The organism is Shewanella sp. SG41-3 (genome assembly GCF_014164545.1).
Lineage (GTDB): Bacteria > Pseudomonadota > Gammaproteobacteria > Enterobacterales > Shewanellaceae > Shewanella > Shewanella vesiculosa.
Genome location: NZ_JACJFJ010000011.1, coordinates 1 through 57,671, shown reverse-complemented (window position 1 = coordinate 57,671; position 57,671 = coordinate 1). Strand labels below are relative to the sequence as shown.

The 57,671-nt window shown below is 41.9% G+C and carries 52 protein-coding genes, 2 pseudogenes and 1 riboswitch (1 of these 55 running past the window's edge); of the genes and pseudogenes, 12 read left to right on the top strand and 42 right to left on the bottom strand.

The window, feature by feature from the left end; all coding sequences use genetic code 11:
* Positions 1 to 390, top strand: partial view of a diguanylate cyclase gene (locus tag H5164_RS18025; protein ID WP_182757241.1) — the final stretch only. 819 nt of this gene lie to the left of the window's left edge; 390 of the gene's 1,209 nt are visible here — the last part of the coding sequence; the start codon falls outside the window, past its left edge; it ends in the stop codon at positions 388 to 390.
* A 48-nt stretch (positions 391 to 438) separates the two neighbouring features.
* Positions 439 to 657: pseudogene (locus H5164_RS18020) on the top strand (GGDEF domain-containing protein); the annotation flags it as partial.
* A gap of 38 nt (positions 658 to 695) precedes the next feature.
* Here the strand turns inward: H5164_RS18020 and H5164_RS18015 are convergent.
* From H5164_RS18015 to moaA, 11 genes are all read right to left on the bottom strand, one after another.
* A complete protein-coding gene (locus H5164_RS18015; RefSeq protein WP_182723753.1) occupies positions 696 to 1,370 on the bottom strand; it encodes a TIGR01621 family pseudouridine synthase in 675 nt (224 codons plus the stop codon).
* 36 nt (positions 1,371 to 1,406) lie between these two features.
* Positions 1,407 to 2,648 (bottom strand): HAMP domain-containing sensor histidine kinase, encoded by a 1,242-nt coding sequence (locus H5164_RS18010; RefSeq protein ID WP_182698724.1) that lies wholly within the window; start codon positions 2,646 to 2,648, stop codon positions 1,407 to 1,409.
* A 67-nt stretch (positions 2,649 to 2,715) separates the two neighbouring features.
* Entirely contained in the window at positions 2,716 to 3,393 is a 678-nt protein-coding gene (locus H5164_RS18005) for a response regulator transcription factor (protein WP_182698745.1), read from the bottom strand.
* A gap of 13 nt (positions 3,394 to 3,406) precedes the next feature.
* A complete protein-coding gene (locus tag H5164_RS18000) occupies positions 3,407 to 3,883 on the bottom strand; it encodes a hypothetical protein (protein WP_235781676.1) in 477 nt (158 codons plus the stop codon).
* Positions 3,884 to 4,373: 490 nt separating this feature from the next.
* Positions 4,374 to 5,486 (bottom strand): ABC transporter ATP-binding protein, encoded by a 1,113-nt coding sequence (locus H5164_RS17995; RefSeq protein WP_182723752.1) that lies wholly within the window; start codon positions 5,484 to 5,486, stop codon positions 4,374 to 4,376.
* Positions 5,470 to 6,150: a molybdate ABC transporter permease subunit gene (gene modB / locus H5164_RS17990; RefSeq protein WP_182723751.1), complete on the bottom strand. Its 681-nt coding sequence runs from the start codon at positions 6,148 to 6,150 to the stop codon at positions 5,470 to 5,472. The genes H5164_RS17995 and modB overlap by 17 nt, the downstream gene beginning before the upstream one ends.
* Complete coding sequence (gene modA / locus H5164_RS17985) at positions 6,150 to 6,998, bottom strand: molybdate ABC transporter substrate-binding protein (RefSeq protein WP_182757239.1); 849 nt, start codon at positions 6,996 to 6,998, stop codon at positions 6,150 to 6,152. Before modA ends, modB begins: the two co-directional genes overlap by 1 nt.
* A 42-nt stretch (positions 6,999 to 7,040) precedes the next feature.
* Positions 7,041 to 7,508, bottom strand: coding sequence for a molybdopterin synthase catalytic subunit MoaE (gene moaE, locus H5164_RS17980; protein WP_124017745.1), 468 nt, complete (start codon positions 7,506 to 7,508; stop codon positions 7,041 to 7,043).
* A 1-nt stretch (position 7,509) separates the two neighbouring features.
* On the bottom strand, positions 7,510 to 7,758 hold the full coding sequence (gene moaD, locus H5164_RS17975; RefSeq protein WP_124017746.1) for a molybdopterin synthase sulfur carrier subunit: 249 nt from the start codon (positions 7,756 to 7,758) through the stop codon (positions 7,510 to 7,512).
* A 64-nt stretch (positions 7,759 to 7,822) separates the two neighbouring features.
* On the bottom strand, positions 7,823 to 8,299 hold the full coding sequence (gene moaC / locus H5164_RS17970; protein WP_124017747.1) for a cyclic pyranopterin monophosphate synthase MoaC: 477 nt from the start codon (positions 8,297 to 8,299) through the stop codon (positions 7,823 to 7,825).
* 83 nt (positions 8,300 to 8,382) lie between these two features.
* Complete coding sequence (gene moaA, locus H5164_RS17965) at positions 8,383 to 9,363, bottom strand: GTP 3',8-cyclase MoaA (protein WP_124017748.1); 981 nt, start codon at positions 9,361 to 9,363, stop codon at positions 8,383 to 8,385.
* Positions 9,351 to 9,483, bottom strand: a riboswitch (molybdenum cofactor riboswitch). Its footprint overlaps the gene before it by 13 nt.
* A gap of 231 nt (positions 9,484 to 9,714) precedes the next feature.
* On the opposite strand from moaA, the gene H5164_RS17960 reads away from it, so the two are divergent.
* Complete coding sequence (locus H5164_RS17960; RefSeq protein ID WP_182757238.1) at positions 9,715 to 11,364, top strand: electron transfer flavoprotein-ubiquinone oxidoreductase; 1,650 nt, start codon at positions 9,715 to 9,717, stop codon at positions 11,362 to 11,364.
* A 216-nt stretch (positions 11,365 to 11,580) separates the two neighbouring features.
* Positions 11,581 to 13,500 carry a methyl-accepting chemotaxis protein gene (locus H5164_RS17955; RefSeq protein WP_182698719.1) on the top strand — a complete coding sequence of 640 codons (1,920 nt, stop codon included), beginning with the start codon at positions 11,581 to 11,583 and terminating at the stop codon, positions 13,498 to 13,500.
* A 92-nt stretch (positions 13,501 to 13,592) separates the two neighbouring features.
* Here H5164_RS17955 and H5164_RS17950 read toward each other — a convergent pair whose 3' ends face one another.
* The 6 genes from H5164_RS17950 to H5164_RS17925 all read right to left on the bottom strand — a co-directional run bounded on the left by H5164_RS17950 (position 13,593) and on the right by H5164_RS17925 (position 18,849).
* On the bottom strand, positions 13,593 to 13,952 hold the full coding sequence (locus H5164_RS17950) for a DUF4870 domain-containing protein (protein ID WP_182757237.1): 360 nt from the start codon (positions 13,950 to 13,952) through the stop codon (positions 13,593 to 13,595).
* A 41-nt stretch (positions 13,953 to 13,993) separates the two neighbouring features.
* Complete coding sequence (locus H5164_RS17945) at positions 13,994 to 14,686, bottom strand: MOSC domain-containing protein (RefSeq protein WP_124017752.1); 693 nt, start codon at positions 14,684 to 14,686, stop codon at positions 13,994 to 13,996.
* Positions 14,687 to 14,963: 277 nt separating this feature from the next.
* Entirely contained in the window at positions 14,964 to 15,809 is an 846-nt protein-coding gene (locus tag H5164_RS17940; RefSeq protein ID WP_182698718.1) for a PfkB family carbohydrate kinase, read from the bottom strand.
* A gap of 90 nt (positions 15,810 to 15,899) precedes the next feature.
* The gene (locus H5164_RS17935; RefSeq protein ID WP_124017754.1) at positions 15,900 to 17,237 is read right to left on the bottom strand and encodes a coproporphyrinogen III oxidase family protein; all 1,338 of its coding nucleotides are present in this window, start codon (positions 17,235 to 17,237) and stop codon (positions 15,900 to 15,902) included.
* 360 nt (positions 17,238 to 17,597) lie between these two features.
* A complete protein-coding gene (gene yqfB, locus H5164_RS17930; RefSeq protein ID WP_182723749.1) occupies positions 17,598 to 17,921 on the bottom strand; it encodes a N(4)-acetylcytidine aminohydrolase in 324 nt (107 codons plus the stop codon).
* A gap of 58 nt (positions 17,922 to 17,979) precedes the next feature.
* Positions 17,980 to 18,849: an AraC family transcriptional regulator gene (locus H5164_RS17925; RefSeq protein ID WP_182757236.1), complete on the bottom strand. Its 870-nt coding sequence runs from the start codon at positions 18,847 to 18,849 to the stop codon at positions 17,980 to 17,982.
* Positions 18,850 to 19,102: 253 nt separating this feature from the next.
* On the opposite strand from H5164_RS17925, the gene H5164_RS17920 reads away from it, so the two are divergent.
* A complete protein-coding gene (locus H5164_RS17920) occupies positions 19,103 to 20,266 on the top strand; it encodes an iron-containing alcohol dehydrogenase (RefSeq protein WP_182698716.1) in 1,164 nt (387 codons plus the stop codon).
* A 208-nt stretch (positions 20,267 to 20,474) separates the two neighbouring features.
* Here the strand turns inward: H5164_RS17920 and H5164_RS17915 are convergent, their stop codons facing one another.
* The 18 genes and pseudogenes from H5164_RS17915 to H5164_RS17830 form a co-directional block, all read right to left on the bottom strand.
* Positions 20,475 to 20,807, bottom strand: a complete 333-nt coding sequence (locus H5164_RS17915; RefSeq protein ID WP_124017758.1) for a multidrug efflux SMR transporter — start codon at positions 20,805 to 20,807, stop codon at positions 20,475 to 20,477.
* A 427-nt stretch (positions 20,808 to 21,234) separates the two neighbouring features.
* Positions 21,235 to 22,104, bottom strand: a complete 870-nt coding sequence (locus H5164_RS17910; protein ID WP_182723747.1) for a DMT family transporter — start codon at positions 22,102 to 22,104, stop codon at positions 21,235 to 21,237.
* A gap of 313 nt (positions 22,105 to 22,417) precedes the next feature.
* A complete protein-coding gene (locus H5164_RS17905; protein WP_182757235.1) occupies positions 22,418 to 23,131 on the bottom strand; it encodes a ZIP family metal transporter in 714 nt (237 codons plus the stop codon).
* A gap of 215 nt (positions 23,132 to 23,346) precedes the next feature.
* Positions 23,347 to 24,270, bottom strand: coding sequence for a formate/nitrite transporter family protein (locus tag H5164_RS17900; RefSeq protein WP_182742583.1), 924 nt, complete (start codon positions 24,268 to 24,270; stop codon positions 23,347 to 23,349).
* A gap of 327 nt (positions 24,271 to 24,597) precedes the next feature.
* Positions 24,598 to 25,395, bottom strand: coding sequence for an EcsC family protein (locus tag H5164_RS17895; protein ID WP_182757234.1), 798 nt, complete (start codon positions 25,393 to 25,395; stop codon positions 24,598 to 24,600).
* A gap of 323 nt (positions 25,396 to 25,718) precedes the next feature.
* The gene (locus H5164_RS17890; RefSeq protein ID WP_182757233.1) at positions 25,719 to 26,417 is read right to left on the bottom strand and encodes a polymorphic toxin-type HINT domain-containing protein; all 699 of its coding nucleotides are present in this window, start codon (positions 26,415 to 26,417) and stop codon (positions 25,719 to 25,721) included.
* 95 nt (positions 26,418 to 26,512) lie between these two features.
* A complete protein-coding gene (locus tag H5164_RS17885) occupies positions 26,513 to 27,445 on the bottom strand; it encodes a hypothetical protein (RefSeq protein WP_182723746.1) in 933 nt (310 codons plus the stop codon).
* Positions 27,446 to 27,564: 119 nt separating this feature from the next.
* On the bottom strand, positions 27,565 to 28,002 hold the full coding sequence (locus H5164_RS17880; protein WP_182742113.1) for a GTP pyrophosphokinase: 438 nt from the start codon (positions 28,000 to 28,002) through the stop codon (positions 27,565 to 27,567).
* Positions 28,003 to 28,224: 222 nt separating this feature from the next.
* Positions 28,225 to 28,573 (bottom strand): annotated as a pseudogene (locus H5164_RS17875) (DUF1287 domain-containing protein).
* A gap of 292 nt (positions 28,574 to 28,865) precedes the next feature.
* Complete coding sequence (locus tag H5164_RS17870) at positions 28,866 to 29,255, bottom strand: septal ring lytic transglycosylase RlpA family protein (RefSeq protein WP_182757256.1); 390 nt, start codon at positions 29,253 to 29,255, stop codon at positions 28,866 to 28,868.
* Positions 29,256 to 29,590: 335 nt separating this feature from the next.
* Positions 29,591 to 30,607, bottom strand: a complete 1,017-nt coding sequence (locus H5164_RS17865; RefSeq protein ID WP_124017766.1) for a formate dehydrogenase subunit gamma — start codon at positions 30,605 to 30,607, stop codon at positions 29,591 to 29,593.
* Positions 30,608 to 30,655: 48 nt separating this feature from the next.
* Positions 30,656 to 31,252 (bottom strand): formate dehydrogenase FDH3 subunit beta, encoded by a 597-nt coding sequence (gene fdh3B / locus H5164_RS17860; RefSeq protein WP_124017767.1) that lies wholly within the window; start codon positions 31,250 to 31,252, stop codon positions 30,656 to 30,658.
* 25 nt (positions 31,253 to 31,277) lie between these two features.
* Positions 31,278 to 34,127, bottom strand: coding sequence for a formate dehydrogenase subunit alpha (locus H5164_RS17855; protein ID WP_124017791.1), 2,850 nt, complete (start codon positions 34,125 to 34,127; stop codon positions 31,278 to 31,280).
* Between the two features lie 16 nt (positions 34,128 to 34,143).
* Positions 34,144 to 34,341, bottom strand: a complete 198-nt coding sequence (locus H5164_RS17850; protein WP_124017768.1) for a formate dehydrogenase — start codon at positions 34,339 to 34,341, stop codon at positions 34,144 to 34,146.
* A gap of 50 nt (positions 34,342 to 34,391) precedes the next feature.
* Positions 34,392 to 35,057: a molecular chaperone gene (locus H5164_RS17845; RefSeq protein ID WP_182757232.1), complete on the bottom strand. Its 666-nt coding sequence runs from the start codon at positions 35,055 to 35,057 to the stop codon at positions 34,392 to 34,394.
* Between the two features lie 10 nt (positions 35,058 to 35,067).
* Positions 35,068 to 36,753, bottom strand: coding sequence for a 4Fe-4S binding protein (locus tag H5164_RS17840; RefSeq protein ID WP_182757231.1), 1,686 nt, complete (start codon positions 36,751 to 36,753; stop codon positions 35,068 to 35,070).
* Between the two features lie 142 nt (positions 36,754 to 36,895).
* Entirely contained in the window at positions 36,896 to 37,591 is a 696-nt protein-coding gene (locus H5164_RS17835) for a DUF3306 domain-containing protein (RefSeq protein ID WP_182757230.1), read from the bottom strand.
* Positions 37,588 to 38,055, bottom strand: a complete 468-nt coding sequence (locus tag H5164_RS17830) for a DUF3305 domain-containing protein (RefSeq protein ID WP_124017772.1) — start codon at positions 38,053 to 38,055, stop codon at positions 37,588 to 37,590. Before H5164_RS17830 ends, H5164_RS17835 begins: the two co-directional genes overlap by 4 nt.
* A 341-nt stretch (positions 38,056 to 38,396) precedes the next feature.
* On the opposite strand from H5164_RS17830, the gene H5164_RS17825 reads away from it, so the two are divergent.
* Entirely contained in the window at positions 38,397 to 39,251 is an 855-nt protein-coding gene (locus tag H5164_RS17825; protein WP_124017773.1) for a formate dehydrogenase accessory sulfurtransferase FdhD, read from the top strand.
* On the opposite strand, the gene rlmF is transcribed toward H5164_RS17825, so the two are convergent.
* Positions 39,248 to 40,330 (bottom strand): 23S rRNA (adenine(1618)-N(6))-methyltransferase RlmF, encoded by a 1,083-nt coding sequence (gene rlmF, locus H5164_RS17820; RefSeq protein WP_182757229.1) that lies wholly within the window; start codon positions 40,328 to 40,330, stop codon positions 39,248 to 39,250. The two genes, H5164_RS17825 and rlmF, sit on opposite strands and share 4 nt — an antisense overlap.
* Positions 40,330 to 40,731, bottom strand: a complete 402-nt coding sequence (locus H5164_RS17815) for a flagellar basal body-associated protein FliL (protein WP_124017775.1) — start codon at positions 40,729 to 40,731, stop codon at positions 40,330 to 40,332. The genes rlmF and H5164_RS17815 overlap by 1 nt, the downstream gene beginning before the upstream one ends.
* Positions 40,732 to 40,859: 128 nt before the next feature.
* Between H5164_RS17815 and H5164_RS17810 the strand changes: the two genes are divergently transcribed.
* Complete coding sequence (locus H5164_RS17810; RefSeq protein WP_182757228.1) at positions 40,860 to 41,447, top strand: chorismate lyase; 588 nt, start codon at positions 40,860 to 40,862, stop codon at positions 41,445 to 41,447.
* A gap of 81 nt (positions 41,448 to 41,528) precedes the next feature.
* Here the strand turns inward: H5164_RS17810 and H5164_RS17805 are convergent, their stop codons facing one another.
* The 3 genes from H5164_RS17805 to H5164_RS17795 form a co-directional block, all read right to left on the bottom strand.
* A complete protein-coding gene (locus H5164_RS17805; RefSeq protein WP_182757227.1) occupies positions 41,529 to 44,372 on the bottom strand; it encodes an immune inhibitor A domain-containing protein in 2,844 nt (947 codons plus the stop codon).
* Positions 44,369 to 44,680, bottom strand: coding sequence for a hypothetical protein (locus H5164_RS17800; RefSeq protein WP_182742118.1), 312 nt, complete (start codon positions 44,678 to 44,680; stop codon positions 44,369 to 44,371). The genes H5164_RS17805 and H5164_RS17800 overlap by 4 nt, the downstream gene beginning before the upstream one ends.
* Before the next feature lie 262 nt (positions 44,681 to 44,942).
* Complete coding sequence (locus H5164_RS17795) at positions 44,943 to 45,539, bottom strand: YhgN family NAAT transporter (RefSeq protein WP_124017779.1); 597 nt, start codon at positions 45,537 to 45,539, stop codon at positions 44,943 to 44,945.
* A gap of 316 nt (positions 45,540 to 45,855) precedes the next feature.
* Here H5164_RS17795 and H5164_RS17790 point away from each other — a divergent pair, with 316 nt between their 5' ends.
* The 3 genes from H5164_RS17790 (at position 45,856) to hemN (ending at position 49,909) form a co-directional block, all read left to right on the top strand.
* On the top strand, positions 45,856 to 47,442 hold the full coding sequence (locus H5164_RS17790; protein ID WP_182757226.1) for a metal transporter: 1,587 nt from the start codon (positions 45,856 to 45,858) through the stop codon (positions 47,440 to 47,442).
* 44 nt (positions 47,443 to 47,486) lie between these two features.
* On the top strand, positions 47,487 to 48,236 hold the full coding sequence (locus tag H5164_RS17785) for an NRDE family protein (protein ID WP_182757225.1): 750 nt from the start codon (positions 47,487 to 47,489) through the stop codon (positions 48,234 to 48,236).
* A gap of 296 nt (positions 48,237 to 48,532) precedes the next feature.
* The gene (gene hemN / locus H5164_RS17780; protein ID WP_124017782.1) at positions 48,533 to 49,909 is read left to right on the top strand and encodes an oxygen-independent coproporphyrinogen III oxidase; all 1,377 of its coding nucleotides are present in this window, start codon (positions 48,533 to 48,535) and stop codon (positions 49,907 to 49,909) included.
* Between the two features lie 71 nt (positions 49,910 to 49,980).
* Here hemN and add read toward each other — a convergent pair whose 3' ends face one another.
* Positions 49,981 to 50,979, bottom strand: coding sequence for an adenosine deaminase (add, locus tag H5164_RS17775; RefSeq protein WP_124017783.1), 999 nt, complete (start codon positions 50,977 to 50,979; stop codon positions 49,981 to 49,983).
* Between the two features lie 215 nt (positions 50,980 to 51,194).
* Here add and H5164_RS17770 point away from each other — a divergent pair, with 215 nt between their 5' ends.
* The gene (locus tag H5164_RS17770; RefSeq protein ID WP_182757224.1) at positions 51,195 to 53,003 is read left to right on the top strand and encodes a DUF885 family protein; all 1,809 of its coding nucleotides are present in this window, start codon (positions 51,195 to 51,197) and stop codon (positions 53,001 to 53,003) included.
* A 61-nt stretch (positions 53,004 to 53,064) separates the two neighbouring features.
* Positions 53,065 to 54,039, top strand: a complete 975-nt coding sequence (locus tag H5164_RS17765) for an alpha/beta fold hydrolase (RefSeq protein ID WP_124017784.1) — start codon at positions 53,065 to 53,067, stop codon at positions 54,037 to 54,039.
* On the opposite strand, the gene H5164_RS17760 is transcribed toward H5164_RS17765, so the two are convergent.
* A complete protein-coding gene (locus tag H5164_RS17760) occupies positions 54,005 to 56,488 on the bottom strand; it encodes a bifunctional diguanylate cyclase/phosphodiesterase (RefSeq protein ID WP_182723733.1) in 2,484 nt (827 codons plus the stop codon). The genes H5164_RS17765 and H5164_RS17760 overlap by 35 nt on opposite strands.
* Positions 56,489 to 57,671 lie beyond the last annotated feature (1,183 nt).

Sequence of the window (57,671 nt, the reverse complement as noted above, 5' to 3'; positions counted from 1 at the left end):
GATACATATGGACATTTAGCCGGTGATAAAGTGCTCAAACACACAGCTGAAACGTTACAAAACACACTGCGTAAAATCGATTTTATTTGTCGTTATGGTGGTGAGGAGTTTCTCATCATACTGCCGTTAACCAATAAAAAAGAGGCTCAAATTGTGGCCGAAAAGATACAACAAAAAATTAAAGAAAGCGTCATCGTGTGGCAAAAAAAACACATCAGCACCACCCTCAGTATTGGTTATGCGACCTGTAAAACTCACCTCAGTATTGAACAACTATTACAGCTAGCTGATGATGCTATGTATCTCGCAAAAAGTAGGGGGCGTAATACGATTTGTTCGCTTGACTCGATAGAGCAAGCCAATGAAATAATCTCCACAACACGACAATAATCAGTACGAGCCCTTTTGCAGATTTAGTTCACACTAGCGCAGACGCATGAAATGGCTTTACGATGTCAGCAAGAACTTGCAGAACTGGTAATTGATACTGGTGAAGAGAGGCTTAGTATAACGGCAAGCATTGGTTGCGCTATTGTCACTCCCAAAAGCCCCATTAAGCACATTTTAGCCCAAGCCGACAAAGCCATGTATGATGCAAAAAAAAGCCGGCCGCAACTGTATTGCAACAGCAGGTTAGGTAAACCTCAACTTGGGTAATAAAAATGCACCGATATTCTTGTTAATAGAAAAAACTATCACTTACTTGGCCAAGACAAATCACTCGGCGATTGCCACTGATTACCAATAAGTTGTTGGCATTGAGGCAATAGAAAGTGTACACCGAATGATGGCACATGTTGGAAAACATAAGTCTTATCTAGATAACTAAAATGCAAACTGTACGCATGTAAATAGCACCTATCACTGAGCTCATTACCATAAAGTTGATCGCCTAAAATAGGCACGCCAATACTGGCTAAAGCCACTCGTAATTGATGAGTTTTACCACTGAGCGGTTTGAGCAAGTACAGCCGTATGCCTTGGGCAATGCTCTGACTAAAAAACTGTGTAACTGCAGGGTTATCAGTGGTTCGCAGTAATTTATACATGCTGCGACGCGACTTAGCCATATCGCCAATAATCCAACCTTGCTTCTTTTTAGGCTTACCACAGGCAATGGCTAAATAATATTTTTGTACTTGATGCTGAGTAAACATCTGAGTGAATACATTGGCCGCTTGTGGCGATTTAGCCACAATCAATAAACCAGATGTAGGCGTATCGAGGCGATGAACCGGATAAAGCTTATAGCCTAAATCAGCCTCAGCCTGAGCAATCACTCCAGCAGTGCCATCTTGGCTGTGAAAATGGACATTGGCAGACTTACTGATAATAATAAAATCTGTTTGATCACTGAGCAGTTGATACATAAATTATCCAACCAGGATTAAATGCCGAGTGCACTATTATTTAAAGTGAATACTCACCAGCAAACCCGGATTATTATCGTGTAGTGAAATGGTCGCTTTATGGCGCGATAGAATGGCCTTCACCATAGACAAACCTAACCCGGTGCCTTTGTAATGACGACTAGGGTCTAAACGGACTAAGCGATCAAATACTCGCTCTTTATCTTCGTCAATAATACCCGGGCCATTGTCACTAATTTGAATATGCTTCCCCTGTTGGATAATGCTAATTGTTGCACCGTCTGGGGAATACTTGATCGCGTTATCAACCAGATTAAACAAGGCTTGGAACAGCAAATACTTGTCGCCATTAACCTGAATATCATCTTCTAAGCTGATTTTCAGCACTTGGTCGCGACTCTCGGCAATCACTTCCGCCATTTCGAATAAATCTTGACAGATTTGCTGCAAACTCACTGGCTGTAAATCAAGCATTTGCTGGCCTTCTTCAATGCGAGTTAACGATAACATGGCATCAAATGTTCCCAGGCAGTGGTCTAACTCTTCGAGTAACTCGGCGGTGGCATCGGCAAGTTCAGCGGTAGGTTTTTGCGATAATAGCTCAATCCCGATACGTAAGTGTGACAACGGGGTTCGTAAATCATGGGCAATATTATCGGTTACACCCCGAACCGCACGCAAGTTTTGCTCTAATGTGTCGAGCACCAAATTAAATTGCCGCGCAAGCATATCAAACTCATCTTGGCTTTCACTTACCGGCAAGCGCGTCTCATAGTGTCCAGCTTCAATTTGTTCACTTAAGCGGTTGTATTCGACCAGTCGTCTAAGAATGGCTTTTGAGAATATATACCCTAATGCCAGTGTCAGTCCTAAGGTAAATGCCACCGCCCAGAAAGCAGCATTAATGAATTTCTCAATTAGTGCCGCTAACTGATCTGTTCGCGTCGCAATAAGGACTGGACCATAACGGGTAATAACTAGACCACCGGTGAGAATATGCAGCTTATCTGGACCGCCGGTAAAAATAGGGAAATCTCTGGTTTCAGGCAGTTGCGGCATGTTTTCAGGTAAAAAAGTCAGTGCGCCGACCATATCAACGCTGTTGCGCCAGGCAATCAAGGCTGTTTTGGGATCGGCAGCACGAATTTGAGCAGCAAAACTACGGCGATTGACTGTTAAAGCCAACTGCTGATAACGTTGCATTTCTGCAGCAAGATGTTTATCTACCTGATTTTGTTGCTCAATCACTAGCTGTCGATAGAGACTAAGCACCAACATAACAATCAATATTGTTACTAATGTAGAGAAGATCAGCGTGATCCGCCACGCACTACTTTGGTAAGGCTTAATGCCTTTTGCAAAGGCGATATCCAGCCCCTCTTACGGTTTCAATTAGCTCACCATGCCCAAGCTCTTCAAACTTGCGACGTAACTTGGCAATGTGCACATCAATCACGTTAGTACGAGGATCAAAATGGTAGTCCCATACTGCTTCAAATAGTAATGTGCGGCTAATGACTTGATTAGGATGCTCCATTAGATATTTAAGTAATTGGAATTCTTTGGGTTGAAGCATTAACTCGCTGTCATCAAGGGTAACTTTACGGGTTAATAACTCCATTTTTAGACTACCCACTTCAATATCAGTGGCAGCAGGTTCAACCACATTACGTTGAGCAAGTTTTTCCGCACGCACTAATAGCTCTGCAAACGCAAATGGCTTAGTCATGTAGTCATCACCACCGGCACGTAAACCTTTTACGCGTTCATCAACATGGCTCAAGGCCGATAGAATAAGTACCGGTGTCTTGTTGCCACTGGTACGCAGAGCTGATAATAACGTTAAGCCATCTAACTTAGGCAACATACGGTCGAGGATCAATAAATCATATTGATTATGTTTGGCTAACGTCAGACCTTCCTGGCCATCCGTCGCACTGTCGACTTGATATTTCTGAGCAGTAAATCCATCAGCTACATACTTTAATGTAGTAGCATCATCTTCAACCAGTAAAATACGCATAGTCATAGAGTCTTTAATCCCATTTGAGCAGAGGTAGAGGACGTAGAGTTTCAATATCGAAAGCAATGGTACTTCTACTATCTTGATTGAGTAATTTTAATTCGAGATAACTAATTGATAAATCGTGGTCCAATTCTGCCTTTGTTAAATATCCTTGCTGATTTTCTATCGCAAGAGTCACTAATTCTGAAAACTTCATATGTTTAGCTTCGAGCATTTTAGCAGCATTAACTTGACCAGTATCATCACTTGCGTAGGCAGACGATTTTTCAGTTAATAATATACCGTCTAAGGCCCGATATTCGTATTTATTGATTCGGTGGGTTTCTACGTTAACCATAGAAATTTTATATACCAGCAAGCCTTCCTCGACGTCAACATCAAAGTCACAAATTGTACCTTGATCTTGTTGCTCTAATTGCTCCATGACAGAAATGGGCTTTAAAAAGTTACCATTTATCAATAAGGAATGCATAGATGGGGTGGCCATCACGACACAAGGAAGAAAGCATATTGCTAGCAGCAACCGAACCATCACGAGCCTCTATATAATTGAAAATTTTATTACCTGCCCACTTTACCTAAGAGCAGCCAAAGTCCCAAGAAATCTAAGATTAATAATTGATCATAAATACCATTTTAAATGATGCTGAAGCGCCATTTTATGACATAAAATCAGTATAAAAGATCGAATAGAGTGATCAAACTCGCGCCAATAGTAGGCTATGTTATCTTATTTGGCACTGATGCGTCTCACACGCTAATCGGCGCAGCAAACTGAGCGAAAAAGTTATTTAAAATAAATTAACGATCCAAGTTAAGACAAAGGGCTGTTGAACATTGATGGCTAAATTGGGTTCGAGATAAACAGTTTCTAATACGGCATAAGTTGTGGCACTTAGCCATTGTAAGAAAATACCTTATAACTAAAGGGAAAAATCGTTTAGCCGTCCCCTTCTGGCTGCATTCATCTTAAAAGATCAACTGTCTCTGATATTTAAAATATGAATTTGGTCTGACTTGAGCGCTATGGTCGTTTGCACTCCTGCCGCGATTGATAACTTTTGCACTAAATGAGTTGGTACATCAGCATTAATGATTGATCCTATGCCAACAACTGATGCGATCACCCGAGAGGATTCGCCCATTATCAATACAGATTCGATGAATACCTCTAACTTATTTATGCTCTTGCACAGACGACCACTGCTAATGGCATTAAAGCGAATCCCTTGATTGGGAATAACCCAACGAATAGCTTGACCAATCTCTAATGTGGGGGCGCTATCACAGACGATGAGTTCATCACCCAGTGTAAACTGAGTGATGTTGCGTTCAATATCTTGTGACACAACTTGGCCATCAAAAATATTTCTCAAGCCCATCTGTCTCGCAACCGCCTCATCATTAGGATGAGATAACACCTCAAAGGGCTTGCCTTGTTGCAGCATCCTACCCTGACTAATTAATATCATTTTATCGGCCAGTAACAAGGCCTCGTGAATATCATGGGTTACCATAATTACCGGTATGGATAGTTGTTGCTTCAAACGCGCTAACTCTATGTATAAGCGCTCACGAGTTTCTTTATCTACCGCAGAAAAGGGCTCATCTAATAACAAAATAGCCGGCTCACGTGCCAACGCTCGCGCAAGCGCAACTCGTTGGCGCTGTCCACCCGATAATTGTGCGGGTAAACGATCAGGTAATCCATGCAAATTGACACGTTCCAACCAATCTAGTGCACGTTGCTTTCTTAAGGCTTTGGGCACATGATCAAGCCCAGAAATGACATTATCTAACGCCGATAAATGCGGAAACAAACCAAAATTCTGCGGCATATAACCAATATGTCGTTGCTGTGGTGTGAGTGAAATCGACTGTTGTGCATCAAACCACAACTGTTCACCACAATGAATCTGCCCCTGTTGCGGTAATGTCAAACCAGCAATCATTCTCAGTAGTGTTGTTTTACCACCACCCGATGGGCCAACAACCGCTAAGACCTCACCCGCTTGGCAACTAAAATGCGCTTTCAATGGAATAGGTAGTGTTTGTGAAATATCACAAGTAAGATCAGCGTGGCGAGGCATTATAATGCCCTCCTAAACGCCTCGACATACTGGTAGTGAGTGCTAATGCGCTTACCGCAAACAACAATAAGACTAAAGACATCATCCCTGCCGAATCAAAATCGAATGCCTGCACACTATCATAAATGGCTATTGAGATAGTTTTAGTTTCACCCGCAATGTTACCGCCCAGCATTAACACCACACCAAATTCACCCAGCACATGGGAGAAACACAGTACCAGGGCGGTTAATACACCAGGCCAAATCATGGGTAACTCAACTCGAAAAAAAATCCGTAATCGGCTCATACCGCAACAAGCCGCAGCGTCGCGAATATCAATAGGAATAGTTTCAAACGCACGTTGAATAGGCTGAACAGCAAAGGGAATATTAACAATAATAGAGGCTATGACTAACCCTGAGAAATGAAACACCAGTTGTTGACCTGTTAATTGTTCAACCCACTGGCCAATCATGCTCTGATTGCCTAAACCGACCAATAAGTAATAGCCAATAACAGTCGGGGGCAATACTAATGGTGCCATGATCAGAGCCTCAAGCAATGACTTGCCCTTAAACTGACGGTACGCTAACCATCGCCCAATCACTATGGCCAGCGGAATTAATACTACAACGGTAAAACAACTTAATCTTACCGACAGCCACAGCGCTTGCCAATCCATTAGTCACCCTGCTTAACGACAGGCTTAGGTAAGTTAAATCCAAATTGCGTTAACACTTGCCGCGCCTCATTAGATTGCATGTATTGATAGAATAGCTCGGCCGTTTCAGATGCCTGTGGCATCAATGCCATCCGTTGATTAAGAGGTTGAAATAACACGTCTGGAATAATCACGTAGTTACCGCGCTTAGCAAACTCAGGTGTCAACACCAAGGATAACGGCACTATACCGCCTTGAGTGGAACCACTAATGGTAAATTGGGTCGCTTGTCCGGCATTCTCACCTAAGATCAGCATCGGCTGGAGTGCATCCCATAAACCTTTTGCCTTGAGAACTTCACGGGCACTCACTCCATAAGGTGCATGATCTGGATTGGCAATGGCGAAACGAGATAGCTTCCCATCATCGATTAACTGCCTTAAGCCCACAAGCTCTGGGTCTAAAATCAATGGCGAAGCCTTAGGAGCAGCAAGAGCTAAACGTCCGATGGCATAAACAATGCCCTCGTCTTGAGTAAAGCCCGCTTGATGTAACTTATCAATATAACCTTCATCAGCACTGAGCATCATCTCAAATGGAGCGCCATGCTGAATTTGGGTAATAAAATTACCCGATGAACCATAACTAATCCGCAGTTCCAAGCCTGTTTGCTGTTGAAAACGCGTCGCGATTTCATCTACTGCAAACTTAATATTAGCCGCTGCAGCAATGGCCGGAGCCTCGCTGGCCAAGCTTGCGGAACTGAACCCAATCACACCAACCGTCGCCAGTAACGCCGCCATACCACTTGCGTTAATATACTTTACCAGCCGATAAAAAATTGGAGTAATGCTATTAATAAAAGGCATTGAGATATTATCCTTGCTGTATACCAGTAATACGGAACAATATTACTTTTTCCACATTTGAGCTGCTTGTTGATCGCTATCACGCGCTTCAACCCACTTACTGCCAGTATCGCCCGCTTCCAGTTTCCAAAAAGGGGCTTTGGTTTTTAAGAAGTCGATTAAAAACTCACACGCTGCAAAAGCGGCTTTACGATGGGCACTGGTGACACCGATAAAGACTATTTGCTCACCAAGTGTTAGCGTACCCACTCGATGAATAATGGTCACTTTGTTTAACGGCCACCGCTCACAAGCCTGCTGGCTAATCTGTAATAAAACCGACTCTGTCATTCCAGGATAATGCTCTAGGGTTAGATCGGTTACGGCGCAGCCATCATTAAAGTCACGAACTTTGCCAACAAAATTGACTACTGCACCATCCTGATTATCGCAAGCCAAGAGCGCATACTCATCGGCAACGCTAAAATCTTCAGCATGCACACGGACAATAATTTGATTGCTCTGTTTCATATTACCCTCCTGTGACCGGAGGGAAAAAGGCCACTTCATCACCGTCATTTACAGGCGAATCCCATTGGCTCATGGTTTGATTAATCGCCACCAGCAATTTGTCTGATGCCAACACTTTAGCCCACTTATCATCAGTGGCAGCAAGCGCAGCACGTAATGCTTCGGCGGTGTCTATATTGTCGGCACTGTGTTCGACTTTAGCGGTATCGAGTAATTCGCGAATTTGCGCAAAAAATAACACTTGGATCATAGTGGTCTCTCAATGCATTTATTCATAAAACATATTGGATGAACGTTAGCTCATATAAGGCAGCTTAAGCTTGAAAATGGCCAGATTTACCGCCGCGTTTTTCAAGCAAACGAACTTGAGAAATAATCATGTCTTTTTGTACAGCCTTACACATATCATAAATAGTTAAGGCAGCGACAGAAGCAGCCGTTAGCGCTTCCATTTCTACACCGGTTTTACCCGATAGCTTACATAAACTAGTAATGCGCACACGATTGTGCTCAGGCTGAGCTTCAAGCTCAACTTCCACTTTAGTCAGCATTAACGGATGACATAAAGGTATTAAATCAGCAGTTTTTTTAGCCGCTTGAATACCGGCAATACGTGCGGTAGCAAACACATCACCTTTGTGATGGCTGCCATTCATAATCATCGCTAAGGTAGTGGGAGCCATATCAATAAAGGCTTCTGCGCGGGCTTCGCGCTCAGTGACGGCTTTTTCAGTGACATCAACCATATGGGCATTGCCATCGGCGTTAATATGGGTAAAACGATTGCTCATGCTACTGCCTTAATAAAAATTCAATGTCTATCGACTGAGCGTCACAAAAATGTCCGCATCAGTCGGTTTAGCTCAATAACCGCTTAACCACCAATAGAGGCAAGATGCTGAGTCACACCGGTAATACCTTGATGTAGATAATGGGTTTCTTTTTTCTGCGCTAATTGACCGTGTAACCGAGTGATTAACTCATCTTGCTGTGAAGTGTCTTGCAATAAATCGCGCAAATCTAGGCCATTTTCAGTAAATAAGCATAAATGTAATTTACCTTTGGCTGATACGCGCAAGCGATTGCAGCTGGCACAGAAGTTTTTAGCATAGGGCATAATTAGCCCGATACGACCTTGGTAGTCGGCATGACTAAAGTTCTGTGCAGGACCATCATCAACGCTCGGTAAATCGTATAACCAGCCTTGCTGCTCAAGTTGTTTTTTGATATCAACGCCAGCTAAATGATGCGCATTAAAGTAGTCGCGACCCAAGCCCGTTTCCATTAACTCAATAAAGCGTAAATCGATAGGTATATGTTTAATCCACTGTAAAAACCGTGGTAAATCTTTATCGTTTAAGCCTTTAAGTAATACGGCGTTGACTTTAACCCGCTCAAAACCCGCTTCCAATGCAGCATCAATACCGCGCATAACAAGATCAAACTTATTTTCGCCGGTAATTTGATAAAACATTTTAGGATCTAAGCTATCAACGGAAACATTAATACGCCGTAAACCAGCTTCATACCATTCTTTAGCATTCTGCTGTAAACGATAACCATTGGTGGTCATTGCTACGGTATTAATATTGGGATTCGCCGCAACAATCCGCACAATATCAGTGAAATCTTTGCGCAGAGTGGGCTCACCACCAGTGATACGAACTTTTTGAGTGCCAACGGCGCCAAAGCCTGCAACAAGATTTTCAATCTCATTGAGGGTTAAAAAGCTCGGTTTGCCATCGGGTTTATACCCATCGGGCAAACAATAGGAACATTTGAAGTTACAAACGTCAGTGACTGACATTCGTAAATAGTGAAACCTTCGACCAAAACTATCTTGTAATTGGGACATGTTAACCTTTCCAAGTGTGGGAGGTGAATGCATTTCTTTACTCACCCCGGTGGCAAAATTACCACGGCTAACTGCCCATATCATTGACTTAGGACACAAAGCTCGGAGAACCGTCAGATCCAATTATAGGCCTAATTGCCTTTTAACAAATACCCCTTTAGTAAATATCTTAATGAAAAAGATTATATCGTTAACTATTTGTGACTCGTCTCACCCTGACAAGATTATGTTTGCTACTGTGACAAAAGTGAATTTTGCGGTAAGGTAACTAAAAAGATAAACGATCGTTTAGTTATCGTTGTAGAAAAACAATAAACCCGCGATGAACGGGAAACTTTGAAAGGTGACAACATGGAACGCGAGTCAATGGAGTTCGACGTAGTAATAGTCGGTGCTGGCCCTGCAGGTTTAGCAACAGCTTGTCGTTTAATGCAAATATCTAAAGATGCCGACAAGGAAATCACCGTTTGCGTGGTAGAAAAAGGCTCTGAGGTTGGCGCACATATTTTATCGGGAGCGGTATTTGAAGCGGATGTATTGGACGAATTATTTAATGATTGGCGTGAATCTGATATCCCGCTAACGACTAAAGTCACTCATGACGAAATTTATCTGCTTAACTCAGAGAATAAATCGCGCTTAATACCAAACGGCTTTGTGCCTAAAACCATGCACAACGATGGTAATTACATTATTAGTGTCGGTAACTTAGCCCGTTGGTTAGCCAATAGAGCTGAAGCACTTGGCGTAGAAATTTTCCCCGGGTTTGCCGCCAGTGAATTACTGTTTAATGAAGACAATAGTGTCAAAGGTATTTTAATTGGTGACATGGGCGTTGGCGAAAATGGTCAACACAAAGACAGCTACATGCCAGGCATGGAATTACATGCTAAATACACCGTTTTTTCAGAAGGTTGTCGGGGTCACTTAGGTAAACAGCTGATCCAAAAATACCATTTAGACAATGGCAAAACACCGCAGCATTATGGCTTAGGGTTTAAAGAAATTTGGAAAATCCCTGCTGAACAACACCAACAAGGTAAAGTCGTTCACACCGGCGGTTGGCCTCTAGTGAATGGTTCATCTGGAGGGGGATTCCTATATCATATGGAAGATAACCAAGTTGCAGTGGGGTTAATTATTGATTTAAATTACCAAAACCCTCACCTCAGCCCATTTGATGAATTTCAACGTTATAAAACTCACCCAGTGATTGCCAAAACATTAACTGGCGGTGAGCGCTTAACTTATGGTGCACGTGCCATTGCTAAAGGTGGTTTAAATTCACTGCCTAAAATGAGCTTCCCTGGTGGGTTAATTATTGGCTGTAATGCAGGCACACTTAACTTTGCTAAAATTAAGGGCACCCATACCGCGATCAAGAGTGGGATCATCGCAGCCAAAGTGTTAGGCGAAGGCTTAATGGCTGGTATCGAAGGTGGTAAAGATCTCGATTGCTTCCAACAACGTTTTGAAGAAAGCTGGCTGCACGATGAACTGTATCAATCACGTAATTTTGGTCCTGCATTACATAAGTTTGGCACCATAGTCGGTGGCGCTTTTAATTACATCGACCAAAATTGGTTTGGTGGTAAATTTCCGCTGACCTTTAGGGATACCACCCCTGATTACGCAACTTTAGGCCTAGCCAGTGATTACAATAAGATTGATTATCCTAAACCTGACGGTAAATTAAGTTTCGATAAGCTGTCTTCAGTATATCTGTCGAATACTTATCACGAAGAAGATCAACTGTGCCATTTACACCTTAAAGACCAAAGTATTCCGATTTCGGTCAACTTAGTTAAATTTGATGAACCCGCGCAACGATACTGCCCAGCAGGCGTATATGAAGTGATTGAAGAAGCCGGCGACAAAAAATTTGTGATAAATGCTCAGAATTGTATTCATTGCAAAACATGTGACATCAAAGATCCGAGCCAAAATATTACCTGGGTCACTCCAGAAGGCGGCGGTGGGCCAAACTACCCAAATATGTAAGCTAACCAATAGTTAAAATATTAGCTCCGCCGAAAAACGCACTTAAATATAGGTGCGTTTTTTTTGTTTTATAGACTATTATTACTCACATAAAATCAGAACAACCTACGCAAAAAGACTATTTTGTTTACTTAATTAACTTAAGAGCAAAATAACTATCAATTTATTGGCATTGTGTCCGATATATCATAGATATACCCCAAGAGGCTGTTGTAGATGAGCACATTTAATACCCTTACCATTAAACAAAAAATATTGCTGACAGTGACAGTTGCTGTACTGCTATCAACAATATTAGTCGGATTACTGAGTCAACGCAGTGCGAAGCAAATCGTCGAGCAACGTATGCTTAATTCAGAAATGCCAAGCATAGTCATGCAAATCCGCAATGACGTAGACCTGCAAATTAGCAGTTTAATGAATGCCGCAGAGCAACTAGCCAATAGCAGAATGTTGCTTGGCTGGCTCCAAAATGGTCGCCCAGCGGACCAAGAAAGCCTAGTCATCGCACAATTAAATGACCTAAAAAATCAGTACGGCTTAGCTCAAGCGTCTTACGCCGATCGCGAAACCGCAGCTTACTATACACAAGACGGCTTTTTACGGGTATTAACCCCTGAGCAAGACGGTTGGTTTTTTGATTACCGCGACAGTAAACAAGAGCGCATGCTCAATGTTTTTACCGAAGCCAATGGTGAAGTCAAACTGTTTATTAACTATCAGCAGCCAAATGGTCGTGGGCTTGTTGGCTTAGCTAAATCACTAGATGATATGGTTAACTTATTAGATTCATTCAAAATTGAAGACACTGGATTTGTCTTTTTAGTGGATGCTAAAGGTGACGTAAAACTATATCGAGATACCAATAAAGTAGGTAAGGCTAAGCTCAGCACTTTATACCCTAATGCCAATACTAACCAACTGCTAAATAAAAGTGACTTTAACTTAGTTAAAGCAGAAGTTGATGGCCAACACATGTTGATTGCCAGTAGCTATATTGAATCGATGGATTGGTATTTAGTGGCTCAAGTGCCTGAAGCTGAAGTCTTTGCCTTACTACAAGAGTCCGCTTATCAGATCTTAATATGGACCATTCTTATTGCAGTGGTATTTATAGCCATCTCGATTGCGGTTGCAGGTTCCGTCAGCCGCCCTATTGCTCATATTGCCGAGCTATTTCGCAACATTGGTGAAGGCGAAGGCGATTTACGTCAAAGACTACCCGTTAATGGTGATGATGAAATTGCTCAGCTTGCTCGTGGTTTTAATAGCTTTATCAGTAAGATCCAAGATACGGTCCTGGAAGTGGCCAGCACAAGCCAACAACTAGGTTTATCTGCTATTGATGTATCAAATCAGTCACACCAGACGTTAGATGACAGCCAATTACAAAAAGACCGTACGATTATGGTGGTCACCGCAATTAACGAAATGGGCGCTACGGTTAATGAAATTGCAACTAACGCAGCTCAAGCCGCAGTCACGGCCCGCGATGCAGATGCGGAATCAATTGAAGGTCAGAAAGTCGTAACACGGGCACGTGAAACCATTAATCAACTATCTAAAGACGTCAAACAAGTCGGTGACGTGATTGAATCATTAGCGACGCACACTAAATCGATTGGCAGTATTTTAGATGTTATTCGTGCAATTTCAGAGCAAACTAACTTATTGGCACTGAACGCGGCAATTGAAGCGGCTCGAGCCGGTGAAGCAGGACGAGGCTTTGCTGTTGTTGCAGACGAAGTCCGTAACTTAGCTTCTCGTACGGCAGCTTCGACTAACGAAGTACAAACTATGATTGATAAACTTCAATCAGAAACGACGCGAGCAGTCAGTGCTATGGAACAATCGCGCAGCCGCTCGCATGAGGGTGTTACAGCTGTTGATGAAGCGAGCCAGTCATTAAGCGGTATTAGTGAACGAATTGCACTGATTAGCGATATGAACATACAAGTTGCAGCCGCGACGGAAGAGCAATCAACTGTGGTTGAAGACATTAATCGTAATGTGACTGAAATCAACGATATTACTCAACGAACCGCAGAAACAGCTCATGCCGCTGCACATGCAAGTGAATCATTGAACCAATTAGCCACTCGACTGGATACCCTAGTTGCTCGTTTTAAAGTGTAAATGCGATAAATCGTTTTAACAAAACGCCACTCATTTGAGTGGCGTTTTTATGCTCATGGCTGTTGCCGATCACGATATATTTATCATGCTAGTTATTTCAGAAACCGAATAGTCAGTGGATACTGATAAGCTTTGCCATCGCTGGCTTTCACCATTGCGATAATAGTACAAATAATGTCGAGTAATGCTAACGCTGCCAGTAGTAATACGCCCACACCAATAAAAATCAATATCCCAGACACTAAGGCATAAATCATTAAACTTAGTTTGAAATTAATGCAGTTCTTTCCGCATTGGTTTACAAACTCAAACTCGTCTCGCTTCATTAACCAGATAATTAACGGCCCAAGAACACTGCCCAGAGGGAAAATATAACCGACAAAACTGGCGGCATGTACTAATAACCCCATATTTTTAGCGTCTTTGGATAACGTGTCTGTTAGTTCGGTCATGTGATATTCCTTATCAAGATTTCTTATAATATTATGGTTAACTAACTGGCATTGCCATACAAGCGCATCGCCCAATCTTCTATACTTTGTTGATCAAGTCGGCGCTGTAATGAGTTAACCCAAGTTTGCGCTAAACCTTCACATTCAAGCAGTATCTGATATTGCGCAGCATCAAATTCTGCTAAAAAATATATCTGCATCGCTTTAGCTACACTGATATCCGTTTTTCTTTCTAACAAAACAATACTGTCATTCGGATTAATATCGCCTTCCGATAGCACTCGGTAAAACCAGCCACACATGCGACTTTCTTGCATTGCTAAAGCAAATTTAGGGTGACCAAATTGCAAGTTGAGTTTAAAACAAGGTGATCGCGGCTGGGTAACTTGTAATGTCACATCTCCAATTTGGACTATATCACCAATATAAACTTGCGCCTCATTAAGGCCGACAGTACTGATATTCTCACCCATTGAAGGTGCATCAAAAAAGGTCGACATTAAATCCCAGCGGCGGTACTGACCATAATGCTCTCGCGGGAAATGATGCAGCACTCTATCTAGCCCGCCATGATGCTTAGGATCAGCCTCGCTATTACCGATAACTCGATCAAATTGCACGGTCAACTGCTTAGCGATATGTTTTTGGTTAATGCAACTGGCAACACCATTATGCATTTGCACTTGATCACCTAAATATAACCCAGAAATACCTTTCACCCATAGCTTACTCATCCAGCGGGTCCTTGCTTAAACATGATTACAGAGTGCCAATATACCCAATTTTCAGACAAAAAAAAGCCTTACTGGGGAAGAGTAAGGCCATAAATATAATGGGAGATAATACTTAAAAACATAGTGAAAAATGATCTTAACCATCCGACACTATAAAAGTTGTTTAGACGGGCTTATCATAAGCGCTAACAATGACACTAAAATGACAATCGAAGACTATTTTAGTCATGTGTATAGACATGTATTCATCCTCAAAGTTAATCATTACTCATAGCCGTTAACTTAAGTACTGTTTTAAGGCCTCGCCAGGAATTGAGCTTTGGGTGGCAACGGCAAATGAGGCCCACAAAGCGCCTTCATGCATTGCATCGGTAATTGACATCTGCTGACATAAACCATGAATAACCCCAGCAGCATAAGCATCGCCGGCCCCAGTGGTGTCAATAACGTCAGCAGTAACCGCGGGCACATGTTGTTCACCGTCGGCACTGTACACCATAGCTCCCTGGTCACCATCGGTGACAATAAAGTACTCCAATGCATCACCCGCAATCGCGTAAGCAAATAGCCATGGGTCTTGATTACAGCGTCCTTGCATGTCGGTAATCGACGCGATGAGTACATGACAAGGACGGTTACGTTCATCTTTCGCCAGTTGAGATATCACTTTGCAGTTAGGATTGGATGCAATAGCATTTGCCGCCCAAACACCAGCACCTTTTGCCGAAGAGTTAATATAAAAGGCATCCCAATGATGCCATTTAGGCGGCACTGGCAGTTCAAAAATAGGTCGCTGAGGGCGAATAATGGTGCGCTCACCATCTGGGGTCATCACCAATAGCATCTCACACGTATTGCCATTAAAACGATGCACTAAGCGACAATCAAGCCCTAAAGTGCTGGCCTTAGCTAAAATCCAATCGCCAATATCATCACTGCCAACCTCACTCACCAATGACACATTGTGCTGGGCCCATACTAAACCTAAGCCAGTGTTCGCGCCGCCACCGCCTAAACGTAACCCACCGTCTTGATAATGAAATCGACCACCGGTTTGTAAGGGTTTATCAAGCATTAGAATGCGATCACAATTAATATTGGCAAGCAAAAGAATATTAGCCATGCAACTCACCTAAAAAAGTGTAGTTAAAAAGAACCTTGAGTATAACAAAAAGGCCGTGATTAACACGGCCTTTGGTGGTTGATCACAGGATCACATATCCGCTTCAGCAAGTGGTTGACGTAATTGGGCGCGCACATTGTCCATACCCGAGTAAAACTCCTTCATCATCAATAATCCGAGCATTTTGCCATTGTCGGTCACAATCAGTTTGTCAGGATTAATAGGATCATTTTTCAGTGCTCCCATCGCTTTCATTGATGCCATTTCTTTAAACAAGGCTGTATCTAGATTAACGTTAAAAGTATCGCGAAAATATTGACGCGATAAACGCCCAGAAAACATCCCCAGTAAAAAACGATACTGCATGACTTCTTTTAGCTGATATTTTTTCTGTTGCTCAACAGCCATTCGACCTTCAGCAATACGTTGTTGATATTTTTTTAGCGAAAAAGTATTTACATATAAGGTGTCATTTAAAAAACTAAATGAGCCTGAACCGACACCAAGATATTCATCATAGTCGATCACATACTCATCAAAACCTTCATCATTAGTTTTACCAAACGCCCATGCAGACAATTGAGTATATTGCCCAGTTAAGCGATTTAAAATTTGGCGGTACTGATTAACCATTTCACCATGAGGTGCTGCCAGATCTGCTTTGACACTTTTACGCGTTTGATGGGTGATCATCAATGGATAAGTGGTAATTTGGCGCGGATCGAGTTTAGACGCCATTTCAAGGTCAGACCGAATAATCTCTTCTGTTTGCCCACGAAAGCCAAAAATCAAATCAACGTTAATGATCGGAAATAGCTCTTTAGCTGCCATAATGCGGTCAAAGGTTTGCTGGCCTGAACCAAACTTATCTAATCGATCAGTCATTTTTAAAATGCCGTCGTCAAAGCTTTGTACCCCAATCGACATTCTGTCGACCAAACCTTTTAACTGCTTAAACTCAGGGCTGGCTAAATGTTGTGGATCCGACTCACAAGAGACTTCTTTAATGCCAGGAAAGAGATTTTTTGCGTGTTCAATTGTGCGGGCTAATTCATCTTCAAGTACGGTAGTCGTTCCGCCACCAATGTACATAGATTCAAACTCATAGCCTAAATCTTTGGCCATTTGCATTTCTTTGCGCAGCGCCACAAAATATTCGCGCGCTTTGTCTTCACGGAATAAAAAGCGGTGAAAAGTACAAAATGAACACAAGGTATGGCAAAACGGAATGTGTGCGTACAACATGTATTTTTTGCCTTCAACGGGCTTAGGCATGCGGTCTGTTGAGATGGTGTCGAGACGCAAATTCTTATCAACATAATATTGCATCACCCGCTCCATAGAACTGATCATCCAATTGGGTACCGTAATATTTGACTGATAAGGTTTAATCAGCTCATGACTGGCTGATTGAATAATTGGAGACATAAAAAATCCTAACTGAATGAGTCACTGGGAGCAAAACCATTGATAAAAAGCGCTAAATAAAAGACGCACTGTCGATGCAGGAAATCAAAATAACACTTTATAAATTGCTAAAATGCGAACTCGCCAACAAATACATAAACTAACACGCTTATCCTTACCCATTTGTTAAGCAGATCATGTTTTAGACACTGCTGTTGGAGCGCAAATGAAACAGTTTATGCAGCAACCAAAACAAACAGATAAAATAAAGGCTAGATCGCGCACTATCGAATAATTGGTTAGGAATAAAATAGAATCTGGCTACTCTTACTCTTAGTCTTAGTCTTAGTCTTAGTGCAGCATTTAGGGAAATAATAGCGATTAAGCTGCAACCAATTTAAATGAAATCATAAATAATGTTGGCTGATTAGGATAGACCTTCTGAATAAGCAGCTTTAACTCTGCTAATGGCAAGCTTTCTTGGGCGGCATGAAACTCATTAATGTCAGCAAAGGCTAATGGCTCAACCGCCAAAATCATAATGTCACACACTTTAATATGGGTTTCGAGGGTGAACACCTCAACTTGACTACCAGGTTGGTAATGGCTCTCGCTTATATCGCGGATAGTAATGGTTTTTAGTCCAGATGCGACTAACGGCGTTAAAAATTCAAAAAAGGTAATTTGCGTTGGTGCAGCTGACATAAGGAAACCTTAACAGAAAACATAAGATGGGTTTATAGCACCTTATCGATATAAAATATTATAACCTAGCGCACTCGCCCGGGCTTTGATCAAAGTAGCGTTTAAACTCACGACTAAACTGGGCAGTACTTTCATAACCCACTTGTGTCGATACCTCTTTGACCTTGAGTTTTTGCAGTTGCAGTAATGCTTTGGCCTTATTCAGGCGAATTTTCTTCAAGTATTGTATCGGTGAAGATGCGGTGACTTCTTTAAAGCAACGATGAAATGCAGACGGGCTCATATTAACTAGGCTGGCTAATGTGTCGACTTCGACCGACTCACCATAATGCTTATGAATATAACTGAGGGCTTTTTCAACCCTAGATAAACGTGTGTGGCTTAAAGATAACGCATACAATGGCGCTGCGTTAGGTGAGTCTAACAAACGATATAACAGCTCAAGCACTAACGCCTCACCCATCACTTTAGCCTCAAGCGGTGATTGCAATGCGTGCAATAGTCTAATCACGCTACAATCCATGTCTTCTGTGTTGTCTGCAACAAAAAAACCACTCTGACGCGATTCATTTAAATCTTTGGGAATTTGATTATGCTCGTCCATCAGCCGAATAATATAATTAAGCTGTACTAAGTCGATATCAACCATCAACACTAATACCGGTTCTTCAATACTGGCGAAGGTTTCACACTCTACCGGCAATGGTACCGTCATCACTAATGAACGCTGGCGATCGTAATCGAAGCTTTGATTGTCTAAGTAAACCCGCTTTTTACCTTGGCCAACAATGAGTACACCTTGCGAGTAGCACATTGGTCCACGCGCACCATACTGCGAGCTACGAAATACATTAACACCCGCTAAATGAGTATGATTAACGCCCTCTTTAGGCGCAAGCGGCGCCATTAATCTTGCTATCTCACTCATACCCTTTCCCTCAGAATAAATTATGGTATTGATACTAGCAAAAAAGCAGAAAAAGGTATTTAATTTATCTAAAAAACATCATATTTATATAATAAAGATAGGAATAGGCATGAACACGATAGTTCTGTGTATGTTTATTTTGACTCAAAGGGCTATCATAGCCAGATGATTTATCGTTGCTGTTGTGTATAAAAAACCTATATACACAAGAAGCCAACTCTTTGTTTCAGCGCAAAACCAAAAGGCGTCTATTATGCTTAATTTTGATTATCGTAACCCTACACATGTTGTTTTCGGTAAAGACCGTATCGCAGAGTTAGATCAGCTTGTTCCAGCCAATGCAAGAGTATTAATCACTTATGGCGGTGGCAGCGTTCAGCGTTTTGGCACATTAGATAAAGTTAAAGCTGCATTAGGTGACCGCGTAGTATTTGAGTTCGGCGGCATTGAAGCGAACCCTAAGTACGACACACTCATTAAAGCGGTTGAAGTTGCTCGTAAAGAAAACATCGACTTCTTACTCGCTGTTGGTGGTGGCTCAGTGATGGACGGTACTAAGTTTATCGCTTTAGCGACTCAGTTTGATGGCGACACGGCAAGCTTATTACATCACGGCTTTACACCGGTACCCGTGGCTAACGACAAGGTTATTCCACTGGGAGTTATTGCAACGCTTCCTGCGACGGGTTCTGAAATGAACGCCTTTGCAGTAGTCAGCTATAAAGGTGGTAAATTCCCAGTAAATCATCCATGCGTTTACCCAACGTTTGCCATGCTTGATCCAGAATTGACTTTTAGCTTACCAAAAATCCAAGTGGCAAATGGTGTAGTCGATGCATTTGTACACGTACTTGAGCAATATGCGACCTATCCTGTTGATGCCCGTGTACAAGACCGCATGGCTGAAGGTATTTTACGTACCCTAATCGAAGTTGGTCCTATTACGGTTGAAGAACCAACCAATTATGATGCTCGTGCTAACTTAATGTGGAGTGCAACATCGGCCTTAAACGGCATGATCGGCACTGGCGTTCCTTTAGATTGGTCGACGCACATGATTGGCCATGAGTTAACTGCATTATTCCATATTGACCATGCGCAAACCTTAGCCGTTGTGTTGCCATCATTATGGCGCGTATTAAAAGAGCAAAAGCACGCTAAATTAGTGCAATACGCTGCACGCGTTTGGGATATTACTGAAGGTGATGAAGGCAGCCGTGTAGATCAAGCGATTGATAAAACAGAGGCGTTCTTCAAGCAAGTAGGGTTACCGACACGCTTGCGCGATCATGGTGTCACTCAAGATCAGCTTGGCCTAGTGATAGATGCTTTAGAAGCACACGGTATGACGGCATTATCTGAAAGCGGCAAAGTAGATTTAGCTACCAGTCGCAAGATTTTAGACATGGCGTGGTAATAGTACTGATAACCCAAACGATAAACTCATTGATCGTTTGGGCTTGAGTTACCACTGATACAAAAAAGGGCTTAACAATGACTATCATTGTTAAGCCCTTTTTATTACCTCGAAACGGACGACGAATGCGCACAATAAGTTGCTAATCAATACCGTTACTTAACAGACTAGGGCTCAATAGCTCAGTGCCTACTTATTAGTTAACGCGCTAATGCGGAGTCACATTTGAGAATAAATTCATCACAACGACACCGACTAAAATGAACGCCATCCCCACCAGTGCACCTAAATCTAATTTTTGCCCATACATCACCCAAGCAATAAGTGTAATTAATACGATACCCAGTCCAGCCCAAGTAGCGTAAGCAACACCAACAGGAATACTTTTTAGTGCGAGAGATAAAAAATAAAAAGATAATACGTAGCCGACAACAACTACGATTGAAGGCGCTAATTTTGAAAATCCATCACTGGCTTTTAGCGCTGAAGTGGCTACCACTTCAGTTAAAATGGCTACACTTAAAAATATCCAACTTTTCATGTTTTACATTCTATAAAGACAAAACAGCCGGGAAGTATAAAGCCTAAATAATAAAAAAACAGTCTAGTCTTTTATCTCCTCTTCTGTGCCACAGTAGATTTAACAACCACATAATACGTGGCTAACATCGCCATTTATTAAGCGATAACATTACGGTTCTAAGCAGAAAAACATTAAGCTGCTATCTTGATCATTGTGCCTGTGACCTATCGGCGATAAAAACGATGAGCGACAAGATGTGAAAAATATGGCTGGCGACACCTAGAATCCATAGCTGGAATCAATGAGCGAAAAATTATAATTCAGCGATAAAGTTAACCCTAAACACACAGCCAGCATAAGCTAGCCATTGTGGCTCGTAGCAACTTTAACGACAAGCCAAAGCATAAATATCAATGTATTAAGCAAACAAAAACTATCAACAAAGCTACACGCCCATCTCAATGGCTTTTTTAGGCGTAAAACTACTGCCGATAGAAGCGATAATCACTAAACCGATTGCGGCCCACTGGAGCAAGGTCAATTGCTCACTTAAAATAATAAAACCCGCCAATGCGGCAATTGCAGGCTCTAAACTCATCAACACACTAAAAGCTTGTGTCGGCATATTTCTCAAGGCCACCATTTCCAAAGAATAAGGCAAAGCGCTGGATAACACCCCGACTAATAATCCAAGCGGTAACACTTCCCAGCTCAGTAATGCCATGCCTTGGCTAACTGCACCAATAGGTACCAGAACGACTGCAGCAACAGTCATGCCTAAGGCAACGGTAATGCCACCTGATGCTTGCTTGCCTGTGCGAGTTCCAAACAAAATGTAACCAGCCCAACATGCTCCGGCGCCTAATGCCATTAATGCACCAGTAAGATCAAGCCCTTGTGCGCTAGATAAATCAGGCATTAACAGCAAAATCCCCGCAATGGCACAAGCAACCCAAAATAGATCGCTTTTACGCTTAGAGCCAAATAAAGCGACCGCTAAAGGGCCGGTGAACTCCAGCGCAACAGCTATCCCCAGAGGAATGCGATCAATAGCTAAGTAAAACAGGATATTCATCCCACCTAAACATAGGCCATAAATAATAATGCTCTGCCAATCTCGGCCTTGTGGTAATGCTCGCCATGGGCGAAAAACCAACCAAAGTACGGTAGCAGCAAAGCCTAAACGCAAAGCGGTGGTGCCTTCTGGCCCAACCAAAGGGAAAAGTTGCTTGGCTAAAGAAGCGCCGGATTGAATGGTCACCATAGCCAGTAAAACACTACCGACAGCGGTCAGAAGTACACGATTGATTTGCATTTAGAGGATATCCAAAAATAAAAAACGAAGTGCTGGGTCGGCATTCTACCTGAGACAGATAAAACCCTGCAGCAATAATTACCGTCTGTCACACAAGTTATATCATTCAGATACCGAAAAGATAACAACAGAGGTTAATGATATGTGAGGCCGTCGACCGGCTAAGCAAAAATCCACAGAGTTAATTATCTACTCGACATAAAGACTGGCACAACGATGGTTAAATGTAGATAAGTTAACTGAGCATCATCCTTTTTTGTTGACTCCCTTTGTCGTCTGGAGATTGTCCAATGTTACCTAAAGATAGTATTGATTATGCGGTTAACATTAACCCCAGCATACCAAGGCAAAACCCTAATACCGCTCCCATTGGCGGTGCCCAACGTTGTTCTAGTTTTACCTGAGGAGCTAAATCTTGAAATATTGAATAGAGAATACCGCCAGAGGCAAACAGCATGACTGCGGCAATCACTTTTGGCGACTCTGAAAGCCATAAATAGCCAGACATGGCTGCTATGGGGCCCAGCAATGCCATAAAACAAAACATAAGAATAATTTTATGGGGCCGAAAAGCAGAAGAGCCATTTAACTCACGATAAGCACTAAATCCTTCTGGCACATTTTGGAGCGCGATTAACGCTGCAAGTAAAAATGCATTACTGCTGCCCGTTGCAAATGCGGCTCCCAGAGCAATGGACTCAGGAATAAAGTCAGCCAGCATTGCAGCAAGCTGGCTAGCAGGCGTCGCTATTTTTTGCAGGTAAATATCAAGGGCCATAAAGCTCAGCCCACCGACCATAAACCAGATACAAGCAGATAATGGCTTAAGATGCGCTATACCCTCTGGTACTAAAACCAAAGCAACGGCAGACAATAGTGCCCCACCGCCAAAAGCCATGACACTGTGCCTAAACTCCTGCTCAAGCCACTCACTGCTGACGTTCTCAAAACGGGCAATTAAGGCCCCGAATGGCATAGCCAAACCAGCAAGCAATGTGGTTGCTAAAACCGTTAGCAGCAAAGACATGATTAAATCCTTAAAAGAGTATTACGCTGCTGTAACCTGCATAACAGGACTAAGCTATGTGAGACGATATGGGTCATCCAACATCGTCATCATTTAAGACAGGTGCTGACTCATTATAAATCAAGCGCCTGATGAAATGGCTCCAATAAATCATATAAAAACAACCATGTCAGCCATGTTGAGAATAAACAACATTACCTGTTTCAATATGAAATTTACATTTCTTCTCTAACTTGGCCATAAGCTAACATGGCGAACAGCCCTGTACCGCCAATAATATTGCCCAGTAACATGGGACCGATATGGTGTGATAGCGCAGTGAACATATTCATCTCCCCATTGACAACAAGGCTAAATATTTCATTGGAGCCAGCAATAACATGAGTAAAGCCTCCAGCTGCAATTAACCATGTAAACATAATAATAACCAGCACTTCAGACCCTTTTGCCGAGGGCAACATCCACACCAGTACGGCTATAAAAAAGCCCGCCGGAATGCCGCGCATCAGTGTCTCTGCCGGCGTTAACTCGGCGACATGGCGTGATATCTGGAGAACCGCGCTAAGGATCTCTTCTGTTAAAACGCTACCGTGAACGAAAATAGCCGCGGTAAACAAAGTGCCAACGAAATTAGCGGCCAATACCACAGCCCACAAGCGAGCAGTGCACACCAGACGACGCTGTGTTGTGCTGGCTAGCAGCGGCAGTACGACTGTGATGGTGTTTTCAGTAAACAGCTGCAGTCTTGCTAAAATGACGAGTACAAAACCAAAAGTGTATCCAAGGCTTTCAATAAGCGACAAATAAGGGTGATCGGAGCCTAGATTACTTCGGATGATACCTTCAGCCAACACCGATGATGAAATACCGATACCAGCCGCAATACCAGACCACCACAAAGAGAGTAGCGGCCGCTGCAGCTCCTCCTGACCTTCACGCAGAATAATAGAATAGACGGTGAGTGATGAAAGACTGCCATGCTCATCCACAGCTTCACGCTCTGAGCCTGTCAACGCTATCTCTACTTTTGTTGACTGCTTCTGCCGCTCTTCACGTTTAACAGCCTTGTTGTTTGGCTGTAGATCGTCGGTTGTTGACGACTTAGTATTATCGACCTGTTCAGGTACAGGTTGTGTCATATTGCTATCCTTCTCTGACTAAAATCCAGCTTGATGTTATAGCTAAGTGCATAAATAATAGATGCTTTATGTCATCTATTCAACAAACACAGCGAGCAGTATAATGGTCTGGCTAGGGTATTACTGGTCGATAATGTACCTGCGAGCTTATGTTTACAGAACCGCTATTGAATATAAGATATAAATTAAGCCAGTCCAAACCGAACGGTTTGCATCACTGATAGCAAACGAGTAATTGATTTAGTACACAAAGCGCATTGACGTATCAGCGTAATAAAACTGGCGTATGAAATACGCTTATTATCAAAATGAATTGCGCATGTGAAGTTATCTATTGCCTTTTTGAGCTAACGATTCATAAGCGATTTTTACACTTTCATGTCCGTATACTCGCTCTAACTTTCGTACAATAAAATGCCCTCTGGCCATGTCTTGAAAATGATCAATAAACAAAGTATTGATGACAACGCCACCAGCTGCGCCGATAGCGGGTACAGCTTGAGCTGCAGCTTTTTGCGTCACTTGAACGCCAAACTTTTCAGCGATTTTAGTAATTAACTTAACTAGAATAGGCGCGGCCTCATCGGTAAGCCCTTTTTTAAGCATAAATTCAGTGGCTTCAGACACAGATTTAGCTAGCGTAGCGCGTATGGCAAAGTATCCTGATTCACTACTATCATCCAAATCACTTGCGCCTCCTAATGCAAAGACCTCTAAACAAGCCATCTTGGTTTCCAGCGTAGTAATCAACTCGCCTTCACTTCGAGCAATATCAGCGATAGAGCGCAACATTATTGCTGTCGAAATAGGAAGCTCAACGGCGATTGCAGCTAAGCCAAAAAAACCACCCATACCACCACTCACCGCAACGCCTAATTTATGCCAAACATTAGACGACTGTTCTCCGGGAATATCTTTCATTGTAAATATCGCCGCATCAGACGCTTTAAGTAGCGATTTTTCTGTGACTTTGGCAATATTTTTATTCCAGTTTTCAGGTAGTAATGCTAAACCTTTTTCAATAGGAGTACCTATAAAGCTGGTTATTTTTACCGCTAGACCAGGGTTTTCTAATAGCGATTTAGCAACCAAAAGCTCTTTTTTGTGTGATTCTGAAATATTCACGTAAATTCCTTAGTAGTGAGACAAGGCACCTGAGCAGTTCTATAATAAACCTAAATCACTGAAACTAATTTGACGTAAAATAGCGTCGGTTGCAAATCAACTTAAAGCTCTTATTCAACAATAAGCCTACAGTTTCCTATTACCAAATCCAATATCATCGCTTGCGACAATCATTATCTGTCAGGTTTTCCAGATAAGTGCTGCCGCAAAATTTATTCATTAGTGCAATAAAATAGAGCGATATAAAATATGCAGATAGGCTTAATCTCAAGCTGAACTGGGATTGTTGATTTGGAGTTTCGGGTGGTCAATCCATAGGTAACTTAGGATGACTCTTCGACTGGGGGTAAATAATCACGACCGTCTTTAGCTAAATTACTCACACCAACTGTGAGGTCATTTAGTGCACTACCATAGTTATCACGACAGTGAATACAAGGACTCATTGTATTCACAAAGCGGCCTTTTTTAGTATATTTTCTCAAATAGGCATGAGAAATAGTTACATTACTTCGATGTAGCACAATCGCATCACCCAATTTTTGCCTCAAATCACTTACAGCTGCATCTTCAGCGCACATGCTGTCATTAGCACGGCCCCAACCGATAACTTCCTTGTCGGGATCGCGATGTAAATATTTAGCCGCAACCCAAGGCCCACCATGGTAACCGGTCAGCCTACCATCAGGATAGTTAGAGGGTCTATTGGCCAACTCATAGGCCATAAGTTCAAGTTTATCGATTGGCGCCCTATCGCAAAGCGTGTCATGAAAAGCCGGACGAGTAGTGGTGACAAAATAATTATGATTGTGGCTTATTTTTAAATCTTGGCAATGATGTGAATCTTCAACTTTATTGATCTTGTCTATCTCAGCGACAGCATCACTACAAGCAACTATTTTATCACCGATGCTCAGCTCTTCAGCCTTTACCCATACCTCAGTTAGAAGGTAAAAATGATGATCTTCTACAACCAGCATCGAGGTTTTTAGGTCACCAATAGAATAGTTAATCTCTAGCATAACGGCAGTAATATTTCCAAATAGTGGTTAAATCGGCATAAATGAGTATTCTTAACGACTTAGGGAATACTCACTGAACCATTTGTCATTGGTTATTATGGTTTAAGGTACTTTTGACAGATAGATGATGCATCCAAACTTGAATTAAACAAAAAGTCTTTCCCCATAATCGAAGTCATTTGTGATTCGACTACCAGCGGGTTACTAATTTTAAATAATTTGCGTTTGTTAAGCTGACTTCGCATTAAGTACTCGCAATGCCATTGATAGAAAAGTTTATCAAACTTGCCATTTTCAATCATTCTCAGTAAACCAACCTTGATTCTATTCGCTAACCTAGGCTTTGTAGGTGATACATAATAATAAGTCGCCAGAGGGATATTAAGCACAATATGTTCATCTACGATTAATTCAGGATAACGCTTTTGAAATAACTCAACCTCTTGATAAGCCTCATTCACTCCACGCCCAAATGTGATAAAACGTCCTTTTGAAAGCATATTGAATAAACTATCGTACTGCGCGCTCTCCACCACATCGAATCCTGCTTGTTTCATAGCAACCCTGGTAGACCACTGACTACCTGAACCGGTTCGCAGCCTCATCAATTGCTCTAGTGAATCAATATTGGCCAACAAGTTTTTATTTTCATTTTTAATAATAAAAACTCTAAACCCTTGAATGCCTTTGCGGATGGGGATAGGGATAGGAATGAGCTTTGTATTCCACTCTTCATTTGATGCTTCGGCCATAACATTAATCGTTTGGCCATCCTGTAATGATTTAAATATCCGATTTCGACTCATCACCAGATTAGTCACCTCAATAGAAGCATCCCCAAAATCGGCATTGGTCTCTTGAATAATTAAATCTAACAGCTCATAAGTATATTGATAGCGTCGATCACTTTCTGAGACTGAGTGATTTATAACGAACTTATCCGCTGCACAAGCATAAGGGAGATAAACTAGGTTACATAGACTTAGAAAAAGTAAATACACACACAAACGCAGTAAATTAAAATCCATATTAACTCTCTCGTTTTTAAAGCCAGTCCTATTTATTTCATGCAAATACTACGGTTAGACAATAGTGAATGTTAGCTTAATTACTCAACAATAGCAGGTGTAACGAAAACTTTTTAATTTTATGACGTTATGGGCGTTAAAGTTTGCAGCGTCTTCCAGGCGGCATGGTATTTCGCCATCCGCTCAAGATCTTTTGCATCAATAACCTTTAAACGTAAAATATTGATATTATCCTCAATATCAGCGATTTTAACTTTGACCGCCAATGGATTAGCGGTAACGCGATTGATAAATTGATGGTAACTTTCATCACCGCTCTTAGATAACAATTGCACTGCGTTTACTACATCTAATGGGATACCTTCTTCCAGGAGATACTCAGCAGTATAATCAGAATCTTCTATAACATCGTGAAGCAAGGCAACAGCCATTTCGTATTCAGTATCCATTTTGGCCATGACCCTAAGTGGATGAAGAATATATGCTTTCCCTGCCTTATCTTGTTTCCCCGAATAAGCTTGTAAAGCGATTGCTAATGATTTCTCGATGATGTTCATAATTTCTCTTTAGGGTTAATCATTTATCCTTAGAAGCACCAGATAATATCTGTTTAACTTTGGTAGCAAATCAATAGTAAATAACGTTGTTTATTTGATAATATTAACGTTGCACAACCAGCCACTAATGCCGTACGACCGTCACTTTAAATAATAGTCCAAGCCATTACTTAGTGGTTATATTTCGATGGTTCAAATCGATAATGCCTAGCCATGTCATAATCAAAAATCAATTTTAGGCGCAAAACCAATATAATGAACAATCATAGGATTACCGGTTGTAGCGTCAACCAGAGCGATAACCATATCAATATGGGGTAAATTCTCTGGCAATATCCAAGTAACAACATCACTAACAGCATAAGCTGAGTCATGAGTCCTAATGGTTAACGATTTACCATGCCTTTTAAAGAACGTCTGCAAATGAGCAGCACGTCGCTGGTGTATATTTCTATCTGTAGAATTCAGACCCCAAAGTCTTTGAGAAGGATAAAGAGAAAAGTGTACGCCTATCTTGGTGCACTAGTTGTTGCAAATCAGTACCAATTCCTTGGTAGACTCGAATAATCATATTTGTGCATACACAGATATTTTAGCTACATCACCATTGAGATAATGGTATTGAGATATAAGAACCGTCATACAAAATCTGCTGGGGTGTTCTATTAAGCAAACTCGAGACAATATCGTGATGAAAGTCTACTGCATGAATTACTGGACTAAAAAATAACACGCAAAACAGTACTGACTGTCCCACTAACCATCCTTAGAATATAACATTCACCTGCTAAACCCTGAAAACCTATGCTACTAAGCCAGACCAAACATATTTACACTCACGTATACAGCAAGCTTTGTACCCGCTAACGGATCACTTCGATTTTAACGTCAAGAAGACCTGTAGATACATTGCCTATACTGCTAAAAGCCGACTTAGAAAGATCAATGATGCGTCCTTTAACAAACGGACCACGATCATTGATTTTGACGGTAACACTTTTACCATTATTAATATTGGTGACTTTTACATTTGAACCGAATGGTAAATCTTTATGGGCTGCTGTTTTTTGATTGTGGCGATAGAGATCCCCGCTAGCCGTTTTCTTATTTTGGTATCTATCTGCATAATGTGAGGCTTGGCCAGACTCAGTAAAACCGATCCAATTGCCACCAACATCAGCTGGCATCGAAGAACAGCCTGCCAACATAATGGAAAACATTAAAAACTGAAATTTTCGTGAAATAGCGACCATGGTTTGTCTTTTTAGTGTGTTCACATAACGAGCCGGCTAAATTACTCGTTTTCTTGTAATTTAATAATGTCAGAAACACTAACTGACTTTGAATAATGATTCAAATGAAACCGTTATTTTGATTACCGTATGTTGATCTCTCAAGGTTGTTTTGGCAAAGAATCGTTGGCCCATAACAATAACAATAGTGATAAAACTGAGACTTTTGGGTGGCGTTATGCCGTTAAAAAGCCGATAACGCAGTTAAAATGGTCAATAAAAAACACCTTGTCAGTGACCTAACAAGGTGTTTTATATCTGCAATCAACTAGTGTACTAACACCAGAGTGCCAGGGTTACTCTTTGTATTTTAAAGTACCATCGGCTTTGATTTCGTCATACCACACATTATGATGTTGTGAAGCCCAGTTTTCGTCACAATAGCCCGATAACATGCACTCCATCCCGCCCTCACTGAGTACGGTTCCCATCCAAATATGCACTATAGTAAATGCGATTAAGATCGTCGCACTAAGACCATGTATCAACAAAGCGAGCATCGACAGTTCACGCGGCAAATCCAGTGTCGGAAACACTAACATAATACCGCTTAAACTGATGCTTAGACCAAAAATAGCTAAGGTCCAAAACCACATTTTTTCACCCGCATTGGCAAAACCACTGTCTGGGTGTTTGCCTTTAAACGGACCAAAGTTAATGTAGCCGCCAACCACTAAAAACCATTTCAAATCATACATCTTGAAAAATTGTAGTGGCATCCATTTGATGATACATGCTAGCCAAGACACCATAAAAATGGGGCTAGACCAATCATGGGCAAATTTACTGAAGGCTATAACCCCTGCCCATATACCGTCTCCGACATATGGGGCTAAGAGATGTCGCCCAAGCATAATAATCACACCTGTTAGCATCATGGTTAGGCAAGATACTGCCATAATCCAATGTAACCAACGATCGGCTGTGCTCCAACGAAGTACCATTTTTCCTGAAAAGCCCTTACTTAATCTTGATGGACCATTGACTAAGTAAAACACTAAAAAGGCCCCAAAAACCCCCACTATGGCTAAGCCAAGTGCTGGTTTTAGGTAAGTATTTCGCAATATTTTGCCTTCATTACCCGATACATTAATCAGAACATCAGCATCAAGGCCTTTGTCTGTACTGTATCCGGGTTCGCCAGCTTTTACTGCGCGCCAGAGATCTGCATCACTGGTTTTAGACTTTGCTTGTTGCTGACTTGATTGTTCATCGGCGGCATAAACCGTCGATGTAACCAACCCCAATCCCATACACAGAACCAACAGAGCAAACATCCTGCGCAGTGATTTGTTTAACGTTAAAGTTAACATTGTCACTCCTTATATGACTGCGAAAATTATCGCAGCCATTGCTCTGGGTTAAACCATTTCACCTGTTTTAGGATTGTAGCCCCAAATCACATTTGGATTACCGCGTGCAGCCATACGTTGACGATAAATATCAGACACTATGCCTGCATCACCGGCCAACAGAGCTTTGGTTGAACAAAGCTCAGCACACATTGGTAATTTGCCTTCAGCAATACGGTTTGAGCCATATTTGAGACGCTCGGCTTCTGAATGATCTTCTTCTGGGCCACCAGCACAGAAAGTACACTTATCCATTTTACCGCGACTACCAAATGCAGTCTTTTTAGGGAACTGCGGCGCGCCAAATGGGCAAGCATAAAAGCAATAGCCACAACCGATACAAGTATCTTTGTTGTGGAGCACAATGCCGTCTTCGGTACGGTAGAAACAGTCGGCCGGACAAACAGCCATACATGGTGCATCGGTACAATGCATACATGCTACTGAGATTGACGCTTCTCCTGGTTCACCATCATTAAGCGTTACCACGCGGCGACGCTGAATACCCCACTCTAAAGCAGAGTCGTTTTCGTTTTTACATGCTGTGACGCAACCGTTACACTCGATGCAGCGTTTGGTGTCACACAGAAATTTCATGACTGCCATAATGGCTTATCTCCTCATCAAGTGTTTAGGCTTTGCTTATCTGACACAAGCTAGACTTGGTCTCTTGCATTTGCGTTACGACATCATAACCATAGGTCATTACGGTATTGGCAGATTCACCAATCACATAAGGCACTGTGCCTTCTGGGTAGTTTTTGACCAAACTCTTGCCTTCAAATACACCAGCAAAATGGTATGGCATAAAACATTCACCCGCAATAACACGCGGTGTCACCATAGCCTTAACAGTAATTTTGGCACCTTCTGGGCTATGAACAAACACGTCATCACCATCACGTAAACCGCGATCAGCAGCATCTGCTGGGTTGATCTCGATAAACATTTCTTGCTGCAGTTCTGCAAGCCATGGGTTTGAACGGGTTTCTTCACCACCACCTTCGTACTCAACCAAACGACCAGTAGTTAATGCCATTGGGAAATCAGTAGCAAAATCCTTGTCTTGAATCGTTTTATAAAGTGTTGGTAGACGCGCTACCATCCGATCTTCATAGGTTGGGTATTTAGCCACTAAGTCACGACGAGGCGTGTATAACGGTTCGCGATGTAATGGAATATCATCAGGGAAGTTCCATACGATACAACGCGCTTTAGCGTTACCGTAAGGAATACAACCATGCTTGATTGCCACACGCTGAATACCGCCAGAGATATCAGTTTTCCAGTTTTTACCTTCAGCTTTAACTTTTTCGTCTGCTGTTAGGTCATCCCACCAGCCAAGCTGTTTTAGCATGTCGGCAGTAAACTCTGGGTAACCATCTTGAATTTCAGAACCTTTTGAGAAAGAACCTTCCGCAAGAATATTATTGCCGTTATGTTCAACACCATAACGTGCACGGAAGTTACCACCACCGTCTTTAACTTCACGTCCGGTGCGATACAAGATTTGAGTACCTGGATGTTTCTGCTCTGGTGTACCCCAACATGGCCAAGGTAAACCATAGGTTTCGCCTTTAGCTGGGCCGCCGGGTGCTTCCAGCGAGTTAACGTCAAAGGTGCCCCAATTTTCTTGGTGCATTTTCAAACGTTCAGGGCTTTGGCCTGTATAACCAATAGTCCACATACCTGTATTAAATTCACGGGTAATGTCTTCTATTAATGGCTCATCACCATTGACCTTGATGTGCTTACAGAATTGGTCCTCTACGCCCCATTTTTTAGCCAATTTATACATGATTGTATGATCAGGTAATGACTCAAATAATGGTTCAATAACTTGCGAACGCCACTGTAAAGAACGGTTAGAAGCCGAAACCGAACCATAGGTTTCAAACTGAGTTGCCGCAGGCAATAAATACACTCCATCTTGGCGCTCGTGCATTACTGCAGCCATAGTTGGAAATGGATCGACGACCACAATGGTATCCATTTTGTTTAGCGCTTCACGCACTTCACGACCACGGGTTTCAGTGTTAACTGACTGCCCCCAAAAGAACCCCAGACGAATATTGTCTTTTTGAGCAATCTTGGTTTTGTCTTCTAACACACCATCGTGCCAACGCGAACAAGGAATACCCGCTGATGTTTGAGGTGATTGACCTAAGTATTCACCTTGGTCAAAACGCTCGGTGATCCACTTAGGTTCCAGATCCCACACATTGGCCCAATGATCCCATGCACCAGAGGTTAAACCGTAATAACCTGGTAAGTTATCAAATAATAAACCAAAGTCAGTCGCACCCTGTACGTTATCGTGACCACGGAAAATGTTCGTTCCGCCGCCTTCGATACCCATGTTGCCAAGGGCAAGCTGTAAAATACAATATGCGCGAGTGTTAGCATTACCAATATGATGCTGAGTACCACCCATACACCACACGATAGTGCCTGGCTTAGTTTCTGCCATCATTTTCGCAACACGGTACATTTGAGCTTTTGGCACACCAGCAATATGTTCAACTTCTTCTGGAGTGTATTTTTTCACTTCTTCTTGAATACGTTCCATGCCGTATACACGTTGAGAAATGAACGAATCATCTTGCCAGCCATTTTCGAAAATGTGCCATAACAAACCATAAATAAATGGAATGTCGGTACCTGGACGAATATGGACATACTCATCAGACTTAGCTGCTGTTCGGGTAAAGCGTGGATCAACAACGATGATTTTGGCACCGCGTTCTTTACCAATCAAAATGTGTTGCATCGCCACAGGGTGAGCTTCACATGGGTTAGAACCAATAAACATCATGCATTTTGAATTGCGGATGTCGTTAAACGAGTTAGTTTGCGCACCGTAGCCCCAAGTGTTTGCAACACCGGCTACCGTGGTAGAGTGACAAATACGAGCTGAGTGATCGACGTTGTTAGTGCCCCACATCGCTGCTAATTTGCGATACATATAAGATTGTTCATTAGAAAATTTAGCACTACCCATAAAGTAAACAGAATCAGGACCAGACTCTTGACGAATCGACTCCATTTTGTCGCCCACTTCATTAATAGCTTGTTCCCATGATAGACGTTTCCACTTACCGCCTTCTAACTTCATCGGATACTTTAAGCGTTTTTCACCATGACCATGCTCGCGCAATGCAGCGCCTTTGGCACAATGACCTCCTTGGTTAAATGGATGGTCGAACGCAGGCTCTTGCCCTGTCCATACCCCATTTTGAACTTCAGCATAAACACCACAACCTACTGAACAATGAGAACAAATTGTCCGTTTTATCTCGGTTGGAGCATCATGTGGGACATCTTTAGCTTCTGCTTTACGCATCATACCTGCGCCAAGCATTGAAGCAGCTGCAATACCACCCGTCGCCAAACTGGCAGACTTGAGGAATTGACGTCGGTTAAGACCTAGGCCTGGCTTTTCAGCTTTGGTGGCCGTGTCTGTTTTGCGGGTTAATCGCATCACACACTCTCCTTTGTTATTTGCTTAACGATGCATAATAATTACGAATATGCTCTGTTTCGCGATAGTTAGTGCCCGTAGGCTCTTCTGCAGACGGTTTAGTGACTTGGGCAAGTGCAGGTGCACTAACACTAGCCACAGCACCTGCCGCTGTGCCGAGCGCTAATGCTTTTAGCATTTGGCGGCGACCCATGTCGGAAGCTTGCTTTTTCATATTGTCTCCTTGTTGATAAAAAGATGAGGCAAAATAAGCCATCACCCGGTTTAGTTAATTTGTACAACGTCTTGTTCAAGCGGTTCTAAGTCAGCACTACCTGGACAATTCACCGGAATATTTAAACTCAGTTGTTCAAATTCATTGGCCTCAGCGGTAAAAAACGCTTTAGCTAATTGCGCAACGCTTTGGTAAAAATGGGCACTAGGCGTGTTGGCTAAGTTGTCACAAAAACGCATAATCCAACTACCAATATGACGTTGATAAAACGCTAATTGGCGATAACCTGGTGCTTCTAAAATTAAGCAGCCCATGACTTCACATAATGCCGCAACATGATCTTCTGGCTCTTTAACGTTTTCTTCACGTTCAAAGCCAAGTTGCATCAGGTCGCCGCGCAATGCAGCTAAGGGTTTATCCATTAACGAGCCGGTCATAAACCAACTACCGTATGGCATAATTTCGCCACTGCCTACACCCAAGAAAATAGCAAAGTATTCATCTTCTAAGGTGTTGGTATCACTGTTTGCTGCAGCGAGTTTTAACGCATTCCATGCTTGACTCATGGCATTGCCATCCTCGGCCTCTACCTCTAAATCGGCTAAGAACGCTAATAATTCAGCACTAGGTTGGCGGCGTAACAACGCTGCCAGTAACTGATATATATCGGCTCTTAACTGATCATTCTCACTTACTTGTCTTCCTGCTTCGGTCATAAGAGATCTCTTATTGCAATTGCTTTTCTGGATCGTCAAGGATGTCTTCAAACATGTCTTTTACTCGGCAGTCGCCACACATTTTCAAACGCTCAATATTGGCGCTAAACGCACTATGGGCGCCGACCATTTCTACCATTTTGTGTATCATTGATTGAGTTGCAAATTCACTACCACATCGAATACATTCAAATGCAGGTTCTTCTTTTAATACTTGAACGTGTTGTCTTGCTGACTGATTAAAATTAATTTGTGGTATTAAGCTAATCACGTTTTCGGGACAAGCGGCTTCACATAACCCACATTGCACACAATCTTGCTCAACAAACTTCAGTGCCGGAGCATCACCGCCATCCTTCAAAGCTTGGGTTGGGCATGTTGATACACATGACAAACACAAGGTGCACTTGTCGCTGTTGATACTCACCATACCGTATGGAATATTCGCCATAACGAGCACATCATCAACGCCTGCGGCTTGGCTATTGAGGTGGTCAATCGCTTGAAATATGATGCTGCGTTTTACATTAGTATTAGGTTCTGCTGCCGTTAACATCATCGGCATAATCACAGGCCAAGTTAAGCTGACCGCGAGTGCATCATCTAGCTGACTTAGATCTGACGGAGTAATTAAGCGGATCCGTTGAGGCTGGCCCATTTGGTCGAGAATACGATTAGCTAATGCAGACTCACCTTTGAGCATTTGCAGTAATGTCGGTGCTGTTGCTGGTGTTTGTAAGATTAAAATTTCGCGGGCACCATTGGCTAATGCCGCTAACCAATGATCTATGCTCGCTACGGTTATTTCTTCCATTGCGACGGGTAACACATCACCGCTTAATTGCTCCGAAATCAATTCAGCTCCAGCTCCAGCTTCATTATCATGAAACAAGATAACAGGGGCGGTTTGGGCTTCTTCACGATAGCGGCTGATAAGCTTTTCAAGGTAAGTATGCAACGATGCTGGGGTCGGTAAATCATAGCTCAGTGCACCTGTTGGGCATGTATTGGTACAGCTGCCGGCTCCATGACAAAGGTAAGGATCAATTTCAATCTTATGCGCTATACTGCTAATTGCATCCGCAGGACAAAAATTTAAACAACGATTACAACCGTTTAGACCATGTTTGTCATGGGCACAAATATCACTATTAACCCGAACATAACGTGGTTTATCAAACTCTCCTATTAACTCTGGGATATTGGCAATAGCATCAGCGAGTAATGCAGAGTCTTGGCCAACATAAAAGTAACCTGGAGGAAGCATTTCTAGATTAATACAGGGACTGTGGCTTAAATCGAGCACGATATCAAAATGCGCTTGACGAATAGCAACCACGCTTAAATCTGTAATCCCAGTATCGCCTTCAACTTTGACCTGAAACTGGCCTAAAAAACCTTTAACACTGGTCAATTTATTGTAGTAACTTTCGACATCAGCCGCCGCATTCATCACGGCTTCAAGATGGACTTCATCTTGGCTAGTGATCGCTTCATTGGCTAAAATCACTCGACTTGCCATAGTAGACAATTTGTCCGCCGCTAAACGTGCCAGATCTTCAGGCCCAATAATGAGTACATGCCCCTGGGTAGTATAACTAACGGTAGGCGGTATTAAATTTTGCAAAATCTGCGTCTTCGCCATCACCTGTTGTCGTGCTTGTTTCAGCTGTGGCTGGTTTTTTCTGATACTCATTGCGTTCCCAATTCTCGGTTTTTATACCTCATTAACAGTGATAGCTCAGTCCACTGTTCACGCTTATTGTTGATCGTATAACTAGTTGTAAATCTTTACATAACGGCTTTCATCTAGGTCACATCATCAGTGACTGCTGTTATTACGCTTTCGCCTCATCACTGGCGACAGCTTGCTTTATCAGGTCATCATTGTGACAAAGCGATTGTTCTTGTGGCGATATCGCCGCGGTTTGTGGTTCATCCTCTGGCTTATCTGCATCCGTTGAAGCAATAGACTCCTCTTCGGAAATCACTCTGGTTTGCTCAGAAAGTTCGGTTTTTGCCAAATCGGTTGGGGCTAAATCCGTTGGGGCAAGTTCTGTTGCAGATAAATCAGTCGATACGGCCTCTGGATCTAATTCAAGTTCTGGCGGTTCTTTTTTAATGACATAACGAAACACTTTACTGGCTAACTCAGCGGATACATCGGCTGACAATAGCGGTTGATTGGTATAATCCAGCGCATATTCGATAAGCCCGTCAATGTGACCATATTGCGGCTGTTTCCATAAGGCTCTTAACGCTGCGGCTTTAGTGGTTGGATCAACACTTTTAGCCATAAAACGAGCAAAACTACCGCCGACTTCAATGGTACTGGGATCGGGTAACGGTTCAGACTCTGCCACCTCATCAGCATCTATCACGTTATTATCTTGGTCGACTTCCGCTGTTAGTATGTTGAAGTCATCAGGTTTTTCTCGCGCATGTTGCAATAATTCTTCTTGCTCAGCCTCTTCAGCAACCCGTTGACGTCTAATCTCCCAACGGTTAAGAAGACCTTTTGTGTTATCGCTCATTGGATTTTCCCGGAGTGATTTGCACTTGGACCTTCATTTTTACGACGATTAACATGCTTGCGTCGATGAGCACTGATCTCAACCTCGCCATGACGAGTGATAAATGCTTCTATCCAGCACGCAATTGCACTGGGCATAGGAATATTAAGCACGGGTGTATCAGATTCAAGGCAACCGGCACTGACATGTTGGTCGGCAGAGATCATTGCTGGCACCCAGGTACCGTCAATCAGTTCATCACAAACGATATAGAGCGTTGAATTATCCATATCGAGATTAATCCGATAACTACCTCGTTGATCTTTATATAATTCAAGTGGTATTAAGACAGAGTTTTCAGGCTGCGGTTGTGTTGCAGGAACCATTTGGTCAAGTTCCCAGCGAACCGATGCCCAGCGCCCTACTTGGATTGGCACCTTTTTGAGTGAAACATACATCGGCCAAATCGTGTCGGTGTGTTGCATGGTAATGCTTACCTCTGACATGAAAGTGTGTATTGAAATACACTTGATTTGATTATTTATTAAAGTAAAAGCAAAAATAGTGCCAACTAAAAAGTAAATTAACTTTGAACTAGATCCCTAAATCCTTCATAAGGATAGGACAATATGTCCATAGTGTCATTTTAGATGGGACATAAATACACGGCAGAAATATTGAATTTGTAAAGATTTGCGCTAGATCACGCTTAGGCAAGTCGTTTTCAGTTTCGGGAATAATAATTGCTATGCTTTCTAATGTTGAAGCAAGTAAATGCTGCCGCTCAGGCCATCAATTAAAGACCCATTAAGAGGCTATCTCACTTATGACTCAATCTGTTTCAGCCACATCTTTAACGCGCGATGCGATAAAGTTTGTTAAAACTAATACTCAAGTACCACTGACCATTGCAGTGAAAGCGGTTAACGAACAAGGCGTAATCGTCGATAAATTTGTTGCCTGTGAACGCCCATTAACTGTCTATTTAAATTGGCGTCCGATTGTGACCTTGATGACATTAGGCGCAAAACCTGAGTCATTAACCCTTGGTTATTTAAAAAACCAAGGGTTTATTAGCGATTTAAGTTTATTAGAGTCAGTTATTGTTGATTGGGATGTCAGTTCTGCTGCGGTGATCACCAAAGAAGTATCCGAAGATATTGAGCAGAAACTAGCCGAAAAGACAGTTACGTCCGGTTGTGGTCAAGGCACTGTTTACGGAGGATTCTTACAAGGATTAGATGACATAAGTTTACCTACTCCATCGCTGACACAATCGACTATTTATCATCTGCTCAGCAATATTAGTGCTTACAATGAAACCTATAAAAATGCAGGTGCAGTTCATGGTTGTGGAATATGCCAAGATGAGAAAATTTTAGCCTTCGTTGAAGATGTAGGACGCCATAATGCCGTCGATACTTTAGCAGGCGATATGTGGTTGGATCAGCAATCAGGACACGATAAGATTTTCTATACTACCGGAAGGTTAACATCAGAAATGGTGATCAAAGTCGCCAAGATGGGCATACCAGTATTACTGTCGCGCAGTGGCGTGACTCAAATGGGTTTAGACTTGGCTAAGCAAATGGGCATCACCTTAATCGCTCGCGCCAAAGGCAGACATTTTTTGGTGTATCACGGCTGTGAAACCATCACATTTGATGCCATCAAAGATTAACGCCTTAATGTAGACCATTGTTGACGTAACGCTGGGGTTAAAAAACTCCACGCTAAAATGCGTGTGGCTTTATTACCTTGTGTCATCTCAATGGTTTTTACCTCAACAGCGTTTACCTGTTTGAGTAATTGATAACAAGGTTTAAGGTTTTCTGACTTAGACACTAATGAGGTAAACCATAGCACTTGGCTGGCATAGTCGCGGCTTTGTTTAATCATGTTGGCCAAAAATTTCTGCTCGCCACCATCACACCATAACTCGGCTTTTTGACCGCCAAAATTAAGCGTAGGCTTAACTTGGCTCACGGCGAGTTGACTTGATTGTTGGCCATGCTTTTTCTGCTGGCTTTTAGCTAAATTGGTGACTTTACGTAATGTACCTGCCGATGCTTCAGCCAAAGAGCTGTGAAACGGCGGGTTACACAAGCTGACATCAAACCGTTCATCTGCGCTAATGATACCCTTAAAGATATGCTCGGGTTGTTGCTGTAACCTTAACTGTAAATAAGTTGAAATTTGCGGATTTTGTTGGGCGATCTGGTCCACATTGTCGATAGAAACTGGGTCAATATCCGATGCGACAAATTGCCAACCGTAACTTTGAATCCCTAATAATGGGTAAATACCATTGGCGCCCGTTCCAATATCTAAGCAACGAATACTCGCTCCTTTAATCACCTTGCCATTAACGGCTAATAAATCAGCAATATAATGTAAATAATCAACACGACCAGGCACTGGCGGACAAAGATACCCATTAGGAATATCCCAACCTCGGATATTGTACTCACTCAATAATAAAGCGGTATTGAGACATTTTACCGCGTGAGGGTCGGCAAAATCGATAGAGGCGTTACCGTAAGGATTTGGACGAACAAAAGCGGCCAATGCAGGCACTGCGATTATCAGTGCGTCAAAATCATACCCCTGTTTATGGGCATTACGCGAATGCAACGCTTTTGACAGCACAGGTTTACTGGACGCTGCTGAGGCGGAATGTCTTTTAACAGCAGGCTGGTTTAGCGACCGCTTAGTCATATCAGGATTTGCTCGCTGCAACTGCGTTATTGAACGAGCCATTAATCATATAAATATTTAGTAAAGAGTAAGTTAACCACAATAGGACGACCGACTTCTTGTTCCATTAAGCGGTTAATCATCTCATAGCATTCACGGCGAATTTCCTCACGTCCAGATAAGGATTTAACCTTTTCTTCCGATTGATTACCTAAAATCTCAACGATGGCCGAGCGAAGCAAAGGATCGTGATGCTCTAAGCTCATTAAATCATTAGGATCTTTTACCATCAATTCAACACTAATTTTAACAAAACCTAACTTTTTACGATTAGAAATATAGTTAGTAACAATATCAGGCTCAAAGCCATAATATGCATAATCTTCAACAGCAGGCTCATCTGCAGCATGGACATTAAATGCCAAACAACACAGCATAACTAACGTTGAAACCAATTTTTTCATAGTGAGATAAACTCCGTCGATGTGGAACGTTACTTAAATTAAGCTATATTGCTCACTCCCTTAGGAGTGTTTGCTCATCTTTGACATGATAGACTACTGCCGTTGACATATATTGTAACGAGTTTTAAATGAATGTGACCAGTACTAGCTTTCCTTATGGTGAATCAATTCATTGGTTTTCGCCACAAAAAATCGACTCATTGCCCCACAGCCAACTTAAAGACTGGTTATTAGCAACCGGAAGTTTAACCAAACGTCTTAAGACACACTGTAAACTCTTCGAAGTAAGAGTGTTAGGCGAGCATTTACTTCAGCCTCTAGCAGATGAATTTCCCACTCAAACAGATCCAGTTTGGATCCGAGAAGTATTATTGTGTCTTGATGGCATCCCATGGGTATTTGCCCGCACGCTGATCCCACAAATCATTCTCGACTCACAACACAAGAATAATGGTCATCAACCTAATGATTTCACCCGTCTTGGCACTCGTCCACTAGGTGAATTATTATTTAATAGCCCAGACATTACTCCCGGCAATATTGAAGTAGCCCAGTTTGAAACCTGCGGGCGTTTAGCTGCATTAGCCACCAGCTTAAATCAAAAAGTTAGCACTAGCTTATGGGGCCGTCGTCGCTATTTTAATCTGTATGGTTCACAACTGATTGTCAGCGAGATTTTTCTGCCTGCGGCGGTCGAATACATCAATCAAAGCTGAACAAGATTAACTCAGCCTCACTCGGCGATCTGGTATCGTTAATCTAAAAACGCCCTTGAGGGCGTTTTTAGAGGGTGATGATTAAACCCGCTTACGTAAAAAGCCGAACAAGCTCAGCATCAATATAGTTAGCCATCCCAAACTGCCACCGCTACTGCCATTGTCTGTTGTCGTTGTAGACGCAGTAGCTGTAATTATTGGCGACGACACCGTTATAACTTGATTAGCCGTCACTTCATTACCAATAGAATCTGTGGTCACTAATGTAATGGTATAAGTCCCTGCTGTGTTATAAGTATGGCTTGGATTTTCAACCGTGCTACTACTGCTATCACCAAAATCCCACAAATAAGTCAAATTACCAAAACCTTGCTTAGACGTATTAGTCAGCGCTACTGTTAGATCGGTTTGATTCAAGGTAAATGCAGCTAAAGGCTGAATCACCACTCTTATCGTGTCAGTTGCCGTGACAGTATTACCTGCCGCGTCAGTTACCAGCACACTGACAATATAGTCTCCCGATGCTGAATATGTGTAGCTTGGTGCAGTATCGCTACTAGTGGCATTGTTTTCCCCAAACGACCATGCATAGCTGTAATCACTGCCACCGCTGACAATCACATTAAAGCTAACATCGGCACCTGAAGCTTGCACGTTCATCTCGGCAACTAAGGATACTGCAGGCAACTCGCTGCTATCAGATAAGGCAAACTCAACGGTTGCAGTACTGCTGTCGCTGGCTTGTTCAGTGATTTGCATGGTCAATCCAAGCTCTGGCAATATCATACCGGCTTGTTGTTTTAACGGCGCACTGTAATCGCGATTGTCGTCAAACAGAGACTCAGCGGCTAGGTGGCTGTCACCAACATAAGGACTTTGTGGGTACAAGCTAAATGCTGCGTCACGAATCTGCACATCAGTCCGCTGAGCACCAATCAAATTTTGGTCTGCATCGACTACACCAATTAAGCTTTTGCCTGAGTGATCTGAAACATTATTATCATTTTGGTTAAAATTTTCTAACCACAATAATACTCCCGGTTCATAATTGTCATAAACCAGTCCGGCATCTACACCTTGATGACTGCGTAATTGCACTATGTAACGTCTCGCTTTACCAGGAAGACTATCTTCAATACGGCTAAAACCAGACAATGTCGCCATACCATCAGCCTCAGCGCCATCAATATAAAACGCTGAACCTTGGTTAATTAACTGAATATCATCAATAGCCATACCATAATCGCCAACAGCTTCATCGGTTTTATAGACCACACTGATCTGCACATCTCGGCCGGCATAAGCACTCAAATCAAAGTTCATGTTAACCCAAGCATCTAAACCCGCTGCGGTACTAATGTTGCTCGATTTTCCGCTAATAAAGTTTTTTACTGCTGGATAAACGGCATTAGTTGAACTTGTGTAGTTACCTTCTATTGCTACGCTATCAACCAGAACTTGTACATAATCATAATCATCTTCAATATCCCAGTGAGCTTGAAATGATAATGCTAACGGCGTATCTAATGGTAATGACACATTGAACGACATGGCATTATTCATCATGTCACCTTGACCTGAATAATACTGATACTTACCTGTTAATGGCGCTTTAAAAGCGATATTTTCAGCAGGCAGCGCAATCGATAACTGGTTGATGGCATCGCTATTTACAGCATGATTTAGCTTTACCGCAGTGCCACTACTGGTTAAATTAGCCAATGAAATATGCTGTTCATTAACCCACTTACCTTTGTACTTTTGTTGTAAAAAAGATTTTGCATAAGGGCTAAAGCCACTCGGTTGAGCCCCAGCAATACTGCCAGTCCAACTACCACCAGACATTAATGACCAAGCTCCTACAGGTGAACCATCGCCACTGTTAGTGGTGTCATACTCATCAGGCAAGCCTAAATCATGACCAAACTCGTGAGTACATACACCTGCTGCAGCATCGATAGGTTGTACTGTGTAGCCAAATACCTTTAAACCACCTCGCCCAGGAATAACATAGCCATTGGTGTTGGAATCCACATAAAATCTGTGCGACCAAATAGCATCATCAGCTAACACCCCACCACCAGCTTCTTCACCGATACTAGAATGAAACAACATTACATGGTCGATAATTCCGTCAGCTTCATCATAATTACCGTCGCCATCGATATCAAAAGGGTCTTCAATGTCATAACTCTCTAGCTCAGCATCGGTCATCCCAACGACAGCTTTCGTGACCGCCTCTTTGACGAGCTCAGGTACTGCATTATCGTCATCATTGCTATTATTACCGCCATAGTATGCGGCGTCGTGATCTGCTGTGACCCAATCTCTTACCTCTCCGGTAAAGTGGAAACTGTTACCCGATACCGCCTGAAAATACTGATAAGCCGATTGTAAAGTTTGGTTACTTGGACCTGCAAAACCGTTTTGTGAAAATAACAGTTGTTGATAATGTGCTGCTGGGTAGCTGCTGTAATACATGTCGCTATCGCCAGCCTTTAATTGGTTGGCATCATGAGGTAAATCTGGAAAGTCTACCAACACAGCTAAAACCTTTACCGTTTTGGTAATATCTTGATCGGCTAATACTTTGTTATTTGCAGCGGCATATTGCGCACTTTTAGTGTTTTTTTGTGCTGCACGTTTAACCCGCAATTGTTCAGCTTTCACTTCAATCGCTGCAGGTTTGAATGTGGTGTGACGGCCACGGCTCACAAATGCGTCCACTGCCGCTTGTTTTTCAACATCACTGGCATCGGCTGCCACTTCACCACGTTTAATTAACCAGTACAGCACTTGCTGTTCATTAATCAATCCACCATCTGCTGGGGTGCCTGTTTGCGGAGCCGCAAGTGCTGCCATACTGCTACATGCCAGTAATAACGTTGAAACAATTAACCCTTGATATTTGGTCAACTTACTCATTTTAACTTCCCTGTATTAAGTGTTGGTTTGTGACATTTTTCAAATGCTTTTTGACGTTTGGTGATGTAATCAGCAACAATTTTATCGACTTGTACTTGGTCCATATCGGCGGTGATGAGTCCTTTCGCGCGCAAGTTTTCAATTAATTTAGTCCTATCACGTAAAGGCGGCATTGCACTTGGACCACAGTCTTTAATTAATGGTTTAGTTACGGCTGCTTGCTCGTCTACGTTTGATGCCACCGATGGATTTTGACAACCTTGCAAGGTCATAAAAGCCAGTCCCAGCATGACGATAATGTATTTCATAATTCACCCCAAACAATAATCACATGACATTAACAGCTGCAACCTATGGGTTACAATTAAATTAGACATTCTTTAATGTAAATGTTCCCGTTCGCTTAAAAATTAATATAAACGATGATTTATTCTGCTTCTAAAACAAAAAAGCCGACCCTATTAGGTCGGCTTTAACGCTCTACGAATAACCAGTACTAGGTAGACAGATTGATTTTTTAATCTTTCGAACGAAGTGTATAGTCTGTAAAACCTATCGAGAAATAATGGCTTAATTCGTGGCGGAATTAATATAATTCGATATCCCATCAAGTAACATTTGTACCGAGATCATCACTAAAACCATCCCCATTAACCGCTCTACTGCGATTAAGCCTTTCTCACCAAGTATGCGAGTAAACAACTTGTAAAACATTAAAATAACCGCACTCATTCCCCATGCTGAGACCAGTGCTATGGTCCAATCAATCATACGACTACTATCTGTGTGCGCCAGTAATATTAATGCCGCCAAAATAGATGGTCCTGCCATTAATGGGATTGCCATAGGGACAATAAAAGGCTCTTCCCCGGCGGCTAATCCAGCAACACCGCCTGGCGATGGGAAAATCATTTTAATCGCGATTAAGAACAAGATAATGCCGCCAGCAATACTCACGGATTCAGAACGTAAGTTGAGAAAGTTAAGGATAGCTTCGCCAGCATACAAAAAAGACAACATAATAATAAGCGCAAACAATAGCTCACGGATTAAGACTTTACGACGTTTTTTGGGGTCAATATGACGTAATATGGAAGCAAATATAGGTAAATTACCTAGCGGGTCCATAATCAAGAACAACATGACAGCTGCAGAAAAAATATCCATGGACGACAATCTTTTAATTAAAAAACATAGGCTACATTGTATACCTAACAGCACAATATTTGCGATGCAAACCACTACTTTATTGCTAATCGTAAGGTGATCGTCGTAAATGATTGCAACAAATCCCCCCAAATAAATAGCCGCACCACTACTACCAAAGTTATGATCTAAAAAACTTTTTCAACCTCATGCCCAAAAACGCGATCAAAATTAGCCCCCTCTTTAGGTAAATTTCTCAGCTTAATAGATTCACACGCTACAATACTGGTTTAAAATGATATACTGCGTTGTTTTTTTCGATTGATTTCTGGATAACATGCTCTATCTAATTGCTAGTTGTGTTGCACTGCTGTTTGGGCCACTTTTTTATCGCTTCTTCGCGTCAGGTAGCGGATTGCAAAAGGGCTTAGATGGGTTCATTTTTGTCTCTCTTGGCGGATTAGTGCTCATCCATATTTTGCCTGAGCTATTGGAGCATGGTGGGTTCATCACGCTATTGTTTGTCATGCTCGGCGTTTGGGGACCAACAGCCAGTGAAAAGCTGTTTCATCGCTATTCAGATATCACCCATAACATCACTCTCACATTAGGTATTGCCGGGCTCCTGTTACACACAGTGACCGACGGCGGAGCCATGGTCTTGGCGCAACAGGATGGCAATTCAACACTGCTGGCCTTAGGCGTGATCATGCATCGCTTACCTGTTGGTGTCGCCATTTGGTGGTTACTCAAACCACAAGTGGGTAATCGATGGGCCAGTGCTGTATTAGCGGCAATGATGATATTAACCAGCGTCGGCTACTTTGCAGGTGAACACCTATTAGCCCAGTTGAGCCTTGAAAATACCGTTTATTTGCAAGCCTTTGTTACCGGCTCAATTTTACACGTGGTATTACATCAACCTCATGGTCATCAACAAGAAGACAAGCAGGGCAAATATCAATACCAAGCCGGTATTGGCAGCTTATTAGGCTTAGGATTATTAGCGCTACTGCTATTGATGGATACTGGCGGCCATGAACATGCTCATCAAAATCATGGTTCAGAGCAATTTATGAGTTGGTTACTGACCATTTCACCGATTTTATTAGGCAGCTATTTTATTGCTACGGCTCGATTTGCATCTGGTTTACGCCCCTCTCATCCGTCCTTGGGACTACGTTGGTTACAGCGATTAGCAGGGCCGGAAGCATTATTAATTACCATCTTATTATTAGGGCCTTGGTTTGCGCTTTATCAAGCTCTGGGATTATTCGCGATAGGGGCACTCATGACCCTAACACAAGTCGAGATAACCGACCCACATCCAACAGCATCAGAGTCACCATGGCGTTTTGGGTTTAGCCAATTAGTCGACCGAAGTGCGCCTTGGATAATTCTTAGTTTAGTACTAGCAAATCTGATTGGTCATCCATCTGTACCACTAGCAAACCCTGCATTGCAGGTATTTATTTTATTGTTAGTATTTTTACCAATGCGTTTTTGTAATTTAGGCACGGTAATTTTGGCTTTATCTCTGGCTTACAGTGGTTGGAGCCAAATTGCAGTAGCCTTTACTTTATTGGCAGCACCAGTAATTAGTATTGGTCAATTGAAGTTAATGAATTGGAAACAAGGGCTGATGTTAGGCGGAATTTTACTGCTAGGATTAATGGCGGCAGATCAATTCACATTGAGTTCAACATTAACATTACACTTACCAGAGTCTGCTAACATTGTTGGTTTAGTGGCCATAGTTTTATTGTTTGGTGCCAGTTTACTTAGGCTCGGGCCGCGCAAATTTTTAAGCCGTTTGATGATTAACCTCAAATCAGTGTCACATTCACATGATCACGGCCATCCATCAGACATTAAAGCGCCACATCATCATGACTCAGCATCGACACATAAACATCATCATTAATCTATTTAGTCGCTAATGATGACAATATATTTAAGGGGGCCGCTATGTGTATTTTATTTATTGCCGTTGAGGCGCATCCCGACTACCCCTTAATTATTTGTGCAAACCGTGACGAATTTCATCACAGAGCAACTGAACCAGCGTATCGCTGGCCAACTCATCCTGCCATTTTTGCTGGGCAAGACAAGCAAGCTGGCGGCACTTGGTTAGGCATTAATGAGCAAGGCCAATTTGCAGGAATAACCAATATTCGCTCCATTGAACTGCAAAATGGCGTTCGCAGTCGTGGAGAATTAGTGGTTGATGCGCTAACAAAACAGCACGTTAATAGTCAATGGCTAGCTGAACACTCGGTTAATTATAATCCGTTTAATTTAGTCTTCGAACACCACAACCAACTCCTCTGCTTTAACAGTAAAACATCAACTACCACTATACTCGAGCCTGGATTTCATGCGGTAAGTAACGGCGCATTGGATGATATATGGCCTAAAATGGCTAAAGGCCAGCAACAGCTGCAAACCTATATCAAGCAAATGCAGACACCTTGCATAGACCAATTACTCGCTATCATGCGAGATACCTCACAACCAAAGGATCAAGATTTACCTCAAACAGGTATTAGCCTTGAGTGGGAACGCCTACTGTCTGCTATTTTTATCCAGCATGAAGAATACGGTACTCGTTCAACCAGCATAGTGTTGAAACATAAAAACGGAAATGTACAACTTACTGAAGTGAGATATGATGGTAAAGCGCGTAATTTAGGGACTCAGCACTTTAGTATTAACTAACCGCAACAGGGTTAATAGATGAAACCTGTTGGCTAAAAATCATCACCTTTGACCTCACCGATATCCCAATCTAAGGTTAACTTCACCCTTAAGATAGACTTACTGCTCAATACCTCTCACATTGGCTATCGCAAACTGTGACCCACCCCGCATTACCACTAAGATTCAATATAAGACTTAGCTCAAGTGCCTTTATTCCACTAGGCAACATTCATTTTTACAACCTAGATCAAGGTTATTTGATCATGAACATTGCATAATTCGCCTGTTGCTAATTTACCACCGGAGGACACGCCTTGAAGCAGCCCACTCAGATTAGTTGGGATCAGTCGATGATCGAAAAATACAATTACAGCGGTCCCCGTTATACTTCTTACCCGACCGCACTAGAGTTTGACGATGCCTTTACTGAGCAGAATTTACTGACATCCATTCAAAACAGTAAATCAGACAAACTGTCGCTTTACGTACATATCCCTTTTTGCGCTAAGCTTTGCTATTACTGTGGTTGTAATAAAATTATTACTCGCCACGCACACAAAGCCGATCAATACATTGAATATCTGGCCACTGAAATTATTAAACGTGCACCATTATTCAAAAATTACACCGTAACCCAAATGCATTGGGGTGGCGGTACACCTACATTTTTAAACCCTGAACAAATTCTTAAACTGACCGCACTGATTAAAGAACACTTTAATTTTGCAGATGTAGGTGAATACTCTATTGAAGTCGACCCTAGAGAAATCGAGCTGAGCATGCTTGATACCTTAAAAGAAGCTGGGTTTAACCGAGTGTCTATTGGTGTACAAGATTTTAATAAAGCAGTACAGGTTGCCGTTAACCGTGAGCAAGACGAACAATTTATTTTCGACTTAATGGCTAGAGCAAAAGAACTCGGGTTTGTGTCAACAAACGTTGATTTAATTTATGGATTACCGCTACAAACTCCCGAAACGTTTGCTAAAACGATAGCCCGAATTATTGAGCTTTCTCCCGATCGTCTATCTGTCTTTAACTATGCACACTTGCCATCGCGTTTTGCGGCGCAGCGTAAAATTAAAGAAGTCGATATGCCATCGCCACAACAGAAATTAGATATGCTGCATCAAACGATTGAATCGTTAACCGCAGCAGGTTATCAATTTATTGGTATGGATCATTTTGCCAAGCCCAATGATGAGTTAGCAAAATTACAAAATGCCGGTAAATTACATCGTAATTTCCAAGGTTATACCACCCAAGAAGAATGTGACTTACTTGGTTTAGGTGTGTCATCTATTAGCCAAATTGGTGATTGTTATGCCCAAAACCAAAAAGACATTCGTCCATATTACGAAGCGATTGATGCTAATGGTCATGCTTTGTGGAAAGGGTGTAGTTTAAATCACGATGACGAAATTCGCCGTGCGGTAATTAAACAAATTATCTGCCATTTTGATTTAGACATGGCCAAAATTGAACAAAAATTTGCGATAAACTTTGAAGAATATTTTGTGGAAGATCTCAAACTATTACAAACTTTTATCGATGATAAGCTCGTCAATATTACTGATAGAAAACTCACAGTAAGCCCGACCGGTCGGCTACTTATTCGTAATATTTGCATGTGCTTTGATGTCTATTATCGTCAAAAAGCCCGTCAACAGCAGTTTTCAAGAGTAATTTAACTCACTGTTTATACAAAGTAGAATACAAAAATAGCCAGCATTTGCTGGCTATTTTTATTCATACTCGCTATTTACTTAGCTTTTTTAGCGTATAACGCTTTGCGGTCACTGTCAGACATAAAGGCCATTTCAACACCATTACGTTGCAATGTCGCCAGTTGACTATCACTGAAACCCATTTCAGATTTAACCACACGATATTCATGCGCGATATCAATAGCGCTCACACCTGGGTCATCGGTATTAAGACCAATCAATACACCTGCGTCCATAAATTTACGCAGTGGATGAACATCATAATCTTTAACGGTAGACGTATGTAAGTTGCTGGTTGGGCATGACTCAATTCCAATACGATGCTTAGCCAAATACTCCATCAACTTAGGATCATGAATCGCATTCACGCCATGGCCAATTCGTGTCGCACCCAGAACGTTAATGGCTTGCCACATACTTTCAGCACCCGCGGCTTCGCCAGCATGAGCAGTAATGTGTAATCCTGCATCTCTAACACGCTTAAAGTGCTCAGTAAATAAGTCGCCAGGAAAACCAAGTTCATCTCCGGCTAGGTCCATCGCGACAATGCTGTCACGATGAGCAAGTATGCCTTCAAGCTCTAAGCGACATTTTTCTTGTCCAAATGAACGCGACATAATACCGATCAGGTTAATCTGAATATCACGCTCTTTTACACCGGCACGTACGCCATCGATAACGGCTTCAACGACACCTTCAATGGGCAAATTATGATTCATCGCCATGTAATATGGACTAAAACGCAACTCAGCGTAATCTAAACCTTGTGATGCTGCATCAATAACATTCTCATAGGCAACACGTTTCACAGCATCAAGATCAGCTAATACTGCCACCATCCAATCGAGTTTCTTGAGAAAATCCACTAGATTGTTTTCTTTACCTTGGATTTGCACAAATGGCGCAAGCTCTTCAAGCGAATTAGCGGGTAGCTGAATACCGTGTTGATGGCCTAATTCCCAAATGGTTTTTACATTAACATTGCCGTCTAAATGTCGATGCAAATCAACCAGCGGAATGGTTTTATCTATCATAATTAACCCCTATAAACTTACCCTGCCGTTAGTTTAGTTTTGTCGGTCAGAGAATAGCACTAAGTTTAACATGTATTGATATAAATTCTGATGACCAATATTTTTATATGGAATCTATGACAGCAAAAAAACATACTTATTTGTGATGTGTGTTTTATGCTTAAATCGGGCATACTCTAATGCTGACAAACAGATTAAAACATCAAGGACTATCGATGCGCTTACTGATCCTACCGGCACTGATAATGTTAAGTTTATCGGCTTGTAATAGCTATACGCCGACGACTCAAGTTAATGAATCAATCGTAGGCCAACAGACACTGATAGCGCCAGATTTGCAAGTGATTATAGACCAGAGTTGGGCTCTTAATTTAGCCTATTCTCCAGAGTTAGCCGCCAGTTTAGGTGATGCGACAGCAGCAGGAAAGCTTGACGATTTATCTGCAGAAACCTTAGCCAAAAAAAACCAACAGACTGTCGAAATTCTCAATACACTCAAACAACTTGATCGAACACAGTTATCAAAATCTGATGTCATCAATGCCAAAATCTTGCAAGACCAGCTACAAAATGACGTCGATATGTATCATTTTCATGACCACTATTTACCTATTACGGCAGAAAGTGGTTTCCATGCTTACATCGCATCGATTGCTAAAGCGCGTTTCAGTAGTGTTGAGGATTATCAGCATTATTTAGCCAAACTTAAACAACTACCGCGCTATTTTGCTCAGCAAACATACTGGCTCAAACAAGGCTTAGCCAGTGGCATCACCCCAGCAAAAATCACCTTAAATGGTTTTGAAGACAGCATTAGCGCGTTTATTGTGCCTGTTGAGGCCAGTGGTTACTTTACGCCGTTTACCCACTATCCAGAGTATTTTAGCGCAGTAGAAAAGCAAGCGTTAACCAAACAAGGTCGGGAAACTGTTGAGCAAATTGTACTGCCACTTTATCAGCAGTTTTATGATTTTATGACTCAAGAATATATTCCCAATGCACGGGTAGATATTGCCGCCTCCGCCTTACCGGATGGTAAAGCTTTTTATCAAAACAGAGTGGAATATTACACCACACTGCCTATGACAGCAGATGAAGTCCATCAACTTGGATTGCAAGAAGTCGCGCGAATAAGAGCAGAAATGGAGCAAGTCATTAAAAATGTTGGCTTTCAGGGCAGTTTTGCTGAATTTTTAGCATTCTTACGCACCGACCCACAGTTCTATCCCAAAACGGCAGATGAGTTACTTAAAGAAGCAGCGTTTATTGCCAAAAAAGCCGATGCCATATTGCCTAAGTATTTTGGAAAATTACCCCGCACCCCTTATGGTATTGCACCAGTGCCCGCAGAAATAGCACCTAAATATACTACTGGGCGCTACTCTGGCTCAAACCGTGACGACGAGCCCGGCTATTATTGGGTCAATACTTATGCCTTGGATAAACGACCACTTTACGAGCTAGAAGCATTAACGTTACATGAAGCCGTTCCAGGGCATCATTTGCAAATTTCACTCAATAAAGAGCTCACTGACTTACCCAATTTTAGACGTTACAGTTACATCTCTGCATTTGGTGAAGGTTGGGGTTTATACTCAGAATATTTAGGTGTTGAAGCAGGGTTTTATCGAGACCCTTATAGCAACTTTGGCCGTTTAACCTATGAAATGTGGCGGGCTGCGCGACTAGTTGTTGATACAGGCATGCACGCTAAAGGTTGGAGTCGCCAGCAGTCGATCGACTTTATGGCCAGTAATACAGCGCTTTCAATGCACAACGTCACCACGGAAATCGATCGCTATATTTCTTGGCCGGGCCAAGCGTTATCATACAAAATTGGTGAATTAACCATAAAACGCTTACGCGCTAAAGCTGAGAAAGCATTAGGAAAAGATTTTGATATCAGAAAGTTCCATGATGCAATTTTAGAAAATGGCTCCATCCCAATGACGGTACTAGAGCAAATGGTTGATGAGTTTATCACTCGCCAGCAGGCGAAGATAGAAGAGACAAGCAAGGTATAAATTAAACAAACACTCAGAAATTAAATATTATTTTAGATTCAAACATACTGGCTTAATCACAATGCATTACATGAAATTTTCATCAGAATTAAAACTCGATACCAGCGAACAGCGACACTTTTGGCAGCAAGTACAGCAATCGAGTTTCTGTACTCCTGATAATATAAACATTGCCTATGCAATGATCGAACACCCCAATAAGCAACGCGCTATCGTGATCAGCAATGGCAGAGTTGAATCTTATTTAAAGTATCAAGAATTGATGTTTGATTTGTATCAACAAGGATTCAGCGTTTACGCTTTAGATCATCGAGGCCAAGGCTTATCAGATAGACTCACCCATAATCCATTTCAGGGTTATGTAGAAAACTTTAGCGATTACACTGCTGACTTGGCTCAATTTATCGAGCAAATAGTTAGTCCACAACAGCATGATGAGTTATTTTGTATCGCCCACTCAATGGGCTGTACCATCGCAAGTGATTACCTTAATCAATACCCACAAACATTTGCAGCAGCGGTATTTTCAGCACCAATGTTTGGTATACGGCTACCGTTTGCGAAATCACTTGTCCATTGGTTAGCTCAAAAACTTGATAACAATCGCCTTGAAGCAGGTAAAGTGCACAGTACGTTTGTGCTTGGTGGTACTCATTACAAACCCGATAGCTTTAAGCGAAATCTTCTCACTCATAGCCAATATCGCTACCAGCACTATCGCAACGTGTTTGAGGAAAATCCTCAGGTGCAATTGGGCTCGCCCACGAATCATTGGTTACTTGAAGCAATGAATGCGGCGCAGAGCACGATTAGCTATGCTAAAAACAGCCAAACCCCGATATTAATCTTGCAAGCTGAGAAAGATAGGATTGTATGTAACGAGTCACAAAATCAAACACTCAGTAATCATTGTCATAAAGTCGTCATTGAAGGCGCGTATCACGAGGTGTTTATTGAGAGTGATAAAATGCGTAATATTGCGCTTTCTTATGCTATCGATTTTATGGCACAACACTCAAAGATAGCTGAGTCTTAATCAATTGAATGATGTCGTCATTATCTAATGGCCTACTAATAATATAACCTTGGAACCAAGTACATTTTGCGTGTGTTAATAAATTAAGTTGCTGCTTATTCTCCACCTGTTTAGCCACAACAGGGAAATTTAATTTAGCTGCAAACTCAATAATAGCATTAACAATATTGAAGGTTTCAGGGTTAAATTCAATGTCTTCAAGGTAAACGGCTGCTAGTTTCACTTGTGAAAAACGAATACCTTGCAGCAAATAAACAGCACAAGATCCGCTGCCAAAATTATCCATCGCAATATTGATACCAAATCGTTGTAACTCAGCAATTTTGTTTTTAGCGACACTCGCATTTACCACAAACACATCTGCCGCTAACTCAAATTGAAGTAACGATGGAGATATTTGTGCTGCGTTAATTCGATTCATTATCACATTAGCAAAGTGATCTTGATGAAAATGGCGTGAAGATATATTTAACGACATTATAGGAATAGTTGCATTAGCTTGTTGAAGTGTTTTAATCATTTCACAAACTTGATCTAACGCCCACAACTCTAACTCAAAGATACAGTCAGACAACTCAGCAGATGTAATAAACTTGCGTGGGCTAATGTAGCCATACTGCGGATGATACCAACGCATCAAAACTTCTACACTATTGAGCTGTCCAGCCTGGTCGACAACGGGTTGATAGACTAAAGACATTTGCTGATTATGAATCGCAAGCTTCAATTCGTTTTGTAATTTAAATGGTTGAACCTGATGCTGAACAGATTCAGATTGATAAATAGCACAACCATTAGAACGGCTCTCTTTTGCTTGTTCTAAAGCGCTGTCGACACGAGCCAGTAATACTTGCGGCTCTAAAGACTCAATACCATCAAAAACGACTAATCCAATCCGAGCAGTAATGGATAAATTTTGATCTGAAATAGTAAAACTACGCCCAATCAACTGTCTAACTTCGCTTGCCAATGCTAGCGCACGCTTATTTGCTTGATCGATATCATTACCAAAGTTTTTGACTAAAAAGACAAATTCATCAGCGCCAAGGCGTGCAACTTGGCCAACACTGGAAAAAGTAGCTGATAACCTTGCCGCTATCTGCATTAATAATCGGTCACCAAGCTGGCGTCCCAAGCCATCATTAATTAATTTAAAATTATCTAAATTAATCATCAACAGTGCAGAGAACTGGCCAGTTTCACGACTGAAAACTTGTAGGTCGAACAGTTGATCAGCTAATAGGTCACGATTAATGATATCCGTAAGGCCGCTATGACTTTGTTTTTCATTGGTAATTGATTGATTTTTAACATCATCAGAAACATCTGTTATCGTACCAATAATACGCAGTGGCCGACCGAGTTCATCCCACTCAACAATTTTCCCACGATCAAGAATCCAAATATAACGGCCATCTTTATGGCGCAAACGGTAAACACTCTCATAATATTCATGTTGATTCTGAATGTAATTCTGTAGTGTATTTAAAACCTGTGCTTTATCATCGCGATGTAAACGAGATTCCCACACAGAATAATCATTATCGAGCTCATAAGGCTGATAGCCTATGATATCTTTCCAACGATCAGAAACGAACACATCACCAGTAGAAATACACCAATCCCAAATACCATTACGAGCCCCCTCAACAGCAAATAGCCAGCGTTGCTCAGCATCATTAAGACGCTTCTTACTTCGAGATAGTCGCCCATTAACTTGATTTAGATAATCTCGTAAGTTAACCAACTCAGTTGATGCACACACAATATCAGTATTGAAGTCAGGTGAATCAAGGTTTTTGGCGGCTTGGCTTAATTGGCTCAATGGCCGAATAAGCAAATAGTGCAACATCACGCAAAATAACGACAGTAACAAAGCGCCTATGCCCCATATCTCCATAAAACGCTTTAAGAGACTATCAACAGCTTCAGCTAATATATTAGCAATGTCATATTCTAAGTAAATCAGTTCAACGGAGTTTGAATAACTGTAACGTGAATTCGCATTAACAGGGTAGTAGGCTTGGATAGATAGACGATCAAAGTTAACCTTTAAATATGATTTATTGTTGCTGACAACACTTCTATGCAAATCAGCAGAATAGCCTTCTAACACATTGGTAGCATTACTTTCTCGCCAAATAATATGATTCGCAAATTGAATCTTACTATCTGAATCAAGGATCACATAGACCATCATATTCTGATCGGTTGAAACTAACGCAACCTCCTGCTCTATCCGTTCAGGATCTTGCATCAATATTGAAGATTCAACCACATGACGCATTCTGAATAAGTCTTTCTGTATTTGCTCTGATTGTCTTAATGCCAACTGATCATTTAGCTCAGCATGCTCATAAAAATACTCTCCAGATACTAAGCCGAAGTAGAGGGTGAAAACACACACAGGGACAATTATAGACAGAGAAATTTTTGGCAAACGAGGCAAAATAAACCCACCCAATTAAATATATGAAGATACGCTAACGGTTATCTTATCAACAAGTAAAGCAATAGTTATGAAGACGAATAACATATACAAAATAAAAAACTATTGATTTATTAGGAGCTTTAAATCGATCTACATACTCTACCTTGTTTCTGCTGTAAGTGTAATTTTATTTACCTAGATAAAACATGCACCATGACAATAAACACTCAGGATATTATTGGTGTAACGTACTCTAAAATAAATCAAACGAAACAACTTATTGGATAACGCTAAGCTTTATCTCATCAAACTGCAAAACAATGAGATGACTAGATTAACCATCTAACAGCCAAATGTGAACAAGTAGACAATAAGTTATTTAGGTTAACTAAGGTTCAATGTTAGTCAGTTAGAGCAAAAGCCTGATACATCAGTTTGTAGCGTACAGCCATCATCTCTCATCTGAGCATATCGATCATACAGCAATAATGTTTTACTTAATGTGCACAGGTAAACATCAGATAACTCAAAGTATTTTAACTATAGACGTAAAATTAAGGACACTCGCATGAGCATATCGTCCACACGAGTCAATGGCTTAAGTCCAAGAACCGCTTTCAGGCACAAATTGCAGACGTAAAAAAGCCCGCTATATAATAGCGGGCTGTCTCACGACTCTTTCAAGTCAATTAGGCGCCTGGAACTGACCTACTCTGGCATGGGCCACTGACTAATTGCTTAGGTTTAAGGCACAAAACAAAAAAGCCACTCGAGTAGAGAGGCCTTGCTGTATTATTTAGCGCCTGGAAATGACCTACTCTGGCATGGGCATACTGGCCACACTGACTAATTGCTTAGATTTAAGGCACAAAACAAAAAGGCCACTCGAGTAGAGTGGCCTTGCTGTGTTCTTTGGCCCCTAGAACTGACCGACTCTCGCATGGGCATGTCATCCTCTCGGGTCAATGGTTTAGGTCCAAGAACCGCTTTTAGGCACAAATTACAGACGTAAAAAAGCCCGCTACATAATAGCGGGCTGTTTACCGACTCTTTCAGGTCAATTAGGCGCCTAGAACTGACCTACTCTCGCATGGGCATATCATCCACACGGGTCAATTGCTTAGGTTTAAGGCACAAAACAAAAAGGCCACCCGATTAAGGTGGCCTTGCTGTTTTATTTGGCGCCTGGAAATGACCTACT

Coding starts and splice junctions, on each gene's coding strand:
- H5164_RS18005 (WP_182698745.1), bottom strand. CDS start 3,393: ATGCGTATTTTACTGGTTGAAGATGATGCTACTACATTAAAGTATGTA.
- H5164_RS17865 (WP_124017766.1), bottom strand. CDS start 30,607: ATGTTAACTTTAACGTTAAACAAATCACTGCGCAGGATGTTTGCTCTG.
- H5164_RS17885 (WP_182723746.1), bottom strand. CDS start 27,445: ATGGATTTTAATTTACTGCGTTTGTGTGTGTATTTACTTTTTCTAAGT.
- H5164_RS17845 (WP_182757232.1), bottom strand. CDS start 35,057: ATGACCGAAGCAGGAAGACAAGTAAGTGAGAATGATCAGTTAAGAGCC.
- H5164_RS18000 (WP_235781676.1), bottom strand. CDS start 3,883: ATGGCCACCCCATCTATGCATTCCTTATTGATAAATGGTAACTTTTTA.
- H5164_RS17915 (WP_124017758.1), bottom strand. CDS start 20,807: ATGAAAAGTTGGATATTTTTAAGTGTAGCCATTTTAACTGAAGTGGTA.
- H5164_RS17925 (WP_182757236.1), bottom strand. CDS start 18,849: ATGAGTGAGATAGCAAGATTAATGGCGCCGCTTGCGCCTAAAGAGGGC.
- H5164_RS17920 (WP_182698716.1), top strand. CDS start 19,103: ATGCTTAATTTTGATTATCGTAACCCTACACATGTTGTTTTCGGTAAA.
- H5164_RS17770 (WP_182757224.1), top strand. CDS start 51,195: ATGCGCTTACTGATCCTACCGGCACTGATAATGTTAAGTTTATCGGCT.
- H5164_RS17805 (WP_182757227.1), bottom strand. CDS start 44,372: ATGAGTAAGTTGACCAAATATCAAGGGTTAATTGTTTCAACGTTATTA.
- H5164_RS17890 (WP_182757233.1), bottom strand. CDS start 26,417: ATGCTAGAGATTAACTATTCTATTGGTGACCTAAAAACCTCGATGCTG.
- rlmF (WP_182757229.1), bottom strand. CDS start 40,330: ATGGCTCGTTCAATAACGCAGTTGCAGCGAGCAAATCCTGATATGACT.
- H5164_RS17795 (WP_124017779.1), bottom strand. CDS start 45,539: ATGGATATTTTTTCTGCAGCTGTCATGTTGTTCTTGATTATGGACCCG.
- H5164_RS17855 (WP_124017791.1), bottom strand. CDS start 34,127: ATGCGATTAACCCGCAAAACAGACACGGCCACCAAAGCTGAAAAGCCA.
- H5164_RS17955 (WP_182698719.1), top strand. CDS start 11,581: ATGAGCACATTTAATACCCTTACCATTAAACAAAAAATATTGCTGACA.
- H5164_RS17905 (WP_182757235.1), bottom strand. CDS start 23,131: ATGTCTTTGCTGCTAACGGTTTTAGCAACCACATTGCTTGCTGGTTTG.
- add (WP_124017783.1), bottom strand. CDS start 50,979: ATGATAGATAAAACCATTCCGCTGGTTGATTTGCATCGACATTTAGAC.
- H5164_RS18015 (WP_182723753.1), bottom strand. CDS start 1,370: ATGTATCAACTGCTCAGTGATCAAACAGATTTTATTATTATCAGTAAG.
- H5164_RS17940 (WP_182698718.1), bottom strand. CDS start 15,809: ATGGCTAATATTCTTTTGCTTGCCAATATTAATTGTGATCGCATTCTA.
- moaD (WP_124017746.1), bottom strand. CDS start 7,758: ATGATCCAAGTGTTATTTTTTGCGCAAATTCGCGAATTACTCGATACC.
- H5164_RS17900 (WP_182742583.1), bottom strand. CDS start 24,270: ATGACACAACCTGTACCTGAACAGGTCGATAATACTAAGTCGTCAACA.
- H5164_RS17825 (WP_124017773.1), top strand. CDS start 38,397: ATGACTCAATCTGTTTCAGCCACATCTTTAACGCGCGATGCGATAAAG.
- H5164_RS17850 (WP_124017768.1), bottom strand. CDS start 34,341: ATGAAAAAGCAAGCTTCCGACATGGGTCGCCGCCAAATGCTAAAAGCA.
- H5164_RS17950 (WP_182757237.1), bottom strand. CDS start 13,952: ATGACCGAACTAACAGACACGTTATCCAAAGACGCTAAAAATATGGGG.
- H5164_RS17785 (WP_182757225.1), top strand. CDS start 47,487: ATGTGTATTTTATTTATTGCCGTTGAGGCGCATCCCGACTACCCCTTA.
- H5164_RS18010 (WP_182698724.1), bottom strand. CDS start 2,648: ATGTTGGTGCTTAGTCTCTATCGACAGCTAGTGATTGAGCAACAAAAT.
- H5164_RS17910 (WP_182723747.1), bottom strand. CDS start 22,104: ATGCAAATCAATCGTGTACTTCTGACCGCTGTCGGTAGTGTTTTACTG.
- yqfB (WP_182723749.1), bottom strand. CDS start 17,921: ATGTCAGCTGCACCAACGCAAATTACCTTTTTTGAATTTTTAACGCCG.
- H5164_RS17935 (WP_124017754.1), bottom strand. CDS start 17,237: ATGTCTCCAATTATTCAATCAGCCAGTCATGAGCTGATTAAACCTTAT.
- H5164_RS17790 (WP_182757226.1), top strand. CDS start 45,856: ATGCTCTATCTAATTGCTAGTTGTGTTGCACTGCTGTTTGGGCCACTT.
- moaE (WP_124017745.1), bottom strand. CDS start 7,508: ATGAAACAGAGCAATCAAATTATTGTCCGTGTGCATGCTGAAGATTTT.
- modA (WP_182757239.1), bottom strand. CDS start 6,998: ATGCCTTTTATTAATAGCATTACTCCAATTTTTTATCGGCTGGTAAAG.
- H5164_RS17960 (WP_182757238.1), top strand. CDS start 9,715: ATGGAACGCGAGTCAATGGAGTTCGACGTAGTAATAGTCGGTGCTGGC.
- H5164_RS17835 (WP_182757230.1), bottom strand. CDS start 37,591: ATGAGCGATAACACAAAAGGTCTTCTTAACCGTTGGGAGATTAGACGT.
- fdh3B (WP_124017767.1), bottom strand. CDS start 31,252: ATGGCAGTCATGAAATTTCTGTGTGACACCAAACGCTGCATCGAGTGT.
- H5164_RS17800 (WP_182742118.1), bottom strand. CDS start 44,680: ATGAAATACATTATCGTCATGCTGGGACTGGCTTTTATGACCTTGCAA.
- modB (WP_182723751.1), bottom strand. CDS start 6,150: ATGGATTGGCAAGCGCTGTGGCTGTCGGTAAGATTAAGTTGTTTTACC.
- H5164_RS17880 (WP_182742113.1), bottom strand. CDS start 28,002: ATGAACATCATCGAGAAATCATTAGCAATCGCTTTACAAGCTTATTCG.
- H5164_RS17840 (WP_182757231.1), bottom strand. CDS start 36,753: ATGAGTATCAGAAAAAACCAGCCACAGCTGAAACAAGCACGACAACAG.
- H5164_RS17945 (WP_124017752.1), bottom strand. CDS start 14,686: ATGAGTAAGCTATGGGTGAAAGGTATTTCTGGGTTATATTTAGGTGAT.
- moaC (WP_124017747.1), bottom strand. CDS start 8,299: ATGAGCAATCGTTTTACCCATATTAACGCCGATGGCAATGCCCATATG.
- H5164_RS17995 (WP_182723752.1), bottom strand. CDS start 5,486: ATGCCTCGCCACGCTGATCTTACTTGTGATATTTCACAAACACTACCT.
- H5164_RS17815 (WP_124017775.1), bottom strand. CDS start 40,731: ATGAAAAAATTGGTTTCAACGTTAGTTATGCTGTGTTGTTTGGCATTT.
- H5164_RS17810 (WP_182757228.1), top strand. CDS start 40,860: ATGAATGTGACCAGTACTAGCTTTCCTTATGGTGAATCAATTCATTGG.
- moaA (WP_124017748.1), bottom strand. CDS start 9,363: ATGTCCCAATTACAAGATAGTTTTGGTCGAAGGTTTCACTATTTACGA.
- H5164_RS17765 (WP_124017784.1), top strand. CDS start 53,065: ATGCATTACATGAAATTTTCATCAGAATTAAAACTCGATACCAGCGAA.
- H5164_RS17830 (WP_124017772.1), bottom strand. CDS start 38,055: ATGCAACACACCGACACGATTTGGCCGATGTATGTTTCACTCAAAAAG.
- H5164_RS17870 (WP_182757256.1), bottom strand. CDS start 29,255: ATGGTCGCTATTTCACGAAAATTTCAGTTTTTAATGTTTTCCATTATG.